The organism is Paraclostridium dentum (assembly GCF_012922555.1).
Lineage (GTDB): Bacteria > Bacillota > Clostridia > Peptostreptococcales > Peptostreptococcaceae > Paraclostridium > Paraclostridium dentum.
Genome location: NZ_WIPK01000005.1, coordinates 1 through 57,671, shown reverse-complemented (window position 1 = coordinate 57,671; position 57,671 = coordinate 1). Strand labels below are relative to the sequence as shown.

At 27.9% G+C, this 57,671-nt stretch carries 61 protein-coding genes and 1 pseudogene (1 of these 62 running past the window's edge); all 62 read left to right on the top strand.

The window, feature by feature from the left end; all coding sequences use genetic code 11:
• Positions 1–494: the 3' portion of a transcription factor FapR gene (gene fapR, locus GFJ41_RS09960; protein WP_021430034.1), read on the top strand. 64 nt of this gene lie to the left of the window's left edge; 494 of the gene's 558 nt are visible here — the last part of the coding sequence; its start codon lies off the left edge, out of view; the stop codon is at positions 492–494.
• 12 nt (positions 495–506) lie between these two features.
• A complete protein-coding gene (gene plsX, locus GFJ41_RS09955; protein ID WP_021430046.1) occupies positions 507–1,520 on the top strand; it encodes a phosphate acyltransferase PlsX in 1,014 nt (337 codons plus the stop codon).
• Positions 1,521–1,545: 25 nt separating this feature from the next.
• Positions 1,546–2,532 carry a beta-ketoacyl-ACP synthase III gene (locus GFJ41_RS09950; protein ID WP_021430010.1) on the top strand — a complete coding sequence of 329 codons (987 nt, stop codon included), beginning with the start codon at positions 1,546–1,548 and terminating at the stop codon, positions 2,530–2,532.
• 10 nt (positions 2,533–2,542) lie between these two features.
• A complete protein-coding gene (gene fabK / locus GFJ41_RS09945; protein ID WP_170075240.1) occupies positions 2,543–3,484 on the top strand; it encodes an enoyl-[acyl-carrier-protein] reductase FabK in 942 nt (313 codons plus the stop codon).
• A gap of 1 nt (position 3,485) precedes the next feature.
• A complete protein-coding gene (fabD, locus tag GFJ41_RS09940) occupies positions 3,486–4,436 on the top strand; it encodes an ACP S-malonyltransferase (RefSeq protein WP_170075239.1) in 951 nt (316 codons plus the stop codon).
• The gene (gene fabG / locus GFJ41_RS09935; protein WP_021430005.1) at positions 4,436–5,185 is read left to right on the top strand and encodes a 3-oxoacyl-[acyl-carrier-protein] reductase; all 750 of its coding nucleotides are present in this window, start codon (positions 4,436–4,438) and stop codon (positions 5,183–5,185) included. The genes fabD and fabG overlap by 1 nt, the downstream gene beginning before the upstream one ends.
• A 46-nt stretch (positions 5,186–5,231) precedes the next feature.
• Positions 5,232–5,456: an acyl carrier protein gene (gene acpP, locus GFJ41_RS09930; RefSeq protein WP_021429992.1), complete on the top strand. Its 225-nt coding sequence runs from the start codon at positions 5,232–5,234 to the stop codon at positions 5,454–5,456.
• 13 nt (positions 5,457–5,469) lie between these two features.
• A complete protein-coding gene (gene fabF, locus GFJ41_RS09925) occupies positions 5,470–6,708 on the top strand; it encodes a beta-ketoacyl-ACP synthase II (protein ID WP_021430056.1) in 1,239 nt (412 codons plus the stop codon).
• A 105-nt stretch (positions 6,709–6,813) separates the two neighbouring features.
• Positions 6,814–7,782, top strand: coding sequence for a stage III sporulation protein AA (gene spoIIIAA / locus GFJ41_RS09920; protein ID WP_170075238.1), 969 nt, complete (start codon positions 6,814–6,816; stop codon positions 7,780–7,782).
• A complete protein-coding gene (gene spoIIIAB, locus GFJ41_RS09915) occupies positions 7,772–8,293 on the top strand; it encodes a stage III sporulation protein AB (protein WP_025161764.1) in 522 nt (173 codons plus the stop codon). The genes spoIIIAA and spoIIIAB overlap by 11 nt, the downstream gene beginning before the upstream one ends.
• Positions 8,294–8,303: 10 nt before the next feature.
• Positions 8,304–8,501, top strand: a complete 198-nt coding sequence (spoIIIAC, locus tag GFJ41_RS09910) for a stage III sporulation protein AC (protein WP_021122904.1) — start codon at positions 8,304–8,306, stop codon at positions 8,499–8,501.
• A 21-nt stretch (positions 8,502–8,522) separates the two neighbouring features.
• Entirely contained in the window at positions 8,523–8,900 is a 378-nt protein-coding gene (gene spoIIIAD, locus GFJ41_RS09905) for a stage III sporulation protein AD (protein ID WP_224170712.1), read from the top strand.
• A 14-nt stretch (positions 8,901–8,914) separates the two neighbouring features.
• A complete protein-coding gene (gene spoIIIAE, locus GFJ41_RS09900; RefSeq protein ID WP_021433824.1) occupies positions 8,915–10,087 on the top strand; it encodes a stage III sporulation protein AE in 1,173 nt (390 codons plus the stop codon).
• Between the two features lie 12 nt (positions 10,088–10,099).
• Positions 10,100–10,669, top strand: a complete 570-nt coding sequence (locus tag GFJ41_RS09895; protein ID WP_170075237.1) for a stage III sporulation protein AF — start codon at positions 10,100–10,102, stop codon at positions 10,667–10,669.
• Positions 10,670–10,684: 15 nt separating this feature from the next.
• Complete coding sequence (locus tag GFJ41_RS09890; RefSeq protein ID WP_021430047.1) at positions 10,685–11,233, top strand: SpoIIIAG-related protein; 549 nt, start codon at positions 10,685–10,687, stop codon at positions 11,231–11,233.
• A gap of 78 nt (positions 11,234–11,311) precedes the next feature.
• Positions 11,312–11,956, top strand: coding sequence for a SpoIIIAH-like family protein (locus tag GFJ41_RS09885; protein ID WP_170075236.1), 645 nt, complete (start codon positions 11,312–11,314; stop codon positions 11,954–11,956).
• 156 nt (positions 11,957–12,112) lie between these two features.
• Positions 12,113–12,460: an Asp23/Gls24 family envelope stress response protein gene (locus GFJ41_RS09880; protein WP_021430087.1), complete on the top strand. Its 348-nt coding sequence runs from the start codon at positions 12,113–12,115 to the stop codon at positions 12,458–12,460.
• A gap of 233 nt (positions 12,461–12,693) precedes the next feature.
• The gene (gene nusB, locus GFJ41_RS09875) at positions 12,694–13,200 is read left to right on the top strand and encodes a transcription antitermination factor NusB (RefSeq protein ID WP_148549787.1); all 507 of its coding nucleotides are present in this window, start codon (positions 12,694–12,696) and stop codon (positions 13,198–13,200) included.
• Positions 13,181–14,146, top strand: a complete 966-nt coding sequence (locus GFJ41_RS09870) for a hypothetical protein (protein ID WP_332841138.1) — start codon at positions 13,181–13,183, stop codon at positions 14,144–14,146. Before nusB ends, GFJ41_RS09870 begins: the two co-directional genes overlap by 20 nt.
• A 2-nt stretch (positions 14,147–14,148) precedes the next feature.
• The gene (gene xseA, locus GFJ41_RS09865; RefSeq protein WP_035115373.1) at positions 14,149–15,345 is read left to right on the top strand and encodes an exodeoxyribonuclease VII large subunit; all 1,197 of its coding nucleotides are present in this window, start codon (positions 14,149–14,151) and stop codon (positions 15,343–15,345) included.
• A gap of 12 nt (positions 15,346–15,357) precedes the next feature.
• Positions 15,358–15,573: an exodeoxyribonuclease VII small subunit gene (gene xseB, locus GFJ41_RS09860; protein WP_021429988.1), complete on the top strand. Its 216-nt coding sequence runs from the start codon at positions 15,358–15,360 to the stop codon at positions 15,571–15,573.
• Between the two features lie 2 nt (positions 15,574–15,575).
• Positions 15,576–16,463, top strand: a complete 888-nt coding sequence (locus GFJ41_RS09855) for a polyprenyl synthetase family protein (protein WP_035115372.1) — start codon at positions 15,576–15,578, stop codon at positions 16,461–16,463.
• 9 nt (positions 16,464–16,472) lie between these two features.
• Complete coding sequence (locus GFJ41_RS09850; protein WP_021429973.1) at positions 16,473–16,910, top strand: divergent PAP2 family protein; 438 nt, start codon at positions 16,473–16,475, stop codon at positions 16,908–16,910.
• Positions 16,911–16,953: 43 nt separating this feature from the next.
• The gene (gene dxs, locus GFJ41_RS09845) at positions 16,954–18,816 is read left to right on the top strand and encodes a 1-deoxy-D-xylulose-5-phosphate synthase (RefSeq protein WP_170075235.1); all 1,863 of its coding nucleotides are present in this window, start codon (positions 16,954–16,956) and stop codon (positions 18,814–18,816) included.
• Between the two features lie 13 nt (positions 18,817–18,829).
• Positions 18,830–19,639 carry a TlyA family RNA methyltransferase gene (locus GFJ41_RS09840; RefSeq protein ID WP_021433814.1) on the top strand — a complete coding sequence of 270 codons (810 nt, stop codon included), beginning with the start codon at positions 18,830–18,832 and terminating at the stop codon, positions 19,637–19,639.
• A gap of 18 nt (positions 19,640–19,657) precedes the next feature.
• Positions 19,658–21,343 carry a DNA repair protein RecN gene (gene recN, locus GFJ41_RS09835; RefSeq protein ID WP_170075234.1) on the top strand — a complete coding sequence of 562 codons (1,686 nt, stop codon included), beginning with the start codon at positions 19,658–19,660 and terminating at the stop codon, positions 21,341–21,343.
• Between the two features lie 102 nt (positions 21,344–21,445).
• On the top strand, positions 21,446–22,429 hold the full coding sequence (locus GFJ41_RS09830) for a SpoIVB peptidase S55 domain-containing protein (RefSeq protein ID WP_170075233.1): 984 nt from the start codon (positions 21,446–21,448) through the stop codon (positions 22,427–22,429).
• 120 nt (positions 22,430–22,549) lie between these two features.
• A complete protein-coding gene (spo0A, locus tag GFJ41_RS09825; protein ID WP_021429605.1) occupies positions 22,550–23,368 on the top strand; it encodes a sporulation transcription factor Spo0A in 819 nt (272 codons plus the stop codon).
• Between the two features lie 96 nt (positions 23,369–23,464).
• A complete protein-coding gene (locus GFJ41_RS09820) occupies positions 23,465–24,667 on the top strand; it encodes a CCA tRNA nucleotidyltransferase (RefSeq protein WP_035115368.1) in 1,203 nt (400 codons plus the stop codon).
• 90 nt (positions 24,668–24,757) lie between these two features.
• Entirely contained in the window at positions 24,758–25,879 is a 1,122-nt protein-coding gene (gene steA, locus GFJ41_RS09815) for a putative cytokinetic ring protein SteA (RefSeq protein WP_021429752.1), read from the top strand.
• Between the two features lie 19 nt (positions 25,880–25,898).
• Positions 25,899–26,768 (top strand): copper transporter, encoded by an 870-nt coding sequence (locus GFJ41_RS09810; protein WP_170075232.1) that lies wholly within the window; start codon positions 25,899–25,901, stop codon positions 26,766–26,768.
• A 19-nt stretch (positions 26,769–26,787) separates the two neighbouring features.
• Positions 26,788–27,480 carry a glycosyltransferase family 2 protein gene (locus tag GFJ41_RS09805; protein ID WP_021429728.1) on the top strand — a complete coding sequence of 231 codons (693 nt, stop codon included), beginning with the start codon at positions 26,788–26,790 and terminating at the stop codon, positions 27,478–27,480.
• A gap of 5 nt (positions 27,481–27,485) precedes the next feature.
• Entirely contained in the window at positions 27,486–28,310 is an 825-nt protein-coding gene (locus GFJ41_RS09800; RefSeq protein WP_170075231.1) for a glycosyl transferase, read from the top strand.
• A 4-nt stretch (positions 28,311–28,314) separates the two neighbouring features.
• Positions 28,315–29,412, top strand: coding sequence for a DUF3866 family protein (locus tag GFJ41_RS09795; protein ID WP_035115362.1), 1,098 nt, complete (start codon positions 28,315–28,317; stop codon positions 29,410–29,412).
• Complete coding sequence (locus GFJ41_RS09790) at positions 29,384–29,914, top strand: NUDIX hydrolase (RefSeq protein ID WP_021429595.1); 531 nt, start codon at positions 29,384–29,386, stop codon at positions 29,912–29,914. The genes GFJ41_RS09795 and GFJ41_RS09790 overlap by 29 nt, the downstream gene beginning before the upstream one ends.
• 65 nt (positions 29,915–29,979) lie before the next feature.
• Positions 29,980–30,579, top strand: a complete 600-nt coding sequence (locus GFJ41_RS09785) for a hypothetical protein (RefSeq protein WP_021429638.1) — start codon at positions 29,980–29,982, stop codon at positions 30,577–30,579.
• Between the two features lie 12 nt (positions 30,580–30,591).
• Positions 30,592–31,473, top strand: coding sequence for a tyrosine-type recombinase/integrase (locus GFJ41_RS09780; RefSeq protein ID WP_170075230.1), 882 nt, complete (start codon positions 30,592–30,594; stop codon positions 31,471–31,473).
• Between the two features lie 25 nt (positions 31,474–31,498).
• Positions 31,499–32,668 (top strand): phosphopentomutase, encoded by a 1,170-nt coding sequence (locus tag GFJ41_RS09775; RefSeq protein WP_035115356.1) that lies wholly within the window; start codon positions 31,499–31,501, stop codon positions 32,666–32,668.
• A 21-nt stretch (positions 32,669–32,689) separates the two neighbouring features.
• On the top strand, positions 32,690–33,511 hold the full coding sequence (locus GFJ41_RS09770; RefSeq protein WP_021429593.1) for a purine-nucleoside phosphorylase: 822 nt from the start codon (positions 32,690–32,692) through the stop codon (positions 33,509–33,511).
• 51 nt (positions 33,512–33,562) lie between these two features.
• Positions 33,563–34,888, top strand: coding sequence for a pyrimidine-nucleoside phosphorylase (locus GFJ41_RS09765; RefSeq protein WP_170075229.1), 1,326 nt, complete (start codon positions 33,563–33,565; stop codon positions 34,886–34,888).
• A gap of 138 nt (positions 34,889–35,026) precedes the next feature.
• Positions 35,027–36,082, top strand: a complete 1,056-nt coding sequence (mltG, locus tag GFJ41_RS09760; RefSeq protein ID WP_170075228.1) for an endolytic transglycosylase MltG — start codon at positions 35,027–35,029, stop codon at positions 36,080–36,082.
• A gap of 102 nt (positions 36,083–36,184) precedes the next feature.
• Complete coding sequence (locus GFJ41_RS09755) at positions 36,185–36,853, top strand: O-methyltransferase (RefSeq protein WP_021429657.1); 669 nt, start codon at positions 36,185–36,187, stop codon at positions 36,851–36,853.
• Positions 36,846–37,781, top strand: coding sequence for a peptidase U32 family protein (locus tag GFJ41_RS09750; RefSeq protein WP_170075227.1), 936 nt, complete (start codon positions 36,846–36,848; stop codon positions 37,779–37,781). Before GFJ41_RS09755 ends, GFJ41_RS09750 begins: the two co-directional genes overlap by 8 nt.
• Positions 37,782–37,810: 29 nt before the next feature.
• Positions 37,811–38,440, top strand: a complete 630-nt coding sequence (gene udk / locus GFJ41_RS09745) for a uridine kinase (RefSeq protein ID WP_021429643.1) — start codon at positions 37,811–37,813, stop codon at positions 38,438–38,440.
• A 61-nt stretch (positions 38,441–38,501) separates the two neighbouring features.
• Positions 38,502–40,199, top strand: coding sequence for a peptidoglycan D,D-transpeptidase FtsI family protein (locus tag GFJ41_RS09740; RefSeq protein WP_170075226.1), 1,698 nt, complete (start codon positions 38,502–38,504; stop codon positions 40,197–40,199).
• 79 nt (positions 40,200–40,278) lie between these two features.
• Positions 40,279–40,929, top strand: coding sequence for an RNA polymerase sporulation sigma factor SigK (gene sigK, locus GFJ41_RS09735; RefSeq protein ID WP_021429616.1), 651 nt, complete (start codon positions 40,279–40,281; stop codon positions 40,927–40,929).
• Between the two features lie 124 nt (positions 40,930–41,053).
• A complete protein-coding gene (locus GFJ41_RS09730; protein ID WP_170075225.1) occupies positions 41,054–43,426 on the top strand; it encodes a PAS domain-containing sensor histidine kinase in 2,373 nt (790 codons plus the stop codon).
• Positions 43,427–43,457: 31 nt separating this feature from the next.
• Complete coding sequence (locus GFJ41_RS09725; protein WP_170075224.1) at positions 43,458–45,740, top strand: sensor histidine kinase; 2,283 nt, start codon at positions 43,458–43,460, stop codon at positions 45,738–45,740.
• Positions 45,741–45,878: 138 nt separating this feature from the next.
• Positions 45,879–46,730, top strand: a complete 852-nt coding sequence (gene aroE / locus GFJ41_RS09720) for a shikimate dehydrogenase (RefSeq protein ID WP_170075223.1) — start codon at positions 45,879–45,881, stop codon at positions 46,728–46,730.
• Positions 46,723–47,091, top strand: coding sequence for a type II secretion system protein (locus GFJ41_RS09715; RefSeq protein ID WP_170075222.1), 369 nt, complete (start codon positions 46,723–46,725; stop codon positions 47,089–47,091). The genes aroE and GFJ41_RS09715 overlap by 8 nt, the downstream gene beginning before the upstream one ends.
• Positions 47,088–47,585: a hypothetical protein gene (locus tag GFJ41_RS09710; RefSeq protein WP_170075221.1), complete on the top strand. Its 498-nt coding sequence runs from the start codon at positions 47,088–47,090 to the stop codon at positions 47,583–47,585. The genes GFJ41_RS09715 and GFJ41_RS09710 overlap by 4 nt, the downstream gene beginning before the upstream one ends.
• Before the next feature lie 21 nt (positions 47,586–47,606).
• Complete coding sequence (locus tag GFJ41_RS09705) at positions 47,607–48,029, top strand: hypothetical protein (RefSeq protein WP_170075220.1); 423 nt, start codon at positions 47,607–47,609, stop codon at positions 48,027–48,029.
• Positions 48,019–48,546 carry a hypothetical protein gene (locus GFJ41_RS09700; protein WP_170075219.1) on the top strand — a complete coding sequence of 176 codons (528 nt, stop codon included), beginning with the start codon at positions 48,019–48,021 and terminating at the stop codon, positions 48,544–48,546. The genes GFJ41_RS09705 and GFJ41_RS09700 overlap by 11 nt, the downstream gene beginning before the upstream one ends.
• Positions 48,543–49,049: a shikimate kinase gene (locus GFJ41_RS09695; RefSeq protein ID WP_170075218.1), complete on the top strand. Its 507-nt coding sequence runs from the start codon at positions 48,543–48,545 to the stop codon at positions 49,047–49,049. Before GFJ41_RS09700 ends, GFJ41_RS09695 begins: the two co-directional genes overlap by 4 nt.
• A 49-nt stretch (positions 49,050–49,098) precedes the next feature.
• The gene (gene aroQ / locus GFJ41_RS09690) at positions 49,099–49,551 is read left to right on the top strand and encodes a type II 3-dehydroquinate dehydratase (protein ID WP_332840796.1); all 453 of its coding nucleotides are present in this window, start codon (positions 49,099–49,101) and stop codon (positions 49,549–49,551) included.
• Positions 49,541–50,608: a M24 family metallopeptidase gene (locus GFJ41_RS09685; protein WP_170075217.1), complete on the top strand. Its 1,068-nt coding sequence runs from the start codon at positions 49,541–49,543 to the stop codon at positions 50,606–50,608. The genes aroQ and GFJ41_RS09685 overlap by 11 nt, the downstream gene beginning before the upstream one ends.
• Before the next feature lie 22 nt (positions 50,609–50,630).
• On the top strand, positions 50,631–51,188 hold the full coding sequence (gene efp / locus GFJ41_RS09680; RefSeq protein WP_170075216.1) for an elongation factor P: 558 nt from the start codon (positions 50,631–50,633) through the stop codon (positions 51,186–51,188).
• 90 nt (positions 51,189–51,278) lie between these two features.
• Positions 51,279–51,728, top strand: coding sequence for a CD1247 N-terminal domain-containing protein (locus tag GFJ41_RS09675; protein WP_170075215.1), 450 nt, complete (start codon positions 51,279–51,281; stop codon positions 51,726–51,728).
• A gap of 225 nt (positions 51,729–51,953) precedes the next feature.
• The gene (gene rnc / locus GFJ41_RS09670; RefSeq protein WP_148549811.1) at positions 51,954–52,655 is read left to right on the top strand and encodes a ribonuclease III; all 702 of its coding nucleotides are present in this window, start codon (positions 51,954–51,956) and stop codon (positions 52,653–52,655) included.
• Between the two features lies 1 nt (position 52,656).
• A complete protein-coding gene (locus GFJ41_RS09665) occupies positions 52,657–53,727 on the top strand; it encodes an elongator complex protein 3 (protein ID WP_170075214.1) in 1,071 nt (356 codons plus the stop codon).
• Between the two features lie 26 nt (positions 53,728–53,753).
• Complete coding sequence (gene smc / locus GFJ41_RS09660) at positions 53,754–57,311, top strand: chromosome segregation protein SMC (protein ID WP_170075213.1); 3,558 nt, start codon at positions 53,754–53,756, stop codon at positions 57,309–57,311.
• Between the two features lie 9 nt (positions 57,312–57,320).
• Positions 57,321–57,671: pseudogene (locus GFJ41_RS09655) on the top strand (signal recognition particle-docking protein FtsY); the annotation flags it as partial.

Below are 57,671 nucleotides of genomic sequence, written 5' to 3'. Positions count from 1 at the left end.
TTTATACAGATGAAGAATTAGCAAGCATCTTTGATGTAAGTATACAAACCATAAGACTTGATAGACTTGCATTAAATATCCCAGAACTTAGGGAGAGAGTTAAGCAAATAGCTGAAACTGAAACATCTAAAGTTAAAACTTTAGGTATAAAAGAGATAACAGGAGAGATAATTGACTTATCTGTAGGTCAATTAGGCATATCCATGTTGGATATTACCGAAGACATGATCTACTCCAAAACTGGAACTCTTAAGGATGAATATATATTTTCAATGGCTAATTCATTAGCTATGGCGATTTTAGATGCGCCTAAGGTAATAATGAGATTTGCTAATATAAAAACGCTAAAACATATACAACAAAAAGATAGGCTAATAGCGAAAGCTGAGATTTATAAAAACATAGATAAAAAACATTATGTAAAAGTTGTTGTTAACAATAAAGCGCAAGAGCAAATTTTCAGAGGAAAATTTATATTTGAAGAGTTAGTTTAGGAGGAGAATAATATGAAAATTGTAATTGATGGAATGGGCGGAGATAATGCACCAAAGTCTAATGTAGAAGGTGTAGTTAACGCTATAAAAGAATATGGTGTAGATATAATAATCACTGGAGATAAAGAAATATTAGAAAATGAATTTGCAAAGCATGAATTTGACAAAAGTAAATTAGAAATAGTTCATACTACTGAAATTATAGAGAATGAAGATAAACCCGTTAAAGCAATAAGATCTAAAAAAGATTCGTCAATGGTTGTAGCTTTAAGAATGGTAAAAGAAAACAAAGCAGATGCAATAGTATCAGCAGGAAATACAGGAGCATTATTAGCAGGTGGTTTATTTGTGGTAGGTAGAATAAAAGGAATAGACAGACCTTGTTTATGCCCAGCTATACCAAATGTAAAAGGTGGAATGACACTTATTGCAGATGGAGGAGCTAATGCAGATTGTAAGCCAATAAACTTAGTTGAATTTGCAGGTATGAGTAATATTTATGCAAACAAAGTATTAGGAATTGAAAACCCTAGAGTTGCTCTTGCGAATGTAGGAATAGAAGAGGGCAAGGGAAATGACTTAGCAAAGAAATCATATGAAGAACTTAAAAAATTAAATTTAAACTTCATTGGAAATATAGAAGCAAGAGAATTAATAAACTCATATACAGATATAGTTGTGTGTGATGGATTTACAGGAAATATTTTATTAAAATCAGCAGAAGGTATTGCGATGTCAATATTAGGCCTTTTAAAGGAAACTTTCCTGGCTAGTACAAAAGGTAAATTAGGAGCAATGCTGTTAAAAGATGATTTAAGAAAATTAAAAACTATGATGGATTACTCAGAATATGGAGGAGCGCCTCTTTTAGGTGTTAATGGAGGAGTTATAAAAGCTCATGGAAGTTCTGATGCAAAAGCTGTAAAAAATGCTATAAACCAAGCAATAAAATTTGCAAAGGGAGATGTAGTCGAAGATATTAAAGAATTTATAAAGACTATAGAAGAAAATAGCGAAGAAGAATAGAAAAGTACCACTTGGAGGTTAATTTATGAATACAAAGGCTGGTATATTAGGGGTTGGAAGTTATGTTCCTAAAAAGGTAATGACTAACTTCGATCTTGAAAAGATAATGGATACATCAGATGAATGGATAAGAACAAGAACAGGAATAAATGAAAGACGATTAGTAGATGAAAATGAAGCAACATCAGATCTTGCAACTAAAGCAGCTATAAAAGCAATAGAAAATGCAAACTTGACTCCAGAAGATATAGATTTAATTATAGTAGCTACAATTACACCAGACATGGTATTTCCATCTACAGCATGCTTAGTTCAAGCAAACATAAATGCAACTAAAGCAGCAGGTTTTGACCTTGAAGCGGCATGCTCAGGATTTATATATGGTATAACAATAGCAAAACAATTTATAGAAACTAAAACATATAAACATGTATTAGTAATAGGAGCAGAAGCTTTATCAACAATATTAGATTATGAAGATAGATCTACAGCAATATTATTTGGAGATGGAGCTGGAGCGGTAGTTATGGGACCAGTTGAAGAAGGCGGAGTATTATCTACAAATTTAGGCTCTGATGGAAATGGTAAAGATTATCTTAAAGTACCAGCTGGAGGTTCTAAGTTGCCAGCTAGTGAAGAAACTGTTAAAGATAGATTGCATTACATACAAATGGCAGGAAGTGATGTATTTAAATTTGCTGTTAGAATAATGCAAGATGCATCTGTTAAATGTATAGAAAGTGCTAACTTGAGTATACAAGATGTAGATTACCTTATACCACACCAAGCTAATATAAGAATAATAGAAGCTTCAGCAAAAAGATTAAACTTAAGTATGGATAAAGTATATGTGAACTTAAATAGATATGGAAACATGTCAGCAGCATCAATTCCAGTAGCGTTAGATGAAGCCTATAGAGAAGGAAAAATTAAAAAAGGCGATAATGTAGTTCTAGTAGGATTCGGAGGCGGATTGACATGGGGAGCTTCTTTAGTTAGATGGAGTATATAAGGAGGAAATTATGAAGGATTTATGTGAATTATTAAATATAAAATACCCTATAATCCAAGGTGGGATGGCTTGGGTAGCAACTGCTGAATTAGCAGCAGGAGTATCAAATGCTGGAGGATTAGGAATAATTGCAGCAGGAAATGCACCAAAAGAAGTAATAAAAGAGCAAATAAAAAAGTGCAGAGAATTAACAGATAAACCGTTTGGAGTTAATGTTATGCTATTATCTCCATTTGTAGAAGAGATAATGGATTTAATAGTAGAAGAAAGAGTAGAAGTAATAACTACAGGAGCTGGAAATCCAGCAAAATATATAGAGCGATTAAAAGAAGTAAATACAAAGATTATACCCGTAGTTCCAACTATTGCACTAGCAAAAAGAATGGAAAAGCATGGTGCAGATGCAGTAATAGTTGAAGGAACAGAAGCAGGAGGACATATAGGCGAGCTAACAACAATGGTTCTAACTCCTCAAGTTGTAGATAATGTAAATATTCCTGTAATTGCAGCAGGAGGAATTGCTGATGGTAAAGGATTGGCAGCAGCACTATGCCTAGGGGCTAGTGGTGTACAAATAGGAACAAGATTTATTTGTAGTGATGAATGCATAGCTCATGAAAACTATAAAAATCTTATTTTAAAATCTAGAGATAGAGATGCAATAGTTACAGGAAGAAGTACTGGACATCCGGTTAGAACACTAAAAAATAAATTGGCTAAAGAAATATTAAATATGGAAAAAGAAGGAGTTAATCCTTTAGATATAGATCAAAAAGGTGTAGGGTCATTAAGAATGGCAGTTGTAAATGGAGATGTAGATAATGGATCATTTATGGCAGGTCAAATAGCATCTTATATAAATGATGTGAAGCCCTGCAAACAAATAATAGAAGATATAATGGAAGAATCAAAATCTATATTATCTAAAATAAATAAAAAATTGGAGGTATAGTATGGGTAAGGTTGCATTAGTATTTCCTGGTCAAGGAGCTCAATATGTAGGTATGGCAAATGATATATATAACAATGATGACATAGCTAAAAAAATTATTGATGAAGCAGAAAGATCAGTTGGAATAAATTTAAAAAAAATAATGTTTGAAGGTAGTGATGAAGAACTAGCTAAAACAGAAAATACTCAACCAGCTATAGTTACTCATAGTATAGCGCTATTTGAAAGTTTAAAAGATAAGATAGATTTAAAATATGATGCATGCTTAGGGCTATCACTAGGAGAATATAGTGCTTTAGTAGCAGCAGATGCAATGGATTTTAACGATGCTGTAGCGGTAGTTAAAAAAAGAGGCAAGTATATGCAAGAAAGTGTACCTTTAGGCAAGGGAACTATGGCAGCTATACTAGGGTTAGATAGAGAAAAAGTAAATGAGGTTATAGAACAAGTTGATAATGGAATAATAGAGGTTGCAAACTATAACTCTCCAGGTCAAATTGTAATATCAGGGGAGACAGGTACGGTAAAAGATAGTATAAGTTTATTTAAAGAAAACGGAGCAAAAAAAGCTGTTGTATTAAATGTAAGTGCACCTTTTCATTCATCTATGCTAGAACCAGCTGGATTAAAGCTAAAAAAAGAATTAGATGATATTAAACTAAGAAAATGTAAGGTATCTGTAGTTTCAAATGTAAATGCAGATTATTATACAGACAACTATAAAGATCTTTTGGTTAGTCAAGTGAGCTCATCTGTTTTATGGGAAGATTCAATAGAAAAGCTAATAAATGAAGGGTTTGATACATTTATTGAAATCGGACCAGGAAAAGTGCTAAAAGGATTTATAAATAAAATTTCCAAAAAGAATAAAGTTGATACTAAAGTTTATAACATTGATAATATGGAATCTATGAATGACTTTGTTGAAGCTTATAAAAGAGGTGAAATATAATGGTTAACTTACAAGATAAAGTAGCAATTGTAACTGGAGGATCTAGGGGTATAGGTAAAGCTATAGCTAAAAAACTAGCATCACAAAAAGCAAATGTTGTAATAAACTATACATCAAATGAAGAACATGCTTTAAAAACTAAAGAAGAAATAGAATCATATGGTGTTAAAAGTATGATAGTAAAATGCGATGTATCTAAAAGTAGCGAAGTTGACAATATGATAGAGTCTGTAGTTAAAGAGTTTGGAAAAGTAGATATATTAGTAAACAATGCTGGTATAACAAAAGATGGACTTTTAATGAGAATGAAAGAAGATGACTTTGACAAGGTTATCGATATAAATCTAAAAGGTGTTTTCAACTGCACAAAAGCAGCTACTAAATATATGATGAAAAAAAGATATGGAAAAATAATAAACATATCATCTGTAGTTGGAATAATAGGAAATCCAGGGCAAGCAAACTACTGTGCATCTAAAGCAGGTGTAATAGGGCTTACAAAATCAAGTGCTAGAGAATTGGCATCAAGAAACATAAGTGTAAATGCTATAGCTCCAGGATTTATAGATACAGATATGACTAGTGTTTTAAATGAAGATTTAAAATCTAATATGTTAAAAAACATTCCGCAAAATAGATTTGGAGAGCCTGATGATGTGGCTAATGCAGTATTGTTTTTAGCAAGTGATATGGCAAGTTATATAACAGGTCAGGTTATAAATGTAGATGGTGGAATGGTAATGCAATAAAAAAGTAAAAATATAAGTTTAAATAAAATTTAGGAGGAATTAAATTATGTTTGAAAAAGTTGTAGAAATAATAAAGGATCAATTAGGAATAGACAATAAAGAAGTAACTATGGAGACTTCATTAATGAAAGATTTAGAAGCAGATTCATTAGACGCTGTTGAAATAATGATGGCTCTTGAAGATGAATTTTCAATAGAAATACCAGATACAGAAGCAGAAAAGTTCGTATGCATAGGAGATATAGTTAAATATATAGAAGCAAACAAATAGTGGAGGAAATGTTATGAAAAGAAGAGTTGTTATAACTGGATTAGGTTGTGTTACTCCAGTTGGAACAGGAAAAGAAACATTTTGGACCAACATAAAAGATGGAGTTTGTGGTATAGATAAAATAACTAGCTTTGACGCATCCTCATTTCAAACACAAATAGCTGGAGAAGTAAAAGATTTTAATCCAGAAGATTATATAAATAAAAAAGAATTGAAAAGAATGGATAGATTTACTCATTTTGCCATAGCATCTTCGCAAATGGCAGTAAAAGATGCAAATCTTGACTTAGACAAAGTAGATAGCGAAAAAATGGGAGTTATAATAGGTTCTGGTATAGGAGGCGTTGCTACAATAGAAGAGCAACACAAAATTTTACTAGAAAAAGGAAATAGAAGAGTTAGTCCATTTTTCGTTCCTATGATGATTTCTAACATGGCAGCAGGCCAAGTATCTATTGCATTAGGTGCAAAAGGACCAAACACTAATGTATCTACTGCTTGTGCATCAGGGTCTCATGCTATAGGAGATGCATTTAAAGCTATACAAAGAGGCGATGCAGACATAATGGTAGCAGGAGGAAGTGAAGCTGGTGTTACACCACTTTCATTTGCCGGTTTCTGTAATATGAAGGCTATGTCTACTAGAAATGATGATCCAAAAACTGCTTCAAGACCATTTGATAAAGATAGAGATGGATTTGTAATGGGAGAAGGAGCAGGTATATTAATACTAGAAGATTTAGATCATGCTATAAAAAGAGGTGCTAAGATTTATGCTGAAATAGTTGGATATGGAGCAACAGCAGATGCATATCATATGACAACTCCAGCAGAAAATGGAGAAGGAGCAGCTAGATCTATAAGCATGGCAATGAAAGATGGAAATATTCCTCTTGATGAAGTTGATTATATAAATGCTCATGGAACATCTACTTACTATAATGATAAGTTTGAAACAATGGCAATTAAAAGTGTTTTTAAAGACCAAGCATATGAACTTTGCGTATCATCTACAAAGTCTATGACAGGCCATTTATTAGGAGCTGCAGGAGCGGTTGAAGCTATCGTATGTGCTATGGCTATAAGTGATGGATATGTTCCTCCTACTATAAATGTAGAAAACTTAGATGAAGAGTTAGATTTAGATTATGTTGTAAACGAAGGCAAGAAAAGAGATGTTAGATATGCACTGTCAAATTCTTTAGGATTTGGCGGGCACAATGCAACTTTAGCATTTAAAAAATATGAATAAGTAATTATTAAAAGAGTTACCTAAAATAGGTAACTCTTTTTTGTTTTTTGTCATAAATATTTAATATTGAAAATATAATTATATAAACAAAGGAGGACAAGGGATATGAATAAACTTTCAGATGAAATTTTAAATTCTCTATCGCTTAAGCTAAGAGAAAAAATAATAAATGTACAATATGAAGATCTAAATATAGAAGAAATAAGACTTAGAGTAGAGAAACCATTAATAATAAATTCTAATAATAGAGACTATTTTTATAATAACTCTATGAACAAGCTAGATACAAAAAATTCAAATTCGTATGTTGTAAAAAAAGAAGATATAGAACAGACATTTCAACTTATGTGCAAATATTCAATTCATTCATTTATAGATGACATAAAAAAAGGGTTTATAACATTAAAAGGTGGGCATAGAGTTGGAATAGTTGGAAAGGTAATAATTGAAGAGGGACAAGTTAAAAATATAAAGCACATATCGTCTTTAAATATAAGGATTTCTAGAGAGGTATTAGATTGCTCTGAAAAAGTATTAAATCACATAATTAAGAGTTCTAACGAAGTAAATAATACTTTAATAATTTCACCGCCACAATGTGGTAAAACAACATTACTTAGAGATATAGTTAGAAATTTAAGTAATGGGAATAAAGAAAAAGGGTTTAATGGAATTAAAGTAGCTCTTATAGATGAAAGGAATGAGATTTCAGGATCATATTTAGGAGTAGCTCAGATGGATGTTGGAATAAGAACAGACATAATAGAAACATGCCCAAAAGATATAGGCATAATGATGTTACTTAGGGCTATGTCACCTAACTTAATAGTAACGGATGAAATAGGTAGTGAAAAGGAAATAAAAGCTTTGTACACAGCTTTAAATGGGGGAGTTAGCTTAATAACGACAGTACATGGGAATTCCATAGAAGATATAAGGGAAAGAAAGGAATTAAGCAAATTACTCGATAAAGAATTATTCAAAAAAGTAATAATACTTTCGGCTAAAAATGGACCAGGGACAATTGAAAAAATATATGACTTAGAAGAAAAGAGGTGGTATTTTGCAAATTAAAATAGCTCTAATAAGTATTTTAGTAGCATGTAGCTATCTGATTGGAGAGTATTTATACAAAGCTTATACAAAAAGGCATAAACAGTTAAATGAGCTCATAAGGATATTAGAGGTAATGCGAATGGACTTATCATTTGGATTGTACACATTGGAAGAAATATTTTATAGGATAGGAGAAAATAAAGAATTTTCACTTGGACCTTTTTTTAAACATATGAGTATAGATCTAAAAGCAGATAATAGCAAAACATTAGAAACGATATTATCAAAGAATGCTGACTTTATGATTAAAGAAAGTTATTTTCAAGATAAGGAGGTAGATGAATTAAAAAAATTAATACTTACTCTTGGAAAAGGAGATGTTTATTCTCAAGAGAGGATGATTGATTTATCTATTGAAAATTTAAAAAAACTCACAACAGAAAGTAAAGAAGATGTAGAGAAAAAAGGTATAGTATACAGAAAACTATCTACTATAATTGGGTTAGTTATAGGGATACTTTTAATATAGGAGGGTTAATATGGATATAACTTTGATTTTTAAAGTTGCAGGGATTGGGTTATTGATATCTGTTTTAAATATGGTTCTTGAGAAGACTGATAGAAAAGATTGGACTACCTTAACAACTCTTGCAGGTGTAATAATTGTTCTTACGATGGTAATAACTGAGATAAATGATCTATTTAATGCAGTTAGAACGATGTTTCAGTTATATTAAGGGGGAGATCTTTTGGATGTAATGAAATTGGTAGGTCTTGCGCTTATATCTACTATATTATGCTTAATTATAAAAAAAGATAGACCAGAAATGGCTATGTTTATAGGAATACTAACAGGGATTATGATTTTACTTTCTGTAACCTATAAATTCAATTTTATAATTGAAAGTATAAATGAATTAGCAAATAAGGCTAACATACCTACTATGTATATATCTTTAATAATCAAACTTATAGGAATAGCATACTTAATGGAGTTTGCTATTCAGATATGCAAAGACTGTGGGGAAGGAAATATTGCAGCTAAGCTTGAATTCGGAGGAAAAATTATAGTTATGACTATGTCATTCCCTATATTAATATCTATTGTTGATATGATTTTAAATTTGATTCCATAGGAGAATGATTACTTATGAAAAAAATTGTGACTAGTATAATTTTATGTATACTAATGGGGCTAACATTTGCAAATGTTTCATTTGCACAAGAAGAAAATGATAAAAAAGTAAAAGAAAGTGTAGATACATATATAAGTGAACAATTAAATAAAATTAATTTACAAGAAATTCAAAACCAAATAAAAGATGAAAAGTTTATAGAAGATGTAGATCTCAAAACATTTATGAAAGATTTAATATCTGGCAAGAAAACAATGCTAGATTTATTTGATAAAGAGGGTCTTAAACTATTCTTATTCGATGAATTGAGAGCAAGTTTAAAAGTTGCATCAATAATATTTGTCTTAGCGCTCTTATCATCTATTTTAAAAAGTTTAGACAATTCATTCTCATCTGGGGCAATAAGCCAAGTAACAACCTATATTGTATTTATAGTAATGGTAACTTTAACATTGGTAGGATTTAAAGATGTTTTAAATATATGTAACACCACCATTGATAGCATGATCAATTTGATGCAGATACTAATGCCAATATTAATAACATTTTTAGTGGTAATGGGATTTCCTATGACATCTACTGTTATGACCCCTATATTTATGGGAGGAGTAACATTTATAAATATAGTTTTTAAAAACTTCCTATTTGTATCGATTACAATAGGTTTTGCAATACTTGTTATAAATAATTTATCTAATAGTATAAAACTTAAAAAGTTGGCATCTTTTATAAAACAAATAAATCTGATAACAATTGGAGCTATATTTACTATATATTTAGCATTAGTATCTATGCAGGGGATGTACGTTAAGAGCTTAGATGGATTTGCAGTTAAAAGTACTAAGTTTGCTATAGGAAATTTTATACCTGTTGTAGGAGGATTTGTATCAGACTCATTTGATATAATATTATCTTCATCTCAACTTATAAAGAACTTATTTGGAGGAGTTGGACTCATAATATTAGTCGGAATATGCTTAATTCCTATAATAAAAATCATTTCAATAATATTAGTTTATAAAACATCAGCAATGATAGTAGAACCAGTTGGAGAAGATAGTATTTCCAACTTTTTAAATGAGATTTCAAATCTTATGGCAATAATGTTAGCATGTATCATAGCTATAACAATAATGTTTTTCGTTACTATAGCAATTGTAGTTTCTATTAGTGTTGTGGCACAGTAAAAGGAGGAATATATGTTAGAGAATATTAAAGCTTGGATAATAAGTATTTTAATTGCAGCCTTTATAGTTAACATAGTTAATATGATTCTTCCTTCTTCAAAATTAAAGTCATATATTAACCTAGTTTTAAATTTTATATTTATATTCATTGCTATAAATCCAGTCATTAATTTTTTTTCAGATGGAACAAGTTTAGAGGACAAATTATTAAAAACATATACGAAATATAATCAACAATATGTTGATAGCATGAATAGTCTAGCTAAAGACACAGGGGGAAAAAGCATAAAGTCTGGGTATGAAGATGGATTAAAAAGCATATTAGAATTAAAACTAGATGAATATGGTTATGAACTTGAAGATATTGAATTAGACGGATCTGATGTAAGTAAAGTTAAGGTTAAAGAAAAAAATAGTAATAAAGAAGAAAAAAAGGACATACAATCTAGTGAGGGTGAAAAAGATAAACAAGTATTTAAAGAAAGCTCAAATAATGAAGATAAAAAATCAAAAGATGAAGTTAAAAAGAGCTTAGTAGACATACTTGATATATCCATTGAAAATATAGAAATTGATAAATAGGGGTTGAGAATAGGTATGTTTAAAAACTTAAAGGAAGATGATAAGAAAAAGATATACACTCTAGCCGCGCTGTCGTTTGTGTGTATTATGGGACTAGCTATATTTACAAAAAATCCAGTTGACAAAAAAGATAAAGAAACTTTTGAAGAAAATAAAGATCAAAAGTCTGCACAAGTAGAAGTAAAAAAAGATAATGATTTAGAAAGTCAACTTAAAAATATATTATCTCAGATAGAGGGAGCAGGAGAAGTTGATGTGATGATTACTTTTTCATCTGGGGAACAAATAGAACCAGCATTTAACTCAAATGCTACAAAGGAAGAGACGACTGAAAAAGATGCTCAAGGTGGAGAGAGAACAGTTACTACGTCGAGTGAAAATAAAACAATGATAACTTCAGGAGAAAGTAAACCTGTAGTTATAAAAACGTCAGAGCCAGAAATAAAAGGGGTTATAGTAGTTTCTAGTGGGGCTAGCGATCCAACTGTAAAACAAAGTCTATACTCAGCAGTTCAAACATCACTTCAGGTTTCAGGACACCAAGTTGAAATTTATTCTAAATAGGTAAAAAAATATTCATAATAAAAAAGCTCGTACATATAAATATTACAAGAATATAATTATTAATTAGGGGGAGTATAAATGAAATTTAACAAAAGTATGTTTAAAAGTAGAGGGTTTGTCGTAATGTCATTAACACTTATGTTAGTGGTGGTTGGGACAGTAAATTATAATTTAAGCAAAAAATCTGTATTAGAAGCATCTAAAGAAATGGAAATGTATGAAGATGCGCAACTATCAAAAAATAATGATAAAAAGGACTCTAAAAAAGATATTAAAGTTGTAGATAGCAAAGATACTGTAGTTAATGAAAAAGCTAAAGAAACTAGTAAAGAAATAGAAAAGAAAATGACTTCTGATAAAAATATGAAAAAAGCATCATATGCAGTAGATATGAAAATGAATAGAGAGAAACAAAGAAATGAGCTAACAGAAGATTTAAATGAAATAATAAATAATCCATCTACATCAGAAGAAACTAGAAAGCAAGCATCTAATATGAAATTACAACTTGTAAAAGATCAAGAATTAGAAATTAAAATAGAAGATTTATTAGGCGCAAAAGGATTTGAAGATTCATTAGTGTACATAAGTGAAGAAACTGTTAATGTAGTAGTAAACAAAGAATTACAACAAAAAGATGCAGCTAAAATATTCGATTTAGTTGCAAATGAGTCAAAAGTTAACTATGATAATATAAAACTTATGAGCAGTAATTCTAAATAAGTATAAATGCCTCAGTTATACTGGGGCTTTTTTACGTACAATAATAAGTCGATTACATAAATACTAGATTAAGCAAATCGAACTTTTTATTGCAAATTAAAGCTCTATTTGGTATTATTATATAATAAAATAGTTTATATAGGGATGTGATATATGATGGAAAATAATAACTTTGGACAAGTTAAGATATCAAATGATGTCATCGCTACTATAGCAGGATTAGCAGCTATTGAAGTAGAAGGAGTAGGAACTACATCGACATTCACAGATAAATTACTAAAGAATAATGGTGTTAAGATACAAATAGAGGAAGACGAAGTTATCTTAGATGTTATGATAATAATTGATTATGGAATATCTATACCTGATATAGCTTTTAAAGTACAGGAAAATGTAAAAAATACAGTTGAAACAATGACTGGATTAAAAGTTTCTCAAGTTAATATACATGTTCAAGGAATCAACTTTAAAAAGGAAAAAGTTGAGAAGGCAGAAGCAAAGTAATCATCTACGATAAATTAATATTTCCCTCTGAAAATCAGAGGGTTTTTTTACGCTTAAAGAAATTACATTAAACAAAAAAATGTGGATAAACTATAAAATATAGTCATATCAATTATTTCGTATTGAACGTAAAAAAAGTTTTTGAGCAACGGACGAAGTCGGTGGAGACATGAGCGGAGCGAATTTTTTACGATTAAATATGTATATACTAAATTCAAAGGAGGAATAAGCAAATGAGAAAAGCTAAAATGATAACGACGAGAGAGTATATGATGAAGTTTATATACCAAATAGACATGAATAAAGAGGATTTAACTGATTTAAATGATAAATTAGAAAACTTCTTAAACGATAACTTTGAATACATAAAGAATAGATATGAGGAATTAAAATTACAATTTTCAGATGAAGCGGACGTTGAATTAGAAGAAACAGAGTTAAGCCAATTTATTGATTTAAAATATAGCAAAGAACTAGTTGAAAGCTTTAACGCAAATAAAGAAAGCATAGATTCTTTAATAAATAAATATGCTAAAAACTGGACTATAAATAGAATGGCTAAAGTAGACTTAGCAATACTTAGACTTGCTATTTGTGAAATACTATACATGTCAGAAATGCCTACTAAAGTTTCTATAAATGAAGCTATAGAATTAGCTAAACTTTACTGTGATGACAAATCTCCTAAGTTTATAAATGGAATATTAGGAAGTGTTGTAAGTGAAATCGGAGAAAAATAAAAATATAATAATAGGATTAGATACTAGCTGCTATACAACTTCTATAGCAGCTATATCTTTAGAAAAAAGTATAGTATTTAATAAAAAAATTATGTTAAAAGTAAAGAAAGATTCAAAAGGGCTAAGACAAAGCGAAATGGTGTTTCAACACGTAAATAATTTAGGGGAAATAAGTGAAGAATTAAAAAATATAATGAACGGATATAATATATGTGCAATATGTGCATCTGAAAAACCAAGGCCGATAAATGATTCGTATATGCCTGCATTTACAGTAGGATATAATTTTGCAAAATTATTTAGTAGTATGAATAATATTAATTTATATTCAACAACTCATCAAGAAAATCATATTGAAGCTAGCTTATATGAAAAAAAATTAAGAAGTAATAAATTTATTTCTGTTCATATGTCGGGAGGAACAACAGAAATATTATTAGTTGAAAAACATAATGATGTATCAAATATTAGAATAATAGGTGGAAGTAAAGATATAAGTTTTGGACAATTAATAGATAGATTAGGCGTTCAATTAGGGGATGAGTTTCCATGTGGAAAATATATAGATAAAAATGCTTTAGAATGTAATCAAAATATAGATGTAGGAATAAAGACATCTGTAAAAGATGGGTATATGAACCTATCTGGGATAGAAAATCAAATCACTAAGCTGAAAAATGATTTTGATGAAAAATACATATCTAAAGCACTAATGGACTCAATAGTGAGAAGTTTATATAAAGCGCTTAGATTTTTATGTAAAGAGTATGATATAAGCGAAGTTGTATTTGCTGGAGGGGTTGCATCAAGCAAATATATAAAAAAGGAGTTAAGTCAAAAACTATATAAAGATAAAGTAATAAGCTTTTTTGCAAAACCTGAATATAGCACAGATAATGCATTAGGTTGTGCACTTATAGGATTAAATAAATTTATAGGAGAATAGCTATGAAATTAAGAGCTTTAGATGTAAGTGAAGTTAATTCATACGTAAAAAGAATCTTAACTAATGATGCGGTTTTATATAACTTAAAAGTAAAAGGTGAAATTTCAAACTTTAAAGTTCATAGCAGCAAAAATGTATATCTGACTCTGAAAGATAAATCATCTAAAATAAACTGTGTAATTTTCAAAAATAATTATGATAGTTCACTAAATTTAGAGGATGGAATGAAGGTTATAGCAACAGGATATATATCTGTGTACGAAAGAGATGGATCATATCAATTGTATATAGAAAACGTGGAATTAGATGGACTGGGAAATTTGTATATAGAATTTCTAAAATTAAAAGAAAAGCTAGGAAAAGAAGGCTTGTTTGACTATATACATAAAAAGCCTATACCTAAAATGCCTAAAAATATAGGTATAATAACATCTGAGACAGGAGCAGTTATAAAAGATATAATTAATGTTGTAAAGCGTAGATATCCAAAAGTAAATATAAAGCTTTATTCTGTTTCAGTTCAAGGAAAAAACTCTTCTGAACAGATATGTGAAGGAATTAAATTTTTTAATAATGCCAATAATGTAGATACAATAATACTTGGAAGAGGTGGGGGATCCATAGAGGAATTATGGTCTTTTAATGAAGAGAGCGTTGCAAGAGAGATATTTAGTTCGAACATACCTATAATTTCAGCTGTAGGACATGAGACAGACTTTACAATAGCTGATTTTGTGGCTGATATGAGGGCACCGACACCATCTGCAGCTGCAGAAATAGCAACCCCAAAATTAGAAGATCTATTATACAAGTTAAAAAACTCTAAAGACAGATTAGATAAGGCTCTTATAAATCAATCTAAGCTAGATAAAAATAAATTAAATAATGTTTATGATAGACTAAATACTATTGTTAAGTCTTATATAATAAGAGATAAAATTATACAAATAGATATAATATATGATAAAATAACTAATGAGATTAATGATGTAGTAAAACTTAAAAAAGGAAGTTTAGATAGTAGTGGATCTCTTTTGCATAGCTTAAGTCCACTTGCTACATTAGATAGAGGGTACAGTATAGTACAAAAGGATAAAACTACTATAAATACAATAAATATCCTGAAAGAAAAGGATAGTATAGCAATTAAATTTAAAGATGGTACAGCTGATTGTATAATTGAAAAAATTAAAGATTAAAGAGGTATAAAAATGAATTTATCTTATGAAGAAGCTTATCAAAGACTGGAAGAAATTTTAAATAAATTGGAGTCTGGAACTACAAGTTTAGATGACTCTCTTAATTTATATGAAGAGGGAATAAGACTTTATAGTCATTGTAATAAATTATTAGATGAAGCAAATTTAAAAATAGATAAGTTTAGCAAAGATGGGAAAGAGGTACCCTTTAGTATAGAGGAGGAGTAGTTATGAATTTTAAAGAAGAATTAAAAAATAGAGTTGTAAATATAGAAGATTTATTAAATGAGTATATGCCTAAAGTTGAAGGATACCAAAATAATATATTTGACTCAATGAATTATAGTTTAAAAGCTGGAGGAAAAAGACTAAGACCAATACTTACATTAGAAGCTTGTAAACTAGTTGGGGGAAATGAAAAAGATGCATATCCATTTGCTGTAGCTATAGAAATGATACATACATATTCTTTGATACATGATGATCTTCCAGCTCTTGACAATGATGATCTTAGAAGAGGAAGAAAAACTAATCATAAAGTGTATGGAGAAGCTATGGCTATTTTAGCTGGAGATGGACTTTTAAATTATGCTTATGAAATAATGCTTAGAGAGTCTTTAAGTAAAGGTGAGCCAGAAAAATATTTAAAAGCTATAAATGAAATCGCTAAAGCTTCTGGGATATATGGTATGATTGGTGGACAAGTTGTTGATATTGAAAGTGAAGGTAAATCAATAGATATGGAAAAACTTGACTTTATACATATGAATAAAACAGCAGCAATAATCATTGGATGTATGAGAGCAGGAGCTATAATTGGTGGAGCAAGTGAAGAAGAGTTAGAGAATGTAACTAAATATGCAAAAAACATAGGATTATCATTCCAAATAGTTGATGATATATTAGATATTGTTGGAGATGAGGCTAAGCTTGGTAAAAAAGTAGGAAGCGATATAGATAATGAAAAATCTACTTATCCATCACTTATAGGACTTGAAAAGTCAAAAGAAACTGCTAATAAATTAATAGCAGAAGCTAAAATGAGTATTGATTATATAAATAAAGATAGTGAGTTTTTAAACAACTTAGCTGATTATATAGTAGATAGAGAGTATTAAGGAGGAACGATGAGCTTTATTTCAGAAATTTTTAGCAACAAAGTGTTGCTTATAAGTATGTTTGCTTGTTTCTTGGCACAACTTTTTAAGATTTTTACAGGAGATCAAAAAAAGATTCAAATATCTAGGATATTTACTTCTGGGGGTATGCCAAGTTCTCATAGTTCTTTTGTTACATCCTTATCTACATTAGTAGGAATGGAGTATGGGTTTAATTCAACAGAATTCGCAGTAGTTGCAGTGTTTTCTATGATAATAATGTATGATGCATCTGGAGTAAGACGTGCAGTTGGAAAGCAAGCAGTAATATTAAATCAAATTGTAGATGATTTACAGCATAAAAAGCATATTGAACAAAAAAAATTAAAGGAATTAGTAGGACATACGCCAGTAGAAGTTTTTTTTGGCGCTATTTTAGGAATTATTACAGCATTGGTATTTAGTTAAAGTATTAATGCTAAAAACTACTTAGATAAAAGGTGAGAAAGTTATGTATAATTATTTAAATAATGTAAATTCTCCTAAAGATATAAAAAAAATGAGCACTAAAGAGCTAGATTTACTAGCTAAAGACATAAGAAAATTTTTAGTGAGATCAGTTTCTAAGACAGGTGGACATTTAGCATCTAATTTAGGTGTTGTAGAGCTTACTTTAGCACTACATAAGGTATTTGATAGTCCAAAAGATAAATTTATATGGGATGTAGGACACCAGGCTTATGTTCACAAGATACTTACAGGAAGAAAAGATCAGTTTGATACATTAAGACAATTTAATGGATTAAGTGGATTTCCGAAAGAATGCGAAAGTGAACATGATATATTTGATACAGGGCATAGTAGTACATCTATATCTGTAGGAAGTGGAATTGCATGTGCTAGAGATATAAAAGGCGAAGATTTTTCTGTAGTTTCTATAATTGGAGATGGATCAATAACAGGAGGAATGGCTTTAGAGGCTCTTAACCATATAGGATATATAAATACGAATATGATAGTAATATTAAATGATAATGAAATGTCTATAGATGAAAATGTTGGAGGAATGTCTAAACATTTATCAGCTATTATAAAAAATTCAACTGTCAATAAGGTTAAAGATGAAGTTGAAAAAATATTAAATGTTACTCCTGGAGGCAATATACTATCTAAAACGGCAAGCAAAGTAAAAGATAGCATAAAAGGAAACTTTACATTACAAGAATGTGCTTTTTTTGATTCTTTAGGAATAACATACTTAGGGCCTATAGATGGACATGATATAGATGAAATAGTAAAAACATTAGAAAAAGCAAAACAACAAAATGGACCAATATTACTTCATGTGATAACAAAAAAAGGTAAAGGCTACAAGTTTGCAGAAGATGAGCCACATAAATACCATGGAGTTTCTAAATTTAATATAAAAACTGGATTAAAGCCATCTTCATCAAAGAGTATATCTTCAGTAGTAGGAGAAAAGTTAATAGACCTTGCAACTAAGGATGAAAATGTTGTTGCTATAACAGCTGCTATGCCATCAGGAACAGGCTTAAATAAGTTTTCTGAAATATATCCAAACAGATATTATGACGTTGGTATTGCAGAACAGCATGCAGTTACATTTAGTTCAGGACTAGCAAAAGCTGGAATGAAACCATATTTTGCAGTATACTCATCTTTCTTACAAAGAGCATATGATCAAATAATACATGATATTGCTATAACAAGTAAGAATGTAACTTTACTTATAGATAGAGCGGGACTTGTAGGTAATGATGGAGAAACACACCATGGAATATTTGATTTAAGCTATTTAAATAATATACCTAACATGACTGTGATGGCTCCTAAAGATACAAAGGAACTAGAGCTAATGATGGATTTATCTTTAGAAATAGAAGGACCTATGGCTATTAGATATCCAAGAGGAAGTAGTTACTTTGTGGATAAGGGTGAGTATAAGCCTATAAAAGTTGGTACATATGAACTATTAAGCGAAGGTAAAGACATTGCTATATTAGCAATAGGAAATATGGTTAAACAATCAATTGAAGCATTAGACATATTAAATAAATCAGGTATTAATCCAACTTTAGTTAGTGCAAGATTTTTAAAGCCTATAGATGAAAAATTGATAATGGATTTAGCTAAAAATCATAAATATATTGTTACTGTAGAAGACAATGTACTTACAGGTGGATTTGGCAGTAGAATAAATAAATTTATTATAGACAATAAACTTGATAATGAGATTATTAATATTGGAATTAAAGATGAATTTATTCCTCACGGGGATGTTAACGTACTATATGAACAATGTGGAATCTCACCTTCAGGTATAGCTCAACAAATTGAGAGTTTATTAAGATAGAAAGGTAATTTATATGAAAAAAAGAATAGACGTATTACTTGTAGAACAAGGATATTTTGACAGTAGAGAAAGAGCTAAAAAAGCTATAATGGCTGGACTAGTATTTGTAGACAATCAAAGATGTGATAAGGCTGGCTCAGAGGTTAAAGAGGAAAGTAAAATAGAAGTAAAAGGGAATCCTATACCATATGTTAGTAGAGGTGGACTAAAGCTTGAAAAGGCAATGAAAAACTTTGATATAACATTAGAGAACAAAGTTTGTTTAGATATAGGAGCATCAACAGGTGGATTTACAGATTGTATGCTTCAAAATGGAGCAAAAAAAGTATTTTCAATAGATGTAGGATATGGACAACTTGCTTGGAAACTTAGACAAGATGAAAGAGTTGTATGTATGGAGAGAACAAACATAAGACATGTAACTATAGAAGATACTAAAGAATTTGGACAATTTGCATCTATAGATGTTTCTTTTATATCACTTAAATTAGTTTTACCAAAAGCAAAAGAATTATTAGATCCAAGTGGACAAGTAGTAGCATTAATAAAACCTCAATTTGAAGCTGGAAGAGAAAAAGTTGGTAAAAAAGGTGTAGTAAGAGAAAAATCTACACATATAGAAGTTATAGAAAAAGTAGCAGATTTTGCAGCAGAAATCGGGTTTACGATATTAGGATTAGATTACTCTCCTATAAAAGGACCTGAAGGAAATATTGAATATTTAATTCATTTAAAAAACTCTAATGAAGGTTATGAATACAATAAAGAAGAGTTTAAAATAACTATAGATAAAGTTGTAGACAATTCACATAATTTAATGTAATAAAGAGGGGGATTTAAATTGATCCTTGAATTATATATGAAAAACTGTGCATTAATAGAGGAACTAAGGCTAGATATAGACAAAAATCTAAACATATTAACTGGAGAAACTGGATCAGGTAAATCTATAATAATAGGAGCTTTAGGTTTATGTCTAGGTGGTAAATATGATAGGTCCTTTTTAAGAAAAGGCACAGAAAAAGGTTTAGTAGAAGCGTTATTTGATGTTAATAATCAAAAGCTTAAAGAGAAGCTACTAGAAAATGGAATAGATATAGAAGAGGATAATCAAATAATAATAAGCAAAGAAATATTTGATGACGGAAAAAGTATATCAAGAATAAATGGAAGAAATGTAAAAGTATCATTTTTAAAAGAAATTTCTAACTACTTAATTGATATACATGGACAACATCAAAATCAAGTTTTATTTGATAAAGATACACATATTGATTTTTTAGATTTATTTGGAGAAGAACTCTTATATGAATCTAAAAGTGATTATGAAAAGACATATATTGAATACAATGAAGTAAAAAAAGCTTTAAATGTACTAACAGAAAATAAAGACGATATGCAAATTCAAAGAGAAATAGACTTGATAAAATTTCAAATAAATGAAATAGAATCAGCAAACTTAAATGAAAATGAATATGAAGATTTATTAAAACAAAGAGACGTCTATAGAAATGGTGAAAAGATTTTTACTAACTTAAATAATGCATATTTAAATTTATATGATGGAAGTATAAATTCTGTAGATCTTATATCTAAATCACTAGGTGATTTAGGTGCCATAGCTCAATATGATGAAAAATTAAATGATTATAATGATACAATAGAGCGAATAATGTATGAGCTTCAGGATATATCTAGAGATATTAGAAGTTATAAAGAAAACATTGATTTTTCACCTTATGAATTAGAACAAATAGAGCAGAGAGTAGATGAAATAAATACTCTTAGAAGAAAATATGGAGATACAATAGAAGAAATTTTAGCATATAAAGATAAAATAAATGAAAGATTAGATGAAATATTAAATAGAGATGAAAAAGTTGAAGAGTTAAAATTAAAGCTTAAAAAAGTCGAAGACATTTTAGTAATTAAAGCTGAAAAATTAACTCAGAAAAGAAAAGAAGTTGCAAGAAACCTTCAAGAAAAACTATTGTATGAGCTTAAAAGCTTAAACATGAAAAATGTAGTTTTTGAAGTTTCATTTGGTAAATCTACATTTAATGCAAAAGGACAAGATGATATAGAATTTATGATTTCATTCAATCTAGGTGAAGATATAAAGCCTATATATAAGGTAGCATCAGGAGGAGAGATGTCTAGATTCATGTTAGCGTTTAAGACGATTTTAGCGGATATAGATGAAATAGATACTCTTGTGTTTGATGAAATAGATACAGGTATAAGTGGTATAGCAGCTCAGATTGTTGGAGAAAAATTATCATTGATAGCTAAGAAAAAGCAAATAATTTGTATAACGCATTTACCTCAAATTGCAGCAAATGCAGACACTCACTATTGTATTGAGAAAAAGACATCTAATGAACGAACATTTACTGTTATAAGTAGACTTGATGATAATCAAAGAAAAGATGAAATAGCAAGACTTATAGCAGGAAGTAATATAACTGAAAAAACAATGGAACATGCTAGTGAAATAATAGAACTTGCAAAAAAAGTACCTAATTAATTAGGTACTTTTTTTTCGTAAAATTATATTTAGATTAAACTGGATAAAAATAAATGAAAAATGGAACTATATGTATATAAATTTATGAAGGGACGATATAAAATGAAAAAAATATATATAGTTTTATCTTTAGTCTTAATAATACCTATATTTATATTGGGAATATCGAAACCAGGAAATAAAAAAGAAACAAGATATTTAGTTCCACTTGGAAATGTTGTAGGTATAAGGGCTAACACAGATGGAATATTAGTATTAGAAAATGAAGATTCGAGTGTTGATTATATAGACGGAGTGGAAGCTGGAGATAATATAATAAGTATAAATGGAATTAATGTATATAGTAGTAAAGATGTAAAAAGAGTTTTATATAACTATAATAAAGATGTAGTTGAGATAATAATCGACAGGGATGGAGAACTAATATCAAAGCAAATTCCAGTTAAAAAAGAAAATAATGAATATAAACTTGGAATTTGGATTAGAGATAAAATTTCTGGAATAGGAACTATGACATTTTATAATCCGCAAAACAATACATTTTCGGCATTAGGACATCCAATAAAAGATGTAGATACAAATGAATTGATAAAGGTTAAGAGTGGAAATATATACAATGCTGAAGACATTTCGATTGAAAAGGGAAGAGTTAAACATGTAGGGCAAATAAAAGCTGAATTTGATGGCGATAAACCGATAGGTAATTTTAAAAAAAATAACAGTTTTGGAATAAGTGGCAATTTAACGACATATGATAATGAAGGAAAAGAAAAAATGTTAGAAGTTGGTGACAGTAAAGATATAAAGCTTGGACCGGCGATAATTTTATTTCAAAATAAAGATGGAAAAATCGGGCAATATCAAATAAACATAAAAAAAATTAAATATAATAACAAAAAAGATGATAAAGATATGGTGATTGAAGTAGTAGATGAGAGATTGATAAATTATACTGGTGGTATAGTTCAAGGAATGAGTGGAGCACCTATAATACAAAATGATAAAATAATTGGGGCTGTTACGCATGTTTTTATAGATAACTCTAAAATAGGATATGGAATTTTTATAGATAAGATGATAATATAAGTATATATATAAAAATAAAAATAAACAGAAGGAATATAAATATTAAATGTCGAATAGGTTATTAGTGAAAAATTAGAAAATATTTAAATAAATTTATAATTCTATGGGGGGAAAAATTTAATGAGCGAAAAAATAAAAATAGTTTTAGCAGATGACAACAGGGATTTTTGTCAAGTATTAAGAGAGTATTTATCTAATGAGGATGATATTGAAATATTAGGAATTGCAAAGGATGGAATAGAAGCTTTAGATTTAGTTTCAAGAACACAACCAGATGTATTGGTTTTAGATGTTATAATGCCACATCTTGATGGGTTAGGGGTAATTGAAAAACTAAATGCTATGAACTTGCCTAAAATGCCTAAGATAATAGTATTATCTGCAGTAGGTCAAGATAAAATAACACAAAGTGCAATAAACTTAGGAGCAGACTATTACATAGTTAAACCTTTTGACTTTGTAATATTTATAAATAGAATAAGAGGATTAGTTTCAAATAAAAATACAGTAGTAGATTCTAATTCAAGATCAAATAATAATATGGATATAAAAATGACTAAAACTGATTTCGTTAAAAATGTAGGAAACATAGAAACTGAAATAACAAATATAATACACGAAATAGGAGTTCCAGCTCATATAAAAGGATATTTATATTTAAGAGAAGCTATAAAAATGGTTATAGACAATGTTGAATTATTAGGGGCAGTAACAAAGGAACTATACCCAAGTATAGCTAAAAAGTTTAACACAACTCCAAGTAGGGTTGAAAGAGCTATAAGACATGCAATAGAAGTTGCATGGAGCAGAGGTAAGGTTGACACTATAAATCAATTATTTGGATATACAGTTCATAATACAAAAGGGAAACCAACAAACTCTGAGTTTATAGCAATGATTGCAGATAAATTAAGATTAGAGCACAGTATGGTTAAATAATAAATTATGAAAAACAAAGTCTTCATAAATTGAAGGCTTTATTTTTTTGTGTAAATGTATAAAATATATAGTAATTTACTAAACTGAGGTGAAATAATGAAAATAAACATACCAACTGATGTAAAAGAGATAATAGATGATATATATGAAAATGGATATGAGGCTTATATAGTAGGGGGATGTGTAAGAGACTCAATTGTAGGAATAAAACCTAACGATTACGATATAACAACAAATGCAAAACCTACAGACACAATAAGTATATTTAAAAATTATAAAATAATTGAAACTGGAATAAAGCATGGAACAATAACTTTAATAAAAAATAAAAATGAATATGAAATTACAACATATAGAATTGATGGAACATACGCTGACAACCGAAGACCTGAATATGTAGAGTTTACAAGGGATATAATAGAAGATTTAAAAAGGCGTGATTTTACTATAAACTCTATTGCCTATAATCATAAAGTAGGTATAGTTGATGCGTTTGATGGGATAGAAGATATAAATAAAAAAATAATAAGGACAGTTGGAAATCCAGATGAAAGATTTAAAGAGGATGGGCTTAGGATAATAAGAGCTGTTAGATTTAGTTCTAAGCTTAATTTCAAAATAGATAGCAAAACATTGGAAAGTATTTATGAAAATATAAAATTGATAAAAAATATAAGCTCAGAAAGAATACAAGAGGAATTAAATAAAATTTTACTTAGTAATTACCCTGAAAAAATATATATACTTTACGATGCAAAAATGTTTGATATATTTGAAATGAAAAATGTAAAGATGAATAAAAATGATTTAGCTAAACTTAAGTCGAGTAAAAAAGATTTAGTGATAAGATTAAGTATATTTATGTATATTCTAGGGGACATTAACGAAAGCAAAAAAATATTGGAATTATTAAGATATTCTAACAAAATAAAAAGTCAATGCATTACAATTTTAGATAATCTAGATAATAAAATAATCGATGATAAAGTATCTATAAAGATTTATTTAAAGGAAATAGGACATGAAAGTCTAAATTATCTATTATATGTAAAAAAAGTATTGGATATGGAATTTGAAAAAAAATATTATGACAAAATAAATAATTTAATTAAAGAAATTGATTTAAATAAAGAGTGTTATTCATTAAAAGAATTAGCACTAAATGGAAGGGATTTAAATGCTTTAGGCTATAAAGGCAAGGAAATAGGTGAAAAATTAAACTTTTTACTATATAATGTGATTGAAAATCCTAATATAAACAATAAAACAGATTTAATTAATATTATAAATAGCTTATAAGAAGGGCGCGTAATTTTAATTATTTAAATTGTTGTAAAATAATGCTATAATGTAATGTGATTTCAAAAACGAAAATTGGAGGTTTTAAGTATGAGAGTCGAAGCCCCTATTAAGGTAGACAGAAAAACAAAAAGGCTTGCAAAGCGACTTACTGGCGGAGAAATAGCAGTTATAAATCATAAAGATGTAGATGAAGTTGCTGCAAATTCATTAGTAGAGGGAAAGATAAAACTTGTTATAAATGCATCTCAATCTATAAGTGGTAGATACCCAAATAAAGGACCTGGAATACTTGTAGATAAAAATATACTTATTGTAGACAATGTAGGTGAAGAGCTATTCAACAACTTACAGGAGGGGCAAATAATAGAAGTTATAGATGGAAAAATCTATAGAGATGGAGAATTATTGGGCCAAGGAGAAGTATTAGATAAAGACGAAGTTGATAACAAGATAAGATTGGCATATGAAAATTTGGCTGTAGAGTTGGATAGATTTATAGATAATACTATAGATTATGCTAAAAAAGAAAAAGGACTTATTCTTGGAGAAGTTGAAATACCAAAAGTAAGTACAGATTACAAGAATAGACATGTATTGATAGTTGTTAGAGGTCAAGACTATAAGCAAGACCTAAGCACAATATTATCGTACATAGAAGAAATGAAACCTATACTAGTAGGTGTAGATGGTGGAGCTGACGCTTTACTAGAGTTTGGATATACTCCAGACGTAATTGTAGGAGATATGGATAGTGTAAGTGATGAAGCTTTACAAAAAGCAAAAGAAATAGTTGTTCATGCATACACAGACGGAAGAGCACCTGGACTTAAGAGAGTACAAGACTTAGGATTGGAAGCTGTGGTATTTCCTGCGCCTGGAACAAGTGAGGATATAGCTATGCTTACTGCTTATGAGTATAAGGCTGAACTTATAGTAGCTGTAGGGACACATTCTAATATGATAGACTTCTTAGAAAAAGGAAGACCTGGTATGGCTAGTACATTTTTAGTAAGACTAAAAATAGGATCAAAGCTAATAGATGCAAAAGGTGTAAACTTATTATATAGAAGTAAATTAAAATTAAAGTATATATGGGCACTTATAGCAACTGCTTTATTCCCAGTTTTAATACTTGCATCATTCTCTCCAAGTGTTCAACAATTTATGCACTTGATGGAATTAAAAATGAGACTACTATTACAGATGTAATTAATTGAGGAGGATTAACATGCATATAAATATGAAGTATTATATAGTAACGATAGGTGCTATATTTATTGCATTAGGAATAGGAATGCTAGTAGGATTTAACTTAAATTATGATCAAGAACTTAGCAAGCAACAAGCTGCTATAATAGATGATTTAGATGCTAAGTTTGAAGACATAAAAACAACAAATGATGAATTAGAAGGTAAACTAGACAAAAAAGAAAGTGAATACAAAAAACTAGTAAATTATTTAAATCAAAATTATTTAGTATTAATAAAAGACCAATTACAAGGTAAAAATGTAGGAATAATATCAACAACAGAAAATTATGATTATACACAAGACATATCTAAGACTATAACAGATGCAAATGGAAGTGTAGCATATGATATTGTTTTAAAATCAGGTTTAACTAATAAAGATAAAATAAAAGAACTTGATAGTGCATTACAATTACAGTTAAAAACTGAAAAAGATGTAGTTAATTACATAATGAGCTGCTTAAAAGAAGAAAATGCTATGGATAAACTACAACAATTAGAAAAATTAGAGATGATAAAAATAAATTATTTATCAGATAACTATTTAGACTGTTCTCAAGTTGTTATGGCAAGTGGAGATACAAATGAATCTTCTAATAAATTTACGAATATAGATAAAATAATAATAGATAAATTAAAAGAAGATGGTAAATATGTAATAGGAACTCAAAAAAGTGATGTTAAATTCTCTGATTTAGAAAACTATAAAAAAGATAAAATACCAACTATAAACAATTCTCAGCAAGGAACAGGTAAACTATCTTTAGTTTACGCTCTTAGAGATTCTGTAGAAAAAGGAAACTTTGGTATAGGAGATAACGTAGATTCTATAATACCATTTAAGTAAAAATAAAGGAGATGTAAATATGAATCCTTATGTAAGTATAATAATACCTGCATACAATGAAGAAAATAAAATAAAAGATACTTTACTAGGAGTAGTAGATATTGAAGAAATAAATGAAATAATAGTTGTAGATGATGGTTCAAGTGATAACACTGAAAAAGCAGCTAAATCTATTGTAAATGATAAAATAAAAGTTTTTAAGTTAGATAGAAATAGAGGTAAAGGCTATGCATTAAACTATGGATTAAAAAAAGCTATGGAAAATGCAGATATAATAGGATTTTTAGATGGAGATTTAGGTAGTTCATCAAGTGAAACTATTAAGCTTATAAAACCTGTAATAAATAATGAAGTTGATGTAACAATAGCAAAATTCCCACCTGCTAAGAAAAAGGGTGGGATGGGATTTGTAAAAAGATTAGCTAAAGATTCAGTATTTGAGATGACAGGAGTAGAGTTAGATGCTACTATATCTGGTCAAAGAATATTCAAAAAAGAAGTTTTAGAAAAATTTGATGAAATACCTTTTGGTTATGGAGTTGAAGTTGGAATGACAATAGATATATTAAAATATGGTTATTCTATAAAAGAAATTTTAGTTAATATGACACATAATGAAACAGGAAGAGATTTAAAAGGGTTTATACACAGAGGCAAACAATACTACCATATAAAGAAAATTGCTAATAAGAAGAGAAAAGAATGGAGGTAGTGTTATTGAATAATATGATACTGTATATGATAATGCTACTAGTTGGTGTAGCAACAACTTATGTTGTTATGCCATTTTTTAGGAATATGTTGGTGTCGAGTAATGTAATAAGACCAAATTATAAAAAAGATATGATACCTGTAAGTATGGGATTAGTTTTTCTACCTACGATAGTTATAAATAGTATTATTTTAATATACTTTACAACTAACCAGAACGACTTAGTATATACATTTATGTATATATTTGGACTATTATCTATGTGCTTAGTAGGTATTTTAGACGATATTGTAGGTAACAGAGATGTAAGTGGATTAAAGGGGCATTTTAAAAGTTTATTAAAAGGACATCTTACAACGGGTGGATTTAAAGCATTATTTGGAGGATTTGTAGGTCTTGCTATATCAGTTGCAATATCTAAAAATATAGCTGATATATGTATAAACACTTTAATAATAGCTTTATCTACTAATTTAATGAACTTACTAGATTTAAGACCAGGAAGAGCAATAAAAGTATATTTAGTTATAATTATAACGCTATTATTAACTTTAGTAGGTTATCCTAAAGGTTTAGTTCTTATATTATTACCAAGTGTAATTGTATACTTCTTTGATGATTTAAAAGCTAAAGCTATGATGGGAGATACAGGATCTAATGTATTAGGTATATCTATAGGAATCTTAATTGCTATAGGATACGCTAGACCTATAAGAATTGGATGGTTAGTATTTTTAGTATTTATACATGCACTTACTGAAAAATACTCTTTAACAAAAATAATAGAAAATAATAAGGTTTTAAATTTTATTGATAAACTAGGAAGGTAATCTTATGATAAGTAAAAGAATTGGAGTAGTTGAATCTATAAAAAGTAAGTCACAAAACTTAGAAGAAATAACTGTAAATATTAATGGTAATATAGAAAAAGCTTACAATTATCCTAAGATGACAGGAAGTGTAGATATAGGCGATGAAGTTGTATTAAATACAACTGCAGTTGAATTAAGTCTTGGTACAGGTGGTTATCATTTTGTAATAACTAATTTAAATAAAATAGAATCTGATATGACTCCGGGTGGTCATATTATGAAATTGAGATATACACCGTTACAGGTTAAAGTAGATTCTGTAGAGGAACAAGATAGTAAACTACATGATAAAATAAATGAGTTTAAAAGTCTAGATAACCTACCTGTTGTTGTTGGTACATTACATAGTATGCTTACTCCATTTGTTGCATCATACAAAAGACATAATCCGGATAAAAAATTAGTATATATAATGACAGATGGAGCATCTCTACCTATATACTTAAGTAAGAATGTAGAAAATCTAAAAAATAAAAAATTGATAGATGATACTATAACAATAGGTAATGCATTTGGCGGAGATTATGAATGTATAAACATTTATTCAGCATTAATAACTGCAAAAGAAGTGTTAAATGCGGATGCAGTATTTGTAAGTATGGGGCCTGGAATAGCAGGCACAGGAACTAAATATGGTTTCACAGGTATAGAACAAGGTCCAATACTAGATGCTGTTAAAAAGCTAGGAGGAAATCCTATTGCAATTCCGAGAATGAGCTTTGCAGACAAAAGAGATAGACATGTAGGTATAAGTCATCATAGTATAACTGTATTAAGTGAGATAGTAAATGTAGAAGTTAATATACCTATAGGGCTTAAAGATAAAGAAAAACTAGATTATGTAAATAACCAAATAAAAGAAAATAAATTAGCTGAAAAGCACAATATAGCATATGTAAATCCAGGCAGTACTTTAGACGATTTAAACTATTTTGAATTGAAAGTTAAGAGTATGGGTAGAAATTATGAACAAGATAGTGAATTCTTTGATGCTGCAAGTAGTGCAGCATATTACTTAATGGAGGTTTGTTATGATAATAGAAGAGCAAACAGTAAGTAGTGACAGGATATATACTGGAAAGGTTATAAGCCTGAAGGTAGATACTGTCGAAGTTCCTAAAAAAGGCTATCAAAAAAGAGAAATAATAGAACATCCTGGGGCAGTCGGAATAGTAGCTATAACTGATGATAATAAGGTTTTATTAGTTAGACAGTTTAGAAAAGCAATAGAAAAAGTTTTATGGGAAATTCCTGCTGGAAAGTTAGAACAGGGAGAAAGTCCAAAAGACTGTGCTATTAGAGAACTAAAAGAAGAAACTGGATATAGTGCAAACAATATGAAATTAATACATAAATTTTATACATCATCAGGATTTTCTAATCAAAAAATATATGTTTACCTAGCTACAGACCTAGAAAAGGGTGAGTGTTGTCTAGATGAAGATGAATTCTTAGAATTACATGAAGTTAATTTAAATGATGCATATGAAATGATTAATAAAAATGATATAGAAGATGCTAAAACATCTATAGGTCTTTTGCTTGCGAAAGAACTTTTATAATTAGGAATAACCTCCTCTTCTCTTGCATAAAAATTATGTAAGAACAAAAGAGGGGGTTGTAGTTTTTGAGAAGAATAAATAGAAGAACCACATTGGATAAAATAAGTAAGGATATGATAATTATATCTAGTTTGTTTATATTATTTGTTATTTTAGGATCATTGTTAAATAAAATTTTTCCTCAATATACAGAGGTAATAAGTAATAACATAACTTATACAAATAGCTACTATGATTCAGGAATGAAAATAAAAGAAGTTTTAATGTCAAATTTTAAAATGGACTTAAGTTTATTAGCAGGTATGTCGATATGTACATTAAGCATAATTTTAGCACCTATAGCTTTAATTATTTTTGCGGTAAAAGGCTTATCGATAGGGTATACTATAAATACTTTCATAATAGCTATGAAGGCTAGTTCATTTAAAATGTTATGTGTGACACTTATTAAATTTTCAATAGTACTTCCAGGCATGATAATACTAGCATTAATATCACTTAAGTACTTTGAAGAATTTATAAAAAATGTAAGAAAACAAAATAAAACAAACTGTACATATTTAATGAAAAGGTATATAATAAACTCATTTCTTATAATAATGATTAGTGTATCTGCACAAACTATTTTAAATGCTATATCTACAATAACACTAAAAATATTTTAAAGGGACTACAATATGCAACTACTAAATGAATATATAGAATATATAAAATCTATAAGAAAGTTGACAGAAAATACAGTTAGCTCTTACTTTATAGATATAAAAAAGTACTTAACATATATAGAAAATAAAAGTATTAACTTATTTGAATCAACAGAAAATGATATAATAAGTTATATAATAGAATTAGAAAAAAATAATGTATCTACAGCTACGATTTCTAGGAGTATATCATCTATAAAGTCTTTTTATGAATATTTATTTTTAAATAGATACATAGAAAGCAATATATCTAAAAATATAAAAAAACCTAAGATAGAAAAAAAAGAAATAGATATTTTAAGTTTAAAAGAAATAGAGGCTTTACTAGATTTTCCTGAACCTAAAAATGAAAAAGATATAAGAGACAAAGCTATATTTGAGATTTTATATGGGACAGGTATGAAAGTAACAGAGCTAATAGAGTTAGATTTAGATGATGTTAATTTAGAATATGATTATATTTGTTGTGAATCAGGAAAAAATCCTAGAGTAATACCTATGTCTAAAACTACAAAAAAATATTTAGACAACTATTTAACTAAGTCAAGAAGTGAGATTTTAAAAACTAACTTTCAGGAAAAGGCTTTATTCACAAACTCTAATGGAACTAGATTTACAAGGCAAGGTCTTTGGAAATTAATAAAAAAACATGCAAAAAGAGCAAATATAAATAAAAGCATAAATCCAACTATTCTTAGAAATTCATTTGCTATACACTTATTAAATCAAGGTGCAAACATAGCTGTAGTCAGCAAAATTTTAGGAAATTCTAATTTATCAAGTTTACAATATTATTTAAATTGTATAGATAAAAATATAAGACAAGAACTAAAGGAAAAACATCCTAGAAAATAAACTAACATTTAGGAGGAAAAATTTTATGAGCAGAGTTATATGGATGATAATTGATAGTGTTGGGATAGGAGCACTTCCTGATTCAGAAAAATTTGGAGATGTAAATGTAAACACTTTGGGTAACATAGTTAAAAACTATAAAGATATAAAGTTACCTAATATGCTGAAATTAGGTTTAGGTAATATAGATGGTATTGATAGCTTAGAAGGCGTAGAAAGCCCTATAGGAGCATTTGGTAGAGCTAGTGAAGTATCTAAGGGTAAAGATACAACAACTGGACACTGGGAGATGACAGGAGTTTTAGTTGAAACACCTTTTAAAACATATGAAAATGGATTCCCAAAAGAAATAATAGATGAATTTGAAAGAAAGACAAATAGAAAAGTTATAGGTAATAAGCCTGCATCTGGAACAGCTATACTAGATGAATTAGGAGAGCAACAAATGAAAACGGGAGAAGTTATAGTATATACTTCTGCAGATAGTGTATTCCAAATTGCAGCACATGAAGAAATAATTCCTTTAGATGAATTATATAAAATGTGTGAAATCGCAAGAGAAATAATGATGGGCGAAAATGCAGTTGCAAGAATAATAGCAAGACCATTTGTTGGACAACCAGGAGCATTTGAAAGAACTTCTAACAGAAGAGATTACTCTTTAAGCCCATTTGAAGATACAGTTTTAGATAATATAAAAAATTCAAACCTAGATGTTATAGGAGTTGGAAAAATAGAAGATATATTTAATAAACAAGGTATAACAGAGGCTATACATACTAAAGATAATATGGATGGAGTAGACCAAACTATAAATTATATGAAGAAAGAAAATAATGGTCTTATATTCACAAATTTAGTTGATTTTGACTCTAAATATGGTCATAGAAGAGATGTTAAAGGATATAAAGAAGCATTAGAAGAATTTGATGCTAGAATACCTGAAATATTAGAAAACATGGAAGATGATGATATATTAATTATAAACTCAGACCATGGTAATGATCCTACATACAAAGGAACTGATCATACAAGAGAATATATACCTATGTTAATTTGCGGTAAAAACGTTAAGAGTGGATTAAATTTAGGAACTAGAAGCAGTTTTGCAGATATAGGAGCTACAGTTGCTGATCTATTAAATGTAAAAATGCCTAAACATGGTAATAGTTTTAAAAATGACATTATAAAATAATTAGCTAGTTGGAGGAAAAATATGAAAAATTTATATGATAAAATTCAAGAGAGTACAGATTATATAAAATCTAAAATAGAGCAAGCTCCAGAAGTAGGACTTATATTAGGTTCGGGGTTAGGTGTTTTAGGTGATGAGATAGAAAATCCTGTAAAAATAAAATATGATGAAATACCAAATTTCCCAGTTTCTACAGTAGAAGGACATAATGGACAATTAGTAATAGGAACTTTACAAGGAAAAACTGTTATAGCTATGCAAGGAAGATTCCATTTTTACGAAGGATACTCAATGGAGAGCGTAACATTCCCTGTAAGAGTTATGAAAGCTTTAGGCGTTAAAACTGTAATAGTTACTAATGCAGCTGGTGGAGCAAATAAAGATTTCAAACCAGGAGATTTAATGATAATAAGAGATCATATAAACTTTAGTGGTCATCATCCACTAATAGGATCTAATGATAATAGATTAGGAGTAAGATTCCCTGATATGTCAACAGCATATACTCCAAAGTATGTAGAATTAGCAAAAGAATGTGCTAAAGATTTAGGAATACAAGTAAGAGAAGGCGTATACACTTTCTTTAGTGGCCCAACTTATGAAACACCTGCAGAAGTTAAATTAGCTCAAATTTTAGGATCAGATGCAGTTGGAATGTCAACTGTTCCAGAAGTTATAGTAGCTAGACATTCAAACTTAGATGTTATAGGGATATCTTGTATAACAAATATGGCAGCAGGAATATTAAATCAACCTTTAAATCATGAAGAAGTTATAGAGACAACACAAAAAGTTAAATCAGAATTTTTAAACTTAGTTAAATCAATAGTTAACAAATTATAAGAATTTAACGTAATACAAAACTATAAAATAATGATACAAAGGAGACTCGTTATGAGAATTTATGACATTATAAAAAAGAAAAGAGATGGGGAAGTATTAACTAAAGAAGAAATAAACTTTTTCGTAGAGAAGTACTCTAAAGAAGAGATTCCTGATTATCAGGCATCTGCTCTTTTAATGGCTATATATATAAATAAAATGTCTAAAGAAGAAACTGCGTTTCTAACAGAGGCTATGATGAACTCAGGTGAAGTTATAGATCTATCAGCTATAAATGGAATTAAAGTGGACAAGCATAGTACAGGTGGTGTAGGAGATAAAACTACAATAGCATTAGCACCGTTAGTTGCTGCATGTAAAGCACCAGTTGCTAAGATGTCAGGAAGAGGTCTAGGGCATACTGGAGGAACATTAGATAAACTAGAAGCTATTCCTGGATTTTCTATAGAAATGGAACCAGAAAAATTTATACAATCAGTTAATAAGCATAATATAGCTGTATGTGGACAAACTGCATCTATAGCTGTAGCAGATAAAAAGATGTATGCACTTAGAGATGTAACAGCAACAGTTGATAATATATCATTAATTGCAAGTAGTATAATGTGTAAAAAATTAGCATCTGGAGCTGATGCTATAATATTAGATGTCAAAACTGGAGACGGTGCATTTATGAAAACTATAGAAGATTCATTTGCACTGGCAAAAGAAATGGTTGATATCGGAGATAATATGAATAGAGAAACTATAGCACTTATAACTGATATGGATGAACCGCTAGGATTTGCAGTAGGTAACTCATTAGAAGTTATAGAAGCTATAGAAACTTTAAAAGGAAGAGGACCTAAAGATTTCGTAATGTTATGCGAAACATTAGGTGCATATATGTTACTATTAGCAAAAGTAGTTGATAACTTTGAAGATGGTAAAGCCAAGATTCAAGAAGCTATAACTACAGGAAGTGCACTTGATAAATTAAAAGAATTTATAGAAAATCAAGGTGGAAATAGTAATATAGTTGATGATTATTCTCTTTTACCTCAAGCAAAAGAAATAATGGAAATAAAAGCTCCGAAAACTGGTTATATAGCAAAAATAGAAGCTGAAGAAGTTGGAGTTTCTGCTATGATGCTAGGGGCAGGAAGAGAAACTAAAGAAGATGAACTAGATTTATCCGCAGGTATAGTTTTAACTAAAAAAGTTTCAGACTTTGTAAATGAAGGCGAAACAATAGCATATATGCATTACAATAAATTAGATAAAATTGAAGGAGCAAAAGATAGATTCTTAAAAGCTTATACAATATCTGATGAAAAAGTGGAAGCAGGAAAACTAGTTTATGGGGTTGTAACTAAAGATAAAACTTTAAAATTCTAATAGATATGATTAAAAAAAGCCTAACGTGTAAAAAATAACGTTAGGCTTTTTATTTAGTTTCGACAATTTTATTGAAAATTTTTATTCTTAGATTTATAATATAAAGGATATAAATATACATAAGGAGTAGATAACCCTATGAATTTTAGAAAGGTAAACTTGAAAATAGTAGCTATTATAATAGTAATTATATTGGCTTTAATTGCTGGATATATATATAGTCAAATAGGACCATACAATAAAAGCAGCAAAAAAGAAATAATAGTTGAAATACCTAATGGAGCAACATTAACTGATGTAGCAGATATTTTACAAGAAAATAAATTAATTAAAAATAAAGTTTTGTTTAAAGCTGTAGAAAAGGTAAAACCTAATAAACATGGAGTCAAAGCGGGGACGTATTTATTACGTCAAAGTTATTCAAACTCTAAAATTTTAAGCATACTTACTGATGGAAAAGTTCACAACGATGGAACAAAGGTAACTATACCGGAAGGATTAACTTATAAGGAAGTAATAAAATCTTTAACAGATAAAAAATTAGGAAGTTCTGAAAAATATGAGCAATTAATCAATAATCCTAAAGAATTTTACACTGATTTTGCATTTTTGAAAGAATCTGATATAAAGAACTTAGAGGGATTTTTATATCCTGATACTTATTATTTTGATAAAGAAAGTACAGAAAAAGAAGTTTTATCTGCAATGTTAAAGAGATTTGAACAAGTTTATAATGATAAATTTAAAGAAAAGCAAAAGGAAATGGGATTAACTCTTCAACAAGTTGTAAACTTAGCTTCTATAATAGAAAAGGAAGCTGTTGTAAATGAAGATAGACCTATGATTGCTAGTGTTTTTTATAACAGGTTAAAAATAGGAATGCCTCTTCAGTCAGATGCTACTTTACAATATGCGTTTGATAAAAGAAAAGAAAGAGTAATGTATAAGGATTTAAAAGTTGATTCTCCTTATAATTCTTATTTAAATAAAGGATTACCACCTACTCCTATATGTAGTCCCGGAGTTAAATCGATAGAAGCTGCACTATATCCATCTAATACGGATTATCTATATTTTGTAGCAACTGTAGGAGGAAAGAACAATTACAGCAAAACGTATAAAGAACATTTAAAACATGTAGAAAGTTACAAGCAAGAAAGAGATAAACTTAACGAAGAAAAAACAGAAAAATAAATAAAATATTTGTCCAAAAAGGCAAAGGATTATCGCAAAGCTTAATATAAGTTTTAAGGCGTAACTTTGTCTTTTTTTAGGGCAACTCAAGGAGTTGAAGATATGAGTAATATAGTTGATGATTTAGTTGAAGATTATATAAGAAATACTTTAAGGGATAAAGAAGGGTTACTAAAAGAATTGGAAGAGTATGCTAAAGAGCATAATGTCCCAATAGTTCATAAAGAAGTTTCAGATTTTTTAAAAGTATTATTAAAAGTTCAAAGACCAAAGAGAATTTTAGAAGTTGGTTGTGCAATAGGATACTCATCTATACTATTTGCAACAGTTTTAGATAAAGATGTAGAAATAATAACTGTTGAGAGAAATGAAAAAATGATCGAAAAGGCAAAAGAAAATATCAAAAAAGCTGGATTAGAAAATAATATAACTATATTAGAAGGAGATGCAGAAGAACTTTTAAAACAAGTTGAAGGTGAATTTGACATGATTTTCCTAGATGCAGCTAAAGGACAATATAAGTTATTTTATGATATGATAATAGATAAATTAAAAGTAGATGGACTTTTAATATCTGATAATATTCTGTACAAAGGAATGGTAGCTCATGACAGTTATGTAATCAGAAGAAAAAAAACTATAGTTAAGAGAATGAGAAGTTATCTAGATTATATATGCAATTGTGATTACTTAGACACATCTATAATCCCTATTGGAGATGGAGTTACACTTAGCTATAAAAAGAAAGTAAGAGGTGATTTTAATGCATAAAGTTGAGCTTTTATCATCAGCTAAAGATTTAAATAGCTTGAAATTAGCGTTTGAAAGTGGTGCAGACGCTGTTTATATAGGTGGAGATTCATTTGGAATTGATGCTATAGCTAAAAACTTCTCAAGAGAAGAATTACAGCAAGGCGTTGAATTTGCCCATCACAACAATAAAAAAGTTTATGTAGCTGTTAATGTTATGCCACACAATGAGGACTTCGATAGTTTAACGGATTACTTAGTAGAACTTGAAAAGTTAAACATAGATGGAATAATAGTAACAGATCCTGGGGTTTTAACAATAGCTAAAAATACTATACCTAATGTTAAAATTCACATGGGACAGCAAGCAAACGTAACTAATTTTAATTCAGCTAACTTTTGGTATGACCAAGGAGTTAGAAGGATAATTATCACTAGTGAATTATCTTTTGATGAAATAAGTACAATAAGAGCTAAAACTCCATTAGATATGGAAATAGAAACTTTTGTCCATGGACCTATATGTATATCTTATTCAGGAAGAAGGCTTTTAAGTAGCTACTTAGGAAGTAAAGATAATGTAGAGTACAAAGAAGGAAACAATAAGTATAACTTATTAGAAGAAAAAAGACAAGGGGAATACTACCCAGTTTTTGAAGATGAAAAAGGAACTTTCTTATTTAACTCAAAAGACCTATGTATGTTAAACTTTGTACCTGACTTTGTAAAAGCAGGTGTGAGTAGTTTAAAAATAGATTCAAGATTACAAAGCGACGAATACTTAGAAACAGTTATAAAAGTCTATAGAAAAGCTCTAGATGAATTTTATAAAAACCCTAATGAATGGGAATTCAATCCTATTTGGTTAGAGCAAATAAAAGAAAAAAGTCATAGACCATTGACACATGGATTCTACACAGGCGAAGCTATGCCAGATGATTATGAATAAATAAAAAATTTTTAAGGAGAGATTCAAAGATGACAAAGGACAAAAAGACACTGATAATAGGTATTACAGGTGGGACAGGATCAGGAAAAAGTACAGTTTGCAAATCAATAAAGGAAAGTATACCAGAAGAAAACATAGCTATAATAGAACAAGATGCGTACTACAAAGATCAAGCGCATTTATCATTTGAAGATAGATTAAAGACTAACTATGACCATCCATTAGCTTTTGATAATAAATTATTAATAAAGCACTTAGATATGTTATGTAATGGAGAAAGTATAGAAAAACCTATATATGACTATGAACTTCACACTAGAGACTTAGAGAATACTGTAACTACAGAGGCTAAGGACATAGTAATTGTTGAAGGGATAATGATACTTGAAGATGAAGAATTAAGAAATAAGTTAGATATAAAAATATATGTAGATACAGAAGATGATCTAAGAATTTTAAGAAGAATTCAAAGGGATATAAAAGAGAGAGGTAGAACAGTGGATTCTGTTATAGAGCAATATTTAACAACTGTTAAACCTGCACACGATCAATTTATAGAGCCATATAAAAAATATGCAGATATAATAATACCAGAAGGTGGACAAAACGAAGTTGCAATAGATATGGTAATAGCAAGAATAAAAACACAATTACATTAACAATAAATAGTATTAACCCCTTAGAAATTGTCAAGAATTACAATTACTAAGGGGTGATTTTATGTCTAGAAAAAAGAGTTCAATAAAATATACAAGTAAAAACAGAATGTATTCTATATTTGTATTGTTTATATTAATTTATGGATTTTTAATATATAGATTGGTAGACATCCAAATTACACATTCTGACTTTTATAAAAAGTGTGTTAGAGATCAGAGTAGCTCTAGCATAAACTTAAGCTCAGGGAGAGGTACTATATATGATAGAAACAATAAAAAAATAACAGATACTAAAAGTGAAGATATAATAATAATTCAAAAAGATAAAATTAATGTGGATGATGGATATATGGAATTAATACAAGAAGTTACAGGGCTTGATAACTCCCATATATATGAAAAAATACAAGAAAATCCAGTTTCACCAATAGTTGAATTAAAAGTAAGTAAAATGAATGATAACTTAAAAGGTAGATTGGAAAAGGAAAACATAATAATAGACAAAAAGACATATAGGTATTCAGATGAAGATATACTAGCTCATACTATAGGATACATAGATAAAGATAGTAATGGAGTAAGTGGTATTGAAAAAAGTAAAGATGACGTATTAAAAGATAAAAATTTAGACTATGTAGAAGTATTTAAAGCTGGAAGTTCAGGTAATGCAGGTAAGAACAAAAAAATTGGAGTTCTAGATGGTAGTGTAAAAGTAAATGAAAAGAACAAAGATGATAGACATTTAAAGTTAACTATAGATTATGATATTCAAAAAAAATTAGAAAAGCTAGTAGATAAAGAACAAAATCCAAGCTCAGTAGTTATATCTGATGTAAAAAGTGGAGAAGTATTAGCTATGACATCTAGGCCTAATTTTGATAGAGATTCTATAAGTGAATATTTAAAGATGAGTAATGGAGAATTAGAAAATAGAGCTATAAAATATATGTATGCACCTGGTTCTGTATTTAAGATAGTAGTTTTATATGCTGCACTAGAAGAAGGAGTAGTAGATGAAAATTACACTTATACATGTACAGGATCTTCAGAAGTACATAATAGAGTTCTAAAATGTAATAAATTGGAGGGACATGGAACCTTAACTCTAGAACAAGCATTTGCTAACTCTTGTAACACTGCATTTTTAGATATAGCGCTTAAAGTAGGTAAAGAAAAGATAATGGATACTGCTAAAAAACTTCATTTAGATCAGGAAGTAGGAATTGATATATATGGAGAAAAAAGCGGAACTATAAAAGATGAAATAGATATAGTTAACTTATGTATTGGTCAAGGGCAAATGATGTTTACACCGCTTCAAGTTAACCAAATGACGCAAGTGATTGCCAACAATGGAACATATAAGCCTTTACAAATTTATGACAGTATAATAAACAATAAAAAGGAAATCGTAAAGGCATTTAGGTCCACGAAGGAAGATAAAGGAGATATATCTCCATATATTGTAAGTAAAATAAAAAATATGATGAAGTCCGTAGCGAGTGAAGGAACTGCAAAAGAATTAGCTACATTAGAAAAAGGAAGTGGAGTAAAAACAGGAACAACTCAGGCAACTATCAATGTAGAAAATGCGGATAAAACTATGGGCAAAAAAATAATAACACATGGATGGGTAACAGGATTTTACCCTAAAGAAAATCCTAAATATGCAATAACTGTAATAATTGAAGGTACGAAGGATTCTAGCAAGCCTGCAACACCTTTATTTAAAGAGATTTGTGAAACTATATTAAAATAAATTTTTTTATACAAGCAATTTTATCAGGCCACTTTCATATAATTTAAAATGACATGGAAGGAAGAAAGGGGTGGCCTGATTGACTATATTAAAATCTTTTGAAAAACCCTTAACTCCTGAAGAAGAGTATAATTATCTAACTAAATTTAAATTAGAAAAAGATGAATCAGCTAAGGAAGTATTAATTGAAAGAAACATGAGATTAGTAGCGCATATAGCAAAAAAATATAATAACTCAACTGAAGATCAAGATGATCTTATTTCTATAGGGACAATAGGTCTTATAAAAGCTATAGAAACTTATAACGTGGAAAAAGGAACTCGATTAGCTACGTATGCGTCAAAATGTATAGAAAATGAAATATTAATGAACATAAGAACTAACAAGAAAAATAAAGTGCAAGTTTCATTACAAGATCCTATAGGCACTGACAAGGAAGGTAATGAAATAAGTTTAATTGATGTACTTGGTACTGATATAGACCATATTTTAGACCAAGTAGAGTTAAAGGTTCAAATCAGTAAGCTTTATGAAAAATTGGAAAATATATTAAGTCCAAGAGAAAGAGAAATCGTAAAATTAAGATATGGATTAACTCCTCTTGGATATAAAACACAAAGAGAAATTGCTCAAAAGTTGGATATTTCTAGATCATATGTTTCTAGAATAGAAAAACGAGCATTGAAAAAGTTAAGAAAAGAATTAAAATGTGAAAAAAGCCTTAATTAAGGCTTTTTTTGCTCTTAAGAAATAAAAATTATTTTTTTGCTTATTCAAGAAATGACAAAATATTTGGAAAGTATCTGCTAATATAATTGTAAATAGTAAATTAAGGGATAAAAGGTGGGAATATATGATTAATTATACAAGTAATTTTGGGAGAATCTTGGATATAAACTTAATCATTATGATAGCTGCACTCGTAAATGGTATATACATAGGTTTTTTTGAAAAAATTAAAAATACAAAATATATAAACTTTATATATTTTGTAGAAGTTTTGATATATGTATATATAATTTCTAACAATTATAAATTTACAAAAATAGATATGTATATATTAGCTGTATACACGTTTATAAAATCTATGTATTTTTGCTTTATAAGGCACAAATTAAAGATTAAAAACATACAATTTATATCTATAGTGACATTAAATATTATAAGTTTAATTTATATAGGGATTAACTTTAATATATATATATCTTTGAGTATTTTAATGAATTTACTTATATGCAAGTTTTTTATACTAGATAATATGAAAATTAAAAAAGAAAAACTCGATGAAAACATACAAAAACTAAAAAAATTAAATGAAAACATAAGCGTACTAAACTTAAATATAAAAAATGAAGCAGTAAAACAATTTGAATACAAAGAAGATACGTTAAAAATAGAAAAAAATATAAACAAATCTATTGAAGAGTCTGATATGCCTATAGTTATGTTAAATGAAAAAAATAATATGATTTACTGTAATCAGAATTCTTGGAGAAATATTAATCTAAATAAGGTTAATATTTTAAATTATTTATGCACTAATTTTAAAAATGGGCAAGAGTGTATAGATATGATTAATAAAGTAGGAATAAATAGTTTTGAGTCAATAAACTTGTATGATAAAGAAGAAAAGGTATATAGGTTTATATGTACAAAAGAAATAAGAGAAAATAAAGAAATCAAAATATGTATATTTAATGATATAACACAAAGTACTCTAATTCAAAAGCAACTAAATGATAGTGAAGAAAAATATAGAAAGCTTATGGATGTTTTAACTGATGGAGTTATAATTCATGATATGAATGGGATAAAGTATATAAATGACTCAGCATTTAAAATATTAAAAATAGAAAATAATAGAAAAAATATTAGCTTAGAAAATTTAAAAAGTAAAATACACATGAATGAAATAAATCAATTAAATGAAAGTTTAGAAGAAGTAAAACTTGGAAAAGTAAGCAAATGCATAAATAAATTTAAAACTGTGGATAACGTTTTTATAGAATTGATAACTACAAAAATAGAAACTGACGATTCAAATATTTTATTGAGTATAATTGTAGACATAACAGAAATGGAAGAAGCACTTAAGCAATTAGAAGCAAATCAAAAAACATATAGAGCACTAGCACAAAATTTACCAGACGGAATTGTAGTTATAGATAAATACAGTAAAGACTATGTATATCAAAATAAATCCATGATAAAAATTTTAAAAAAAGTTAAAATGGATAGCATAAATAAATTTATAAATGATTATATTTCCAATGAATACTATGGAGAAACTAAAAGGTATGAAATAGATAAAAGTAAAAGTTGTTTTGCAAGTATAACTATAATAGATAGAAAAGAAGAACAACAGTTATTAGCTATAGTAAGACTGCTAGAAAATGAAGAAAGAGTTTTAGAAGCTATAAAAGAACTCGATTTAGTAAATGCTCAACATCATGTAAAAAATGAATTTTTAATAAACACATCTAAATTACTAAAAGACCCTATAAATAATGTAGCTAATATGAATAAGATATTAGAACAAAATAAATCTGAATTTAACTCCAAACATATAGAAAATTACACAAAATTAGTTAAACAAAACTGTTATAGATTACAAAGAGTTATAAACAACATGAATGAAATTGTAGATGTAGAAAATGGAGTTTGCGGCGTTGAATTTGTGTACTGTGACATTATAAATCTTACAAAACATATCGTAGATTGTGTGAATGGCTATTTAAACGATAAAGGTGTATATATTAAATTTAATAGTGATATAAATTATAGTATTTTAAAAATAGATTTAGATAAAGTTCAAAAAATAATTTTAAATTTAATTTCTAATGCTATAAAATTTAGTGAAATTGGGAGCTTGATAGAAGTATATATATACAAAAAAAATGATTTTATAAATATAGCTGTTAAGGACAATGGAGTAGGGATACCTAAAGATAGATTGAAATTTATATTCACTAAGTTTGGACAAGTTGATAAAACCTTATCTAGAAATACAGAAGGGTGTGGAGTTGGATTAACCTTAGTAAAAGCATTTTTAAAATTACAAGGTGGGGATATAAATGTAAATAGTGAGGAAGGTAAAGGTAGCGAGTTTATAATCTCATTAAAAGAGTTTGAAAATATAGATGAAAAAAATTTAGTTGATACAAATGTATTAAAAGATTCTATATTTGAAAATATGCATATAGAGTTTGCTGATATATATTTCTAATAAGGCCATAAATACATAGGGGGCGTAAATTATGGGATATAAGCTGATATATATATTAAATATATCAATTTTACTAGCTAGTGGATTTTATATTTCCTCGTATGCTAGAAAAAATAAAGTTTTCATGAGTTCAATGTTGATAATATCTATAGTTTTGAATTTTATAAATTTAAAGCAATCACCATATTTATATATGGCTGCTACTATTAGTAGTTTTATGGTTATACAATCTATTTATAATTTTAATATTAAAAAATACAAATACAGAGAGCTTAAAATAGGCTCTTTGTGTTTAATATCTTTATTAACAATATTTTTAAATAAAAATTTTTTACAGTTTAACATAGTAATGAATGCATTTATAAGTATAGGATTGTTTTTTATAGTGTTAAGTAGATATTCAAAAAAAGATAGAGACAAGAATAGTCATCTAGTAATTGATTTAAAGATTCTTAAAAATAAAATTAAAGGTAAAAGTGACAATTTAAAAACTAGCAAAAAAGAAACAAAAAAACTATTGGATATATTAAACAATAAAAAAGAAATTTTAAATATAATATTAGAACAAAATAACAAGTGTGTAATTTTAATAGATAAGTACGGATATATTTCAAATGAAGACAGCAGTTTTTCAAATGTTTGGAAAGAATACTCATGTTGCAATTACAAAATAAAGTTTTCACATTTTTTAAATAAGAGTATAGAAAACAGTACGGATGTATTATTAGATGTGCAAAAGGTATATGATATAGGGATTAAGCTAAATAGAGAGATAATTAGCAAAGACAATAGATATTTTGACTGTGAGTATACTCCATTAAAAGTGAACAATCGAATAATTGGAGTTATATGTATAATGACTGATATAACATATAAAAAATATTCACAGAAAATAATTAATTATAACAAAATAAAGTATAAAAAAACTATAGAAACTATACCTCATACTATTGTGGTAACAAGGGATAATGAAATTACATACAACAATAATAATAATTTAGACATAGACATATATGAAGATAGATTAAAAGATTTTATTTTAAATACAAAATCAAAAGGAGGTTTTGAAGGATATTTAAATAAAGATACTAAAAAATACTTAAATATAAATAAAGCTAGTTTTGAAGAAAACAATATAAAAAAAGATATAGCGATAATAAGGGATACTACAGAGTATAATGTGCTTTTGAAAAGCATAGAACAAAGTGCCAAAAACTACATATCTTTAGTTAATGCTATTCCTCAAGGAATATATATATATGATTTTGAAGATAAAAAAACTACTTATGTAAATGAAGTGCTTTTGAATATGTCAGGTTTTGAAAGTTTAAATGAATTTAATGATAGCCATATAATTAAAGACATTTCTTGGGTTTTAAATAAATTTGGACAAGATGTCAAATTTATGCGACATAAGATACAAAATAGAAAAGGAAAATATATAGATGTAGAACTAGGGGGAATTACCCTGGAAATAAATAATAAAATGACATGTATAGGGATAATGAATGATATAACTGAAAAAATTAAGGCTGAAAATATAGAAAGAGAAATAGCTAAGAAAAAACTAGAATATAAACAAAAAAATCATTTTTTTATAAATATGTCGCATGAATTAAAAACTCCATTAAATTTAATAATGTCATCTAATCAATTGATTCAATCTGTTTTCAAAGATGAGATTTTAAGTAATGAAAGCGGATTGATAGCTGCTGTTACGAATTCAGTAAAAAAACAAAGTTATATTTCTCTAAGACTTATAGAAAATATAATGACATTAACTAAATTAGAAGCTGATTTTTACAAACCAGAAGTAGATTGTTATGATGTTGTAAGTTTAGTTGAAGACATAATAATTGAAATTAATAAATATTCAATAGATGATAAAATAAAATTTATATTTGATACAAATATAGAAGAAAAGCTAGTAAGAGTAGATCCTTATGATATAGAAAGAATAATATTACTACTTTTTAGTAAATTGATAAAACAGTCAAAACAAAATAGTACTATATATATTGAGCTTTTAGATAATATAAAAGGCTTAAATATATATATAAAAAATATAGGAGGATATGACAAAGACATATGTCTAAACAATCAATCCAGAGATAATATAAACATGAATGTAGAAGTTGCAAAATCTATAATTAATATTTATGGAGGTGCAATAAATATAGTTGAAAATAAAAATAGTATAGAGATAGATATAAACCTAGATATTAAAGAAAGTTTAGACTATGATGAAAAGAAAATTTGCACACTAAATAAAGAATCTATATACGCTGAATACTCTATGATAAATGCTTTATAAAAATTCGCTTTGCTTGAGCTACTAAAATAGGATATCTCAAATTTAAATTTGAGATATCCTATTTTGAGTTTAAAAAAGAACAATCAAAGCTGTATAATATATATAACAAATGGAAATAAAAGCTAACAGGAGGTAATTATGGATATAAATGCAAAGACTAATTTATTATGTTTAATAGGAAGCCCTGTTGAACATAGTTTTTCACCTAATATACATAACTATTTAATAAAAAAAAATAATCTGAATATGAAATACATGTGCTTTAATGTTAAAAGTGATGAATTGGAAAATGCTATAAAAGGAATTAAAGCTTTAGGTATTAAAGGATGCAATGTAACTATTCCGCATAAAGTGGAAATAATTAAACATTTAGACGCAGTAGATAAGAATGCTTTATTGATTGGAGCTGTAAATACTGTAAAAAATGAAGGCGGAAAGTTAATTGGATACAATACTGATGGTGTTGGGTTTGTAAAATCAATAACAGACAAGGGCTATGATATTAACAATAAAAAAGTTTTAATAATAGGAGCGGGAGGAGCTGCTAGAAGTATAGCTATAGAAATGGCATCAAGTGGAGCTAAAGAGATAAATTTAAGAAATAGAAGTATAAAAAACGCTAAAGGAATATCTGATGTTTTAATTGATAGTTTTGGTATAAATTCAAAATTTTCAACAGATGAAATAACTAAAGATGATTTAGAAAATATAGATATAATAATTAATACGACGCCTATTGGAATGGATAAAGATAAAGATAGTTGTCCAATCGATGAAAACATCAATTTAATTAATAAAGATATACTTGTATGTGACATTGTTTATAATCCTCATGAAACTAAATTTATTTCTTGGGCTAAAAAAAATAAATTTGATATTGTATATGGAATAGATATGCTTATAAATCAAGCTATACAAGGATTTAATATATGGACAGGTATTTATGCAAATGAGCATGAAAAGTTAAAGGATATACTAAAAAATGTATAACTATAAACATAAGAGGAACGGATATTTAATTTTAGAGAATATTGTATCTTTAAGCTTAATAGGAATAATGGCATCACTAGTTGTAAGCATATTTTCAACTAGTGTTTTTAATTTGGAGAAATCATATAATACAAGCAAAATGATAAATTTGGCAAAAAAAGAAATGTGTAGCATAGAGTATGTAATTCAAAACAATAAAGAAGAAAATTTATTTAAAAGGACTAGCAAAAATATTGAAGGATACACTGTAAAATCAGAAGTGATAAAAGAAAGAGATTACTTTAATTGTTATCGTGTTTCTGTTTGTGTTAGTTGTGAAGAGAAAGAAATGATGATAGATAGTTATGTGGTGAGAACATGAAAAAAAGAAATGGATCAGTGATGGTAGTAACATTATTGTGTTGCTTTATATTAAGTTGTATATGCTTAGGATGTATAGAACTGGTTAAAACAAATAATGATATAGTTTCTACAAAGGAAAAGTCAGTGAAGATGGAATATGAGGTAAAAGGAGGCATGAATTTAGGATACAGCAAAATTGTAGAAGAAGTTAATAATTTAATTGAAAATAATATAGAAGAGAATGATTTAGAATGCAATTTTAAAAATCACTTTTTAGGAAATAACAAAATAAAAATAATAAAATCTATAGAATCTATGGGAGATAATCAATTAAAAATAAGAGTTGTAAATAATGACATTTACCTAGACGATGGTTATATAAAATTAGATATAGAATCGAAAAAAGAAGATAACAACTTTAAAAAGACTGCTATATGCTCAGTGAAAATAAATATTAAATCAACCGAAAAAAATGAAAAGAGAGTATTCAAATATAATTATAAGGAGACTTAGAGATATGAAAAGAGAAGGAATGTGACTTTAGTTGAAGTTGTAATAGGTATAGGAATAATTATGACTATATTAATAATAAGTTTTCCAAAAGAAAAATCACAAAAATATGAAATTGATTCTTTTACAAGACAGCTAGTAGGAGATATAAGATATGTTAGAAGTATGAATTCAAATGGAAATCTTAGTGTTTTTCTAGAAAATATTAGTACACAAGATAATCCTAGATATGTAATAAAAGAAAATACCGACATAGTGAAAACGGTATACCTGCCTAAAAATTCGAGTTTATCATATCCATCACCAACAATAAAATTCAAATCAGATGGAACACTTAGCTCAAAAGGAGAAACCATAATAATTGATTCTAAAGATAGAAAAATAAAAATAACTATAATTCCATTTAGTGGAAGAGTTTTATTAAAAGAGGATATATATGAAACGTAGAGAGGGTTATCTTATATTAGAAATTTCAATATCTATGTTAATAACGAGTATCGTATTAATTATATTATACAGTTTATTATTTACTTCAATGAATATGTACAAAAGAATTTACAGTAGTATAGAAATACAACAGCAGGGTTTAGAAATTCAAAAGCATATGGAAAAAGAGCTAAGTGGAGATATAGAAATAACTGATGTAAAAACAGAAAATAGTCAAATTCTAACTGGTAAGGAGTTTGAATTTACAAAAGTAAAATCTATTTACTATAAATCCAAAACAAATTTGGAATGCAATGACTGTGATGAACTATTTTTAAATAAAAAAACTAAGAAGCTTTTTATAAAGAGAATGGGATACAAATCAGGATATGAAGTAGGAGATTATATAGATGACATATACATATCTAAAGAAAAAGATGGTAGAATTGTTAATATAAAATTAGAACTATCTAAGAATAAACAAAAACATTGCATTGAATTTTCAATATACAATGATGATATAGGAGAACTTATATGAAAAATATAATCTTAATTGGATTTATGGGGACTGGAAAGACTACCGTTGGAAAGGAATTAGCTAGACTTAAAGATATGGATTTTTTAGATATGGATTTAGAGCTTGAAAAAAAAGAAAATAAAACAATAAACCAAATTTTCAAAGAACATGGAGAAGCATATTTTAGAGAGAAAGAATTAGACTTACTTAAAGAAATATCTTGTCTAGAAAATACTATAATATCTACTGGGGGTGGGATTATAGAGAATGAAAGAAGTGCTAAAGTTTTAAAAAATATGAAAACTGTAATATGGTTAGATGGAAAAGTTAATACTATAGTTAACAATTTAGAAAATGAAATAGACAAAAGACCAAAACTAAAAGATATAAATGATTTAAAAAACTATATCCAAGAACTATTAAATCACAGATATGAAAAATATAGAAAATGTTCAGATATCAAAATAAATATTGATGATAAAAATATAGCCCAAGTAGTTAGGGAGATACTTGTTTATATTTAACAAAATATGTTATTATATAGAGTATAAACGAGTTTTTATCAAAAGGTTGGTGGATGCTATAAAAATATTAATAATTAATGGTCCTAATTTAAATATGTTAGGAAAAAGAGAACCTGATGTATATGGGAAAAATACATTAGAAGATTTAGAATATAGCATAAAACAAACATTTAAAGATACTATTGATTTTGAATTTTTTCAAAGTAATCATGAAGGATGTATAATAGATAAATTACATGAGGCTAATTGTAATTTTGATGGAATTATTATAAATCCTGGAGCGTTTACACATTATAGCTATGCTATAGCAGATGCCATAAAATCTATTAGTACTAAAGTAGTAGAAGTACATATATCAAATGTGCACAAAAGAGAAGAGTTTAGACAAAAAAGCGTAACAGCTAGTGCGTGCATAGGACAAATTACAGGATTTGGATTTTATGGATATATTTTAGGGGTAAATGCAATAATAAATTGTGAGGTGGGTATAGGTGAAAAATAGAGTTTTAAAATTAAGAGCAGAGATGGAAAGATTAAACTTAGATGCAATTTTAATTGAAGAGTCTAAAAATAAAAGATACATATCTGGATTTACAGGAACTGCTGGTTCTATAATAATAACTAAAGAAAAAAACATATTATTTACAGACTTTAGATATACACAACAAGCTAAAAATCAAACAGAGGATTTTGAAATAGTTGAAATATCTAGAACAAACCCAATCACAAATTTCTTGAAAGAAATGGATATGAAAAGACTAGGATTTGAAGATGATAAAATGAGTTTTTCAACATATTCAAATTATAAAGAAGCTTTATCTAGTACAGAAATGGTTCCATTAAAAGGATTAATGCTAGATTTAAGAGCTATAAAGGATGAAAAAGAATTAGAGGTTATAAGACAAGCTTCTAAAATTGCAGATAATGGATTTAAATATATATTAGGATTTATTAAGCCAGGAATGAAGGAAAGTGACGTAGCTTTAGCGCTTGAGTTTTTCATGAGAAAACAAGGTGCAACTGGAGTATCATTTGATTTTATAATAGCATCAGGAAAAAGATCATCTATGCCTCATGGAGTAGCTAGCGATAAAGTTATAGAGTTAGGCGATTTCGTAACAATAGATTTTGGATGTGTATATAATGGATATTGCTCAGATATGACAAGAACTATAGTTGTAGGAAAAGCTAATGAAAAGCAAAAGGAAATATACAATATAGTATTAGAAGCTCAATTAAAGGTTATAGAAGCTGCGAAAGCTAATATGAGTGGAATAGAACTTGACAATATCGCAAGACAATATATAATTGAAAAAGGATATGGTGATAAATTTGGTCATGGCTTAGGACACGGAATAGGCCTTGATGTACATGAACTTCCAAATGTTAATACATTAGGAGAAAAGTTATTAAAGCCTAATATGGTTATAAGTGATGAGCCAGGTATATACATAGAAGATTTTGGTGGTGTAAGAATTGAAGATCTACTTATAATAACAGAAGATGGATGTGAAGTATTAAATTCATCACCAAAGGAATTAATAGAATTAGAATTTTAAGTATAATTATGGAGGGACACATATGGTAACAGCAGGTGATTTTAGAAAAGGTGTAACGTTTGAGAAGGATGGTCAACCATGTTTAATAGTTGATTTCCAACATGTTAAGCCAGGAAAAGGTGCTGCGTTTGTCAGAACTAAGTACAGAAACTTAAAAACAGGAGCAATAAGAGAAGAAGCTTTTAACCCAAGTGACAAGTTCCCTAAAGCTCATATAGACACTAGACAAATGCAATATCTATACAACGATGGTGAGTTATACTACTTTATGGATAACGAAACTTTCGAACAAATACCACTAGACTATGGAAAAGTTGAAGATGCAATCAAATTCTTAAAAGAAAATGAAACTGCAACAATAAGATTCTACCAAGGGCAACCATTCCAAGTAGAAGCTCCAAACTTTGCAGAACTTGAAATAGTTGAAACAGAGCCAGGAATCAAAGGAGATACTGCAAGTAACGTTACTAAGTCAGCTACAGTTGAGACTGGTGCAGTAGTTCAAGTACCTTTATTCATAAATACAGGAGATAGAATAAAGATAGATACAAGAACTGGAGAATATTTATCAAGAGTTTAATAATTTATGAATATAAAAGCTTATATATCTAATAATAGATATATGGGCTTTTAAATTTATACAAAAAAATAAGGAAAGTGAGGGGTTTTAATGAAATATTTATATGAAGAAGTTGCATACTTAAAAGGTCTTGCAGAGGGATTAGAAATAAGTGAAGAAACAAAAGAAGGCAAAATAATAAATAAAATAGTAGATGTTTTAGAAAGTTTTGCAGATGCAATAGTAGAATTAGAAGAAGAACAAATAGAACTTATAGATTATGTAGAATCTATAGACGAAGATTTATCAGATATAGAAGATGATATATACGAAGAAGATGAAGACGATGAAGACGATGAAGATGATGATGAAGAATATAACTACATAGAAATGGAATGCCCTAATTGTAATGATTTTGTAGAGATAGATGAGGACTTACTATATAATGAAGACATAGATATAGTATGCCCTAATTGTCAAGCGGTTATATTATCATCAGAAGATGAGTGTGAATGCTCAGATGAATGTATATGTGATTGCGATTGTCATGAGGAAAAATAAAACTGTATAAGTAAAGAATTTATAGAGCCTATGAAGTTATATAAGATTCATAGGCTTTTTTACGCCTAATTAAATTACATTTACTAAAAAATAATGGATAACTTATAACTCTTAGTTATGCTAATATTATATATTTTGAGCGTAAAAAAGTTTATATTATGTTTTGCAATAATTTTAGAAAAATAGTACACTATAGTCTATAGATATTTAAATGGAGGTAAATAAATGAAAATAAAATCAAGTATATTAGTTAATATATCAAAATTTGAAGATATTATTAAATATAAATTTAAAAATAAAAAATTTATATTAGAGGCATTAACACATAGTTCATACTCTAATGAGAATAAATCTTATTTATTCAATGAAAGATTAGAATTCTTAGGAGATTCAGTGCTAGGAATAGTAATAAGTGATTATTTATTCCAAAAGGAACAGGATTTACCAGAAGGTGAGTTAACAAAATTAAGAGCCAATATAGTTTGTGAAGAGTCTTTAAGTGACGTTGCTAAAGAAATAAATTTAGGAAGCCACATTCTTTTAGGAAGAGGAGAAGAAGCTACGGGAGGTAGAGATCGTATATCTATACTAGCCGATGCATTTGAGGCTGTAATAGCTGCAATATACCTAGATGGCGGAATTGAAAATGCAAAAGAATTTATATTAGATCACATGGAAGCTATAATTCAAGACTCTATAAAAGGAAGAATCTTCAGAGACTATAAGACTCATTTACAAGAGGTTGTACAAAGTAAAGGTGAAAGTATAATTTCATATAACTTAGTGGAAGAAATTGGACCAGACCATAATAAACGATTTGTAATGGAAGTTACTTTAGACGGTGAAGTTTTAGGAAGAGGAGAAGGTAAGAGCAAAAAAGAGGCAGAACAATCAGCTGCAAAACAAGCATTAAGAAGGATGATTTAATATGAAAAAGAGAATTATACCTATATTTGTGCCTCATAGGGGATGCCCTCATGATTGTATTTTCTGTAATCAAAAGAAAATTACTGGAGTAAGCACAGATATTACAAGTGAAGATGTAAGAAATATAATTGAAGAATATTTAACTACAATAGATAAAGATGCAAGTATTGAAATTGCATTTTTTGGAGGTAGTTTTACTGCTATAGATATGGATGTTCAAAGAAGTTTACTTTCTGTAGCTAAGGAATATGTAGATAAAAATATCGTAGATGATATAAGGATGTCTACGAGACCTGATTGTATAAATGATGAAATACTAACTATGCTAAAAGAATACAAAACAAGTATTATAGAACTAGGAGTTCAATCCTTAGATGAGAAAGTATTAATAGATAGTGTAAGAGGTCATAGTGATGAAGATGTATTTAAAAGCTCAAAGCTTATAAAGGATTATGGTATAAATTTAGGATTACAGATGATGGTAGGGTTACCATCAGACACAGAAGAAAAATGCATAAAAACAGCAAAAAAATTTATAGAATTAAAACCGGATTGCGTAAGAGTATATCCTACTTTAGTAGTTAAAGAGACAGGTCTTGAAAAGCTATTAAAGGAAGGCAAATATAATTCATTTACACTTGAGAAAAGTATAGATATAGTAAAAAAAGTTTTGGTTTTATTTTATATAAACAATATAAATGTAATTAGAGTTGGATTGCAAGCAACTGAAGATATAGCAATAGGAAAAGAAGTTCTTGCAGGCCCATACCATCCAGCTTATAGAGAGTTAGTTGAAAGTAAGATGTATGGAGATTTTATTGAACACTTAATTAAAACATATGAGGTTAAGAAAAAATTAGTAGTTTTAGTTAACAAAAGAAATGTATCTAGAATATTAGGAAATAAAAAATCTAATGTAATAGAAATAAAAGAAAAATACGATGTTTTATTAAAAACTAAGGAAGCAAATTTAGATATAAATGAATTAGAATTTGTATTAGATGATGAAAAAACTATAAAGTTTGATACAAAAGATATATATATGAAATTAAGCGATATATACAACCTTTAGTTTTATTTTGAAGGGAGAGAAAGGTATTGTATTTAAAAAGATTAGAACTTAAAGGATTTAAATCCTTTCCAACTAAAACAGATGTGCTTTTTAACGAAGGTATAACAGCTATAGTTGGTCCAAATGGAAGTGGAAAAAGTAATATATCAGATGCAGTAAGATGGGTATTAGGGGAGCAAAGTATAAAAAGTTTAAGAGGCGATAAGCTAGAAGATGTAGTGTTTGCCGGAACAGACACAAAAAAAGCAATGAACTACTGTGAGGTAGCATTAACTATAGATAATAGTGATAAAAAATTAGACATAGAATATAGTGAAATTACTATAAAAAGAAGAGCTTACAGAAGTGGGGAAAGTGAGTTTTTCTTAAATAATAAGTCGTGTAGATTAAAGGATATAAAAGAATTACTATTAGATACAGGAATAGGTAAAGATGGATATTCTATAATAGAACAAGGTAAAGTTGATGAAATTTTAAGTAATAACCCTGTAAATAGAAGAAAAGTATTTGATGAAGCCTGTGGAATATCAAAATATAGATATAAAAAACAAGAAGCGGAAAGAAACTTAAAGAATACAAAAGAAAACTTAAATAGAATAGAAGATATATATGTTGAGATAGAGAATCAGTTAAAACCTTTAGAAACTCAACAGAAAAAAGCTATAAAATATTTAGAAATAAAAGAAGAGTTAAAAAAGATTGAAGTAAATAGTTATATAAGTGAAATTGAAGAATTAGAGGTTCAAGCAAAAGAAACATTGAATCATGATAAAGTGCTGAAAGATCAAATGGTTTCGGTTAAATCTAAAAAAGAAACTTTAGAAAAATCTATAACTGATTGTGATGAGGAACTTGAAGAAATTGATGTTAAAATAAACAAGACTATTGAATATATAAACACTATAAAAGGTGTAATAAACAAAAAATATTCAGAACTTAGCGTTCTTAATGAAAAGATAAAAAATTGTAACAGTGATATACAAAGATATACAAATGAAATTAGCTATATAAACAAAAAAATAAGTGATGATAGTTTAGAATTAAAAAAATTAAATGAAAGTAAAGATAATGCTTTTAAAAATTTAAAAGATATAGAAAATAAAATAGACGAAGTTGAAATAAAGAATAAAGATAAAAAAGAAAGAATAAACAAAGTAAGTCAGACTATTGAAACTTTAAAAGATGAAATAATAAACTTACTAGATATTAAACAAAATAGTGCAAATAAACTATCTACTTTAAATGCAAATATTGAGAATATAGAAAATAGAACTAAAACTATAGATATAGATATAGAACATATACAAAAAAATATATGTAATAAAAAAGATGAAATATCAAAATTTAATTCTCAAAAACAAGAAAAATTAAGTTTAATAGAAAACTTAAAACAAGAATTTGAAGATATTAATAAAAAGGTAAATTCTCTGAAAATAGAATATGACAAAATAAGTAGTGATATACAAGGCTCTAAACTTAAAATAAATGAATATAACTCTAAATTAAACATATACACTGATATGGAAAAGCACTATGAAGGATTTAATAAAGGTGTAAAAGAAGTGTTAAAGAATAAAAATTTAGAAGGTATATATGGAGCATTAGGTCAGGTTATATCATCTAGTCAAAAATATGAAAAAGCACTAGAAGCATCGCTTGGAAGTTATATGCAAAATATAATAACTAAAGATGAAAATAGCGCTAAAAGTGCTATAAATTACTTAAAGAAAAATAATTTAGGAAGAGTTACATTCTTACCTTTAAATATAATTAAATCTAATAAAATAGATAAAAATGCAATAAAAAGCAGTACTAAATACATAGGCATAGCGAGTGAATTAGTTAAGTTTGATGAAGAGTATAAAAATATAATTGAAAATGTTTTAGGAAGAACGATAGTTATAGGAACTATGGATGAAGCTATAAAGTTTGCTAGAGAAACTAACCATAGATATAAAGTTGTAACTTTAGATGGAGAAATTCTAAATCCAGGAGGATCTTTAACTGGAGGAACAGTAAGAACTAATGGAAATATACTTTCAAGAAAAAGATTGATAGAAGAGTTTAAAGAGAATATAGAAAAAGAAAAAGAAAAACTAAATTCATTAGAACAAGAAAAAACTAGTTTAAGAGGCTCTATAGATTCGAACCTTACAAAAATCGAAAAAATAAATAATGAATTACGTGAAAGTGATAAAAATGTAGTTGTTATTAATGCAAATATAAAAAGCGCAAATGACGAAGTTTTAAATTTAAATAATAATTTAAATAAATTTGAAAATGAGAAGTTAAGCTTAGGTGAAAATTTAGAATATACACTAACAAAAACTAAGTCATTAAAAGAAAATATAAATGAAATAGAACAAAAGCATCTGTTAAATAAAAATGAAATAGACACATTAAATTCAAAATTAAAAGAAATAAATGATGGTTATGAAGTAGATAAAAGCAGATTCGACGATTTAAATATAGAATGTGCTAAATTAAATCAAATTCACCAAGCTACAATAAAGGATATAGATAGAATTCAAAAAGAAATAAAATCACAAAATGATGTCCTTAGAACTACAAAAGAACAACTTGAAGAAAGTAAATCTAATACTGTTAAAATTCAAGATCAGATTAAAATTGAAACTTCAGAAAAAGAAAACTTAGAGAATCAAATTATAGATGAAAATAAAAAATTAAGTCTGCAAAAAGAACAAAAAGATTCTATTAAGAAAAATAGAGACGCTATAACTACTGAATCTAAAAATATAGATAGACAGTATATAGAAATTAAAGAAAGTTTATTTAAGATAGAAAATAAAATAGAAAGACTAAGATCATCTAAAGAAAATTATATAGCTAAACTTATAGAAGAATACGAATTAAGTTTAGAGGAAGCAAAGGCATTAAAAGATGAATCTGTAGTTATTGATAAAAAAGAGCTAGAAAACCTAAAAAGACAAATAAAAAGTCTTGGAAATGTAAATATAGACTCTATAAAAGAATATGAAGAAATAAAAGAAAGATATGATTTTTATAGTGAACAAAAGAAAGATTTAGAAGAATCTATAGAAGTTATATATAAACTTATTAAAGAACTAGAAGAAAATATGAAAAGAGAGTTTAATGAAAACTTTATCTTAATAAATGAAAACTTTAAAGTTGTTTATAAAAAATTATTTGGTGGAGGAAATGGAGAACTTAGAATAGTAGATAAAGATAATATTCTAGAAAGTGACATAGAAATAGTAGCTCAACCACCTGGTAAGAAAATGAAAAATTTAAATCTTTTATCAGGAGGAGAAAAAGCACTTACTGCAATAAGTATATTATTTTCAATAATATTAGCTAAGCCAACTCCGTTTTGTATACTAGATGAAATAGAAGCCCCACTAGATGATGCAAACATATATAGATTTGGAGAGTTTTTAAAAGAACTATCTAAAGATACCCAATTTATATCTATAACTCATAGAAGAGGTACTATGGAGGTTGCAGACTATATATATGGAGTTACAATGCAAGAAAAAGCAATCTCTAAGGTAATAAGCCTAGATCTAAAAGAAGCTAAAAAATTAACTGAAGATATAATATAAGGAGGCAAAATGTTTAAGAAGTTATTCAAATTTGGAAAGAAAAAAGAAGAAGAAACTGTAGTTGAAGAAGATATTCAAATCGATGAAGTTAGTGAAGAATCAGCTACTGATGAAGAAGAGCAAAAAGAAGAACTAGTAGAGTCTGAAGAAGAAAACAAAGAAGAAACTGTAGTTGAAGGTGCAGACTTTGAATTAGAAGAAAAACATCATTTAGATGAAGAGTCAGAAAATAAAGAAGAAATAATAGATATTGACAATGAAGAGCAAATTGAACAAACTTCGCTAGAAGAAGTAGAAGAAGTAGAAGAAGTAGAAGAAGTAGAAGAAGTAGAAGAAGTAGAAGAAGTAGAAGAAGTAGAA

Excerpts from the sequence above, each read along its gene's own strand:
- plsX (WP_021430046.1), top strand. The coding sequence starts at position 507 with ATGAAAATTGTAATTGATGGAATGGGCGGAGATAATGCACCAAAGTCT.
- GFJ41_RS09950 (WP_021430010.1), top strand. The coding sequence starts at position 1,546 with ATGAATACAAAGGCTGGTATATTAGGGGTTGGAAGTTATGTTCCTAAA.
- fabK (WP_170075240.1), top strand. The coding sequence starts at position 2,543 with ATGAAGGATTTATGTGAATTATTAAATATAAAATACCCTATAATCCAA.
- fabD (WP_170075239.1), top strand. The coding sequence starts at position 3,486 with ATGGGTAAGGTTGCATTAGTATTTCCTGGTCAAGGAGCTCAATATGTA.
- fabG (WP_021430005.1), top strand. The coding sequence starts at position 4,436 with ATGGTTAACTTACAAGATAAAGTAGCAATTGTAACTGGAGGATCTAGG.
- acpP (WP_021429992.1), top strand. The coding sequence starts at position 5,232 with ATGTTTGAAAAAGTTGTAGAAATAATAAAGGATCAATTAGGAATAGAC.
- fabF (WP_021430056.1), top strand. The coding sequence starts at position 5,470 with ATGAAAAGAAGAGTTGTTATAACTGGATTAGGTTGTGTTACTCCAGTT.
- spoIIIAA (WP_170075238.1), top strand. The coding sequence starts at position 6,814 with ATGAATAAACTTTCAGATGAAATTTTAAATTCTCTATCGCTTAAGCTA.
- spoIIIAC (WP_021122904.1), top strand. The coding sequence starts at position 8,304 with ATGGATATAACTTTGATTTTTAAAGTTGCAGGGATTGGGTTATTGATA.
- spoIIIAD (WP_224170712.1), top strand. The coding sequence starts at position 8,523 with ATGAAATTGGTAGGTCTTGCGCTTATATCTACTATATTATGCTTAATT.
- spoIIIAE (WP_021433824.1), top strand. The coding sequence starts at position 8,915 with ATGAAAAAAATTGTGACTAGTATAATTTTATGTATACTAATGGGGCTA.
- GFJ41_RS09895 (WP_170075237.1), top strand. The coding sequence starts at position 10,100 with ATGTTAGAGAATATTAAAGCTTGGATAATAAGTATTTTAATTGCAGCC.
- GFJ41_RS09890 (WP_021430047.1), top strand. The coding sequence starts at position 10,685 with ATGTTTAAAAACTTAAAGGAAGATGATAAGAAAAAGATATACACTCTA.
- GFJ41_RS09885 (WP_170075236.1), top strand. The coding sequence starts at position 11,312 with ATGAAATTTAACAAAAGTATGTTTAAAAGTAGAGGGTTTGTCGTAATG.
- GFJ41_RS09880 (WP_021430087.1), top strand. The coding sequence starts at position 12,113 with ATGGAAAATAATAACTTTGGACAAGTTAAGATATCAAATGATGTCATC.
- nusB (WP_148549787.1), top strand. The coding sequence starts at position 12,694 with ATGAGAAAAGCTAAAATGATAACGACGAGAGAGTATATGATGAAGTTT.
- xseA (WP_035115373.1), top strand. The coding sequence starts at position 14,149 with ATGAAATTAAGAGCTTTAGATGTAAGTGAAGTTAATTCATACGTAAAA.
- xseB (WP_021429988.1), top strand. The coding sequence starts at position 15,358 with ATGAATTTATCTTATGAAGAAGCTTATCAAAGACTGGAAGAAATTTTA.
- GFJ41_RS09855 (WP_035115372.1), top strand. The coding sequence starts at position 15,576 with ATGAATTTTAAAGAAGAATTAAAAAATAGAGTTGTAAATATAGAAGAT.
- GFJ41_RS09850 (WP_021429973.1), top strand. The coding sequence starts at position 16,473 with ATGAGCTTTATTTCAGAAATTTTTAGCAACAAAGTGTTGCTTATAAGT.
- dxs (WP_170075235.1), top strand. The coding sequence starts at position 16,954 with ATGTATAATTATTTAAATAATGTAAATTCTCCTAAAGATATAAAAAAA.
- GFJ41_RS09840 (WP_021433814.1), top strand. The coding sequence starts at position 18,830 with ATGAAAAAAAGAATAGACGTATTACTTGTAGAACAAGGATATTTTGAC.
- GFJ41_RS09830 (WP_170075233.1), top strand. The coding sequence starts at position 21,446 with ATGAAAAAAATATATATAGTTTTATCTTTAGTCTTAATAATACCTATA.
- spo0A (WP_021429605.1), top strand. The coding sequence starts at position 22,550 with ATGAGCGAAAAAATAAAAATAGTTTTAGCAGATGACAACAGGGATTTT.
- GFJ41_RS09820 (WP_035115368.1), top strand. The coding sequence starts at position 23,465 with ATGAAAATAAACATACCAACTGATGTAAAAGAGATAATAGATGATATA.
- steA (WP_021429752.1), top strand. The coding sequence starts at position 24,758 with ATGAGAGTCGAAGCCCCTATTAAGGTAGACAGAAAAACAAAAAGGCTT.
- GFJ41_RS09810 (WP_170075232.1), top strand. The coding sequence starts at position 25,899 with ATGCATATAAATATGAAGTATTATATAGTAACGATAGGTGCTATATTT.
- GFJ41_RS09805 (WP_021429728.1), top strand. The coding sequence starts at position 26,788 with ATGAATCCTTATGTAAGTATAATAATACCTGCATACAATGAAGAAAAT.
- GFJ41_RS09795 (WP_035115362.1), top strand. The coding sequence starts at position 28,315 with ATGATAAGTAAAAGAATTGGAGTAGTTGAATCTATAAAAAGTAAGTCA.
- GFJ41_RS09790 (WP_021429595.1), top strand. The coding sequence starts at position 29,384 with ATGATAATAGAAGAGCAAACAGTAAGTAGTGACAGGATATATACTGGA.
- GFJ41_RS09780 (WP_170075230.1), top strand. The coding sequence starts at position 30,592 with ATGCAACTACTAAATGAATATATAGAATATATAAAATCTATAAGAAAG.
- GFJ41_RS09775 (WP_035115356.1), top strand. The coding sequence starts at position 31,499 with ATGAGCAGAGTTATATGGATGATAATTGATAGTGTTGGGATAGGAGCA.
- GFJ41_RS09770 (WP_021429593.1), top strand. The coding sequence starts at position 32,690 with ATGAAAAATTTATATGATAAAATTCAAGAGAGTACAGATTATATAAAA.
- GFJ41_RS09765 (WP_170075229.1), top strand. The coding sequence starts at position 33,563 with ATGAGAATTTATGACATTATAAAAAAGAAAAGAGATGGGGAAGTATTA.
- mltG (WP_170075228.1), top strand. The coding sequence starts at position 35,027 with ATGAATTTTAGAAAGGTAAACTTGAAAATAGTAGCTATTATAATAGTA.
- GFJ41_RS09755 (WP_021429657.1), top strand. The coding sequence starts at position 36,185 with ATGAGTAATATAGTTGATGATTTAGTTGAAGATTATATAAGAAATACT.
- GFJ41_RS09750 (WP_170075227.1), top strand. The coding sequence starts at position 36,846 with ATGCATAAAGTTGAGCTTTTATCATCAGCTAAAGATTTAAATAGCTTG.
- udk (WP_021429643.1), top strand. The coding sequence starts at position 37,811 with ATGACAAAGGACAAAAAGACACTGATAATAGGTATTACAGGTGGGACA.
- GFJ41_RS09740 (WP_170075226.1), top strand. The coding sequence starts at position 38,502 with ATGTCTAGAAAAAAGAGTTCAATAAAATATACAAGTAAAAACAGAATG.
- GFJ41_RS09730 (WP_170075225.1), top strand. The coding sequence starts at position 41,054 with ATGATTAATTATACAAGTAATTTTGGGAGAATCTTGGATATAAACTTA.
- GFJ41_RS09725 (WP_170075224.1), top strand. The coding sequence starts at position 43,458 with ATGGGATATAAGCTGATATATATATTAAATATATCAATTTTACTAGCT.
- aroE (WP_170075223.1), top strand. The coding sequence starts at position 45,879 with ATGGATATAAATGCAAAGACTAATTTATTATGTTTAATAGGAAGCCCT.
- GFJ41_RS09715 (WP_170075222.1), top strand. The coding sequence starts at position 46,723 with ATGTATAACTATAAACATAAGAGGAACGGATATTTAATTTTAGAGAAT.
- GFJ41_RS09710 (WP_170075221.1), top strand. The coding sequence starts at position 47,088 with ATGAAAAAAAGAAATGGATCAGTGATGGTAGTAACATTATTGTGTTGC.
- GFJ41_RS09700 (WP_170075219.1), top strand. The coding sequence starts at position 48,019 with ATGAAACGTAGAGAGGGTTATCTTATATTAGAAATTTCAATATCTATG.
- GFJ41_RS09695 (WP_170075218.1), top strand. The coding sequence starts at position 48,543 with ATGAAAAATATAATCTTAATTGGATTTATGGGGACTGGAAAGACTACC.
- efp (WP_170075216.1), top strand. The coding sequence starts at position 50,631 with ATGGTAACAGCAGGTGATTTTAGAAAAGGTGTAACGTTTGAGAAGGAT.
- GFJ41_RS09675 (WP_170075215.1), top strand. The coding sequence starts at position 51,279 with ATGAAATATTTATATGAAGAAGTTGCATACTTAAAAGGTCTTGCAGAG.
- rnc (WP_148549811.1), top strand. The coding sequence starts at position 51,954 with ATGAAAATAAAATCAAGTATATTAGTTAATATATCAAAATTTGAAGAT.
- GFJ41_RS09665 (WP_170075214.1), top strand. The coding sequence starts at position 52,657 with ATGAAAAAGAGAATTATACCTATATTTGTGCCTCATAGGGGATGCCCT.